Source organism: Corynebacterium sp. HMSC069E04 (assembly GCF_001813175.1).
GTDB classification, from domain to species: domain Bacteria; phylum Actinomycetota; class Actinomycetes; order Mycobacteriales; family Mycobacteriaceae; genus Corynebacterium; species Corynebacterium aurimucosum.
In genome coordinates, this window is sequence record NZ_KV811652.1 from 1 (window position 1) to 45216 (window position 45216).

The following is a 45216-nucleotide window of genomic DNA, read 5'->3' on the forward strand; positions in this document are numbered from 1 at the left end:
CCGACCGGAACGATGTCTCGAGACTTCACATGGTGCCCCCAGTGGGACTCGAACCCACACTGAATCGATTTTAAGTCGACTGCCTCTGCCGATTGGGCTATGGGGGCCAAACCGTGCCCACTTATCTTAGGGCACGGATAGTCATGAACTGAAAATAGGGTCGGCTTCTGCGTAGCCTTCCGGCCTTAGCCCGCTAATTTTGCTGCAAGGCCAGTAATGATGCCATCGAGGATGTCTTTCTCACTGATGAAGAAAGAACGTGCCTCGCTATTGCGTTCAATCATCGTCATGATGCCCTCGACTGCCACGCATCCACCGCCAATGACATCCGCGCGTCCAGGGTGGATGACGGGGTTGAGAGCGCGAACATCCGAAGGCAGACCAATCATCTGTCGGGTGAGCACCCGCAGGGCGTCGAAACGCAGCTCGGAGCCATGAATGGAATCGGCATCGTAGCGCTCCATTCCCTGGGCCAGCGCGGAAAGAGTCGTAAACGTACCGGCGCAGCCAACGAAGGTCAGGGCTTTATCGATAGGAACGATCTTCTCGACTTCGGCCATGCGCTCAGCCACATAATCCGTAGCGATCTCAATTTCCGCTTCGGTGGGCGGATCATTGCGCATGATGCGCTCGGTAAGACGCACACATCCCATTTGTGCCGAGTGGGAGCCGAGAATCTCACCGTCGATGGTGCCAACGACGAACTCCGTCGAACCACCACCCAAATCGATAACGCAATATGGGCCCTCTTCAGAATGCAGATCCCCCACCGCGCCGGTAAAGGACAGCAGTGCTTCCTCCTCGCCGGAGATAACCTCCGCACGAGCACCAGACTGGACTTGACCGAGCAGTTCCTCAGTCATGTCAAAGAATTCGCGGTGATTTTTGGCATCGCGGGTGGCTGAAGTGGCCACCATCCGCACGCGCTCAACCTTCTCAAACTTCATCTGTTTGACGTAGCCCTCGAGCGCCGCGCGGGTCCGCGCAAGGGCCTCTGGTTCAAACTCGCCGGTGGCGTCGACGCCCTGTCCGAGACGAACGATCTCCATCGTGCGGGAGATATCGCGGATCTTTCCATCTTCCTGAATCTCACTGATAAGCAGGCGGATGGAGTTGGTTCCGCAGTCGACAGCAGCGACGCGTGTCATAAGGCTAGCCTTTCTCTTAACCGGCGTTAGAAAAATCGAACTGGGCCATATCAATGCCCAGGTCCCCCACGGTGGGCCAATCCTCTGGGATGGCGCTTCCTCGAAGTTTACCGTGTTCTGCGGCCATCGCTACGGCTTCGGTGCCGAAACGTACGCGGCCTGGCCCCTCCGCCAGGGCGTACGCAATGAGGACGTGAAGGCACTTCACGCGCTCAGGCATGCCACCACCGGAAAAGTCAGTACCTAGGTCTTCCATGGCGTTGCGCGTTGCCAGGTAGTGTTCATGCGCGGCTTGGTAATCCTTCTGCAGGCCCTCATCCTCTGCAAGGCGCTGCTCCATCCATTTCATGACATGGGCAACCTCAAGGCGCGATGCCTCAGCAGTCAAGCGCGGATCGGTGAGGTAATAAAGGGTGGGAAACGGGGTGCCGTCGGGAAGCTTAGGCGCGGTCTTAATAACCGCCGGGGCTCCGTCCGGAGTGCGGTATGCAATGTCCACGACGCCGCGTGGGGTGCGGCCCAGTTGTTCGCGGACGACTTCAAGATCAGCATCGGTCACGGTCATAGGAACCATTGTGACACGGAGGAATGGTTGAGTCCTATTCAGCAGGGGCTTGCGGTTGATTCTCTGCTTCTTCCGCTACAGAATCCCACAACACCGCGTACCACTCGCGGTCATCGGTATCCTCGCGACGCTCCGAGGTTACCGTGTCACCCGAGTCCATGCGCGGATCCATAATGCGGAAGGCCGTTTCACCCTCATCCATCACACCGAACCGGCGACGCGCCTCCTGCTTGACGTACTCCTCCGAGTTGTACTTATCAATCTCGGTGAGGAGCTCATCCTTATGGGCCTGCTTGGCGGCAATAGAGCTTTCTAGGCGGGCAATTTCTGACTGGCCGTGGTAGTAATTGCGCAGCGGGACAGCAATGGATAACAAGACTACGAGAATAACGGCAATGATCACACCGACGCCCAGAATGTCCAGGCCTTTAGGCTGGACCGGGGTCTTCTTCCGCTTGGTGCGCTGCGCATCGCGGGCACGCGTGTGTACCGGAACGGTGTTCCGGCGCTTCGTACGAGGAGAAATAGTGCGTGCCATCGGGAAGCCATTGTATCCCGGACCGGCCCCAGTGCTGTGCGGCGCGCGTCGTGTCTCAGAAATAACACGTGTCACAGAAGTTCAAATTCCGTTCCGGTACGTGCTCCGCGTCAACTTGGGCTCTGCAGCTACCCTCCCAACGCAAAAGGTGCCACAGTTTCCTGTGACACCTTCTGAACTAGCGCTAGCTCAGCGGACAGTCCGAGAAGACTGCCACTAGAGGCTAGTGGCAAACTTAGCCCTGAAAGCGCGGAAATGCGGAGCGGCCGGCGTAAACAGCGGCATCGCCCAGCTCCTGCTCAATACGCAGCAGCTGGTTGTACTTGGCTACGCGCTCAGAGCGGGCCGGAGCACCCGTCTTGATCTGGCCACAGTTCAGGGCGACTGCGAGGTCAGCAATGGTGGTGTCCTCGGTCTCACCGGAGCGGTGGGACATCATGGTGCGGTAGCCGTTGCGGTGAGCCAGCTCGACGGCATCAAAGGTCTCGGTCAGGGTACCAATCTGGTTGACCTTGACCAGCAGAGCGTTAGCAGCCTTCTTGTCGATACCCTCCTGGAGGCGTGCCGGGTTGGTGACGAAGAAATCATCGCCGACGATCTGAACCTTGTCACCGATAGTCTCGGTGAGCTTGGTGTAGCCCTCCCAGTCATCTTCCTGCAGCGGGTCCTCAATGGACACGATCGGGTACTTAGCAACGAGCTCCTCGTAAACCTTGGCCATCTCCTCAGCAGTGTGCTCGCCGCCCTCGAAGTGGTACTTACCGTCCTTGAAGAACTCGGAGGAAGCAACGTCTAGTGCCAGAGCAACGTCCTTGCCCGGCTCGAAGCCAGCCTTCTTGATTGCGTCAACGATGAGGTCGAGCGCTGCCTTGGTGGACTCGACAGACGGAGCGAAGCCACCCTCGTCACCCAGACCGGTGGACAGGCCCTTGTCCTTGATGACGTTCTTGAGTGCGTGGTAAACCTCAGTGCCCTGACGCAGCGCCTCGGAGAAGGACTCTGCGCCAATCGGAGCGATCATAAACTCCTGGACGTCCACGCCGGAGTCAGCGTGGGAGCCACCGTTGAGAATGTTCATCATAGGAACGGGCAGGACGTGGGCGTTCGGGCCACCGACGTAACGGTAGAGCGGCAGGCCAGCGGACTCGGCAGCGGCCTTAGCTGCTGCGATGGAAACGCCCAGGATGGCGTTGGCGCCGAGGCGAGACTTGTTCTCAGTGCCGTCCAGCTTGATCAGGGCCTGGTCAATGAGACGCTGGTCATCGGCCTCGAAGCCGGCAAGTTCATCAGCGATCTCTTCGTTGACGTTCTCAACGGCCTTAAGAACGCCCTTGCCCAAGTAGCGGTCACCACCGTCGCGCAACTCGTGAGCCTCGTGAACACCGGTGGAAGCGCCAGACGGAACGCCGGCGACACCGCGTGCGCCATCGTCGAGGAAGACTTCAGCCTCAACGGTGGGGTTGCCGCGGGAATCAAGAATTTCGCGTGCCATTACGTGGATGATGTCAGCCATGCTGCTTTCACTCCTATAGAGCCAAATTGATCTTGGTTTGTGTTCTGGGAGGTGCTCCCAAACCACCTGCAGCCAATTGTTCCAGAAAACTTCGGAACGTGTCGGGCTTAAACGGACAACGTGACAAAGATCTAGGAAGAGACTAGGACGTCGCAGGCTGATCAATGGCGTAGGAATTCGCCGCTGCCGCCACTTTACGCAGGTAGTCCTCCGATTGGTTGTAGTTGAGGACGGCTGAGCGCCAGCCTTCCGGCGTGGAAAGGTCCCTATCCCCAAAACACAACAATGCGGCGGCACCTAGCGCAGCATCATCAATCTGGTTGGGATCAGCCACCCCATCGCCATTGGCATCACGACCTAAATGCTCCCACGAAGAAGCGATAAATTGCATCGGTCCGACGGCGCGATCAAAGTCGGTATCGCCGTCAATCACGCCGCCATCACTATCCGGAACCATGGTGGTGTTGTTCGTACCATCGAGAGGTATACCCACGATGGGTGGGTCGGGGTAGCCGTTCTCATCGAGTGTAGAACGGTGAAAGAGGTTGCCGTTATAGGTCCCGTGACGGCTTTCAACCCAACCGATCCCCGCAAGGGTATTCCAGCGCAGATTACAGTTCGGCCAGGACTCCAGCGCAATCAACTCCGCATTGCCATAGGCCCGCAAGGCTTGATCGGGGATGCTGGTGGCATCAGCAAGCTGGTCGGACCACCACGTCAATTTATCCGCCGTGCGCCCCGGACCGTCGACATCAATATTGGGCACTTCTGCCCCGCCGACCGGTGGAAGATCCTCTGGGACAGGGGAAAGCTGCCGGAACGGGGATGGCTTATCCAGGAAGGAAAGACTCCAGGCCACCAGGGAAATGATCAGAATGATGGCTAAGACAATTCCAAGGCCACAGCCCCCGATCCTCCTAAGCCCCTGCGTCATAAAGGTGAATACTACAGCCCGTTGCGCGAAGGGGGTCTAGCGACACAGAGGGCACCACGAGGCGACTATATAGGCACGCCCTACGAAATTTGCGAAACAAAAGTTATGTCAAAATGTTCCCATGCGTAACATTCTGCGCTACACTGCAGCGTTGAACAGAGAGCCGAGGCCCCGCTGGTGCTCCACGTTCTATCACTGTCCGTTCTAGAAACGTGCTTTTCTCTTAGTCAAGGAGTTCCATGTCCATCCGTCGTATCCTCGCTACTGCTTCCGCCATTGTTACTCTGGGTGCCATCGCACCCGGTACCGCCTCCGCCGCTTCCCTCACTGAGCTGGGCGGCTTCCTTTCCCAGGGCATCCAGTCCGCTGACTGCAACGCCCTGCGCAGCACCCTCACGCTCATCGATCGAAGCACCGAAGTCGAGCTTCTGACTCCGGATACCACCCGCAACCAGCTTTCGAAGAACCTCACTGCACTGGGCACCACCGAGGAACTCGGCCCGCTGGCCTTTGCCGCGGTGAAGTACGCCGGCCAGACCGCTGACCGCGCTCTCGAGTGCAAGATTGTCAAGGAAGACACCATCGCCACCGGCGGCACGGGCCTGTCCTCCAAGATTGCGGACTACGCTCCCCTACTGTCCTCCATGATCCAGAAGGGCTAGTCCTTCTTTTCTCGGGCCTTACCTTCGGCCCACAAGCGCTCCTGTTCCTCTACCCCCACGATGTCCTCTGAGCCATCAAAAAGGTAGGGCGCGCGGGAGCGCATTTTGTTGACGAAAGACATCGCAACATCATCAAGGTTGAAGGCCCCACGGCGCGCCGCGATTTCGGCGTGGAAGAGGATCTGCAGGAAGACATCGCCCAATTCCTTCAGCAGCTCAGCATCCGAAGCATGTTCCCGCACTGCCTCGGCAAACTCAGCGGACTCTTCCTCCATATATGGCAGCAGGGTCTCGTGGGTTTGGTCGCGCTCCCACTCCCCTATGCGCCGCGCGCGCATCATCACCTCGCGCGCCTGCCACATCGGATCCTCCAAGGAAGGGGCGAGGATGAGCTCCGCGTGGGCGTCGATAAGCGCGCGCACCTGCGGATGGGAGGGGTCCGTGCTCACCACAACACCGTGGCCTGCAGGATCCTCACCGCTCAGTAACTGGTCGAAGTCCCAGCGAACTTTCACAGGAACTTCATCGGTAAAAACAACAGGTCCCTGCAGTTTTCCAACGGCCTCCATGGGTATTAGGGTGGGCCAGCGCGGATCTAACAACAGGACAGTCATAAACAACGAGTATAGGTCCCGGGCCCTATGAACATTCGCTGCAGTTGCACAAAAGCCCGCCTAAAGGGGTACTTTTAACCAATGACCACTTCCAATCTCACCGAATCGCCGCGCACGCACTCCGTGACGCTGTGGACGCTCGTCGCGCTCATCATCGGTTCCACGGTGGGCGCCGGAATTTTCTCTCTTCCGCAAAACATCGCCTCCGTGGCCGGCCCTGGTGCCATGCTCATCGGCTGGCTCATTGCTGGCGTGGGCATGCTCTCTGTTGCCTTCGTTTTTCAGATCCTGGCTCACCGCAAGCCACATCTCGACTCCGGCGTGTACTCCTATGTCCGTGCCGGCTTGGGTGATTTCATCGGCTTTACCTCTGGTTGGGGCTACTGGCTCGGCTCCGTGATGGCGCAGGTGGGCTACGCCACCCTATTTTTCAACACTATCGGCCACTACGTCCCTTTCTTTGACGCCGACCACCGCTGGGTTTCTGCCATCGCAGTGTCTTTGTTGTCCTGGGGTATCTTTGCTGTTCTCGCACGCGGGATTAAGCAGGCGGCCATCATGAACATGGTGACGTCCGTAGCCAAGATTGTGCCCATCCTGGCCTTCATCATCATCCTCGCTTTCGTGGGTTTCAGCTGGGACAAGTTCACCTTGGATATCTGGGGCAAGACTTCCGATAAGTCCCTCTTCGAGCAGGTACAGGGCATCATGCTCTTTACCGTGTGGGTCTTCATCGGCGTAGAGGGCGCATCCGTGTACTCGAAGCAAGCCCGCACCCGTTCCGACGTCGGCCGTGCCACCGTCATCGGCTTCATCAGCGTCTTGGCGCTGCTGGTCTCCGTGTCCACGCTGAGCTTCGGTGTACTCACCCAGGAGGAGCTCGCCGCGCTGCCGGATAACTCGATGGCCTCCGTGCTCACCGCCGCCGTGGGTGAATGGGGTGGTGCGCTCATCTCGCTTGGTCTGTGCCTTTCTGTGCTCGGTGCCTACGTGTCCTGGCAGATGCTGTGCGCAGAGCCAATCGTCATGATGGCTGTCGATGGCCTTCTCCCCCGCAAGATCGGCACCGTAAACATTGCCGGCGCGCCATGGGTAGCGCAGCTGATTTCAACGCTGACGATTCAGCTCTTCGTCATTATCTTTTTCCTCAACGAGACCTCTTATAACGCCATGGTGCAGCTAGCTACAATCATGTACCTGCTGCCCTACATCTTCTCCTCGCTGTACCTAGTTCTCTTGGCCGTGCGCGGCAAGGGCCTAACGCACCCACATGCCGGGGTGCGTTTCGACATCTCGGGCCCGGAGGTGAGCCGCCGCGAAAATCGCCGACACTTTTTCATCGGCTTGGTCGCCTTCATCTACTCACTGTGGCTCATCTACGCTGCTGACCCGGTCTACGTGCTGCTTGGTGCACTGGCCGTGGTCCCCAGCATGATTCCTTACGTGGCTACCCGCCTGTACAAGAAGGAACGCGTATTCAACACTTTTGAGTGGTTCGTGGTGGCACTGGTGATTATCGGCGCGGTGGCCGCGGTGTGGGGCTTGGGCACCGGCCGTTTGGTGCTTTAGAAGGCCTCGGGTTCCGAGCGATGTGACAGTACTGCATACGCGATGCAGCTGGTCAGCCAGAGCACGTGGCCGATGGCGCTGATAACGAGGAAAATGCCGCCGGTAATTTCGGCCGCTTCCTCGTTGCCGGACCACCACGTCGGCACGGTGGCTGGCCCAATGTCCCCGAAATCGGGCAGGTTGGCATTGCCCACAATGAAGCCGATAAACAGCAATGCCATTGACACCCACGCCCACTCCAACCGGCTTGGGTAATCAGCGCGGATGAATAGCGGGAGTAACCCGAGCAACACCCAAATGCCAACTAGGAAGATCCCAAACATCACCAACATGAAGGTGAGCCAGCCGCCATTCTCACCGCTGAACTTGATAACCAGGGAGACGGGGATACTGAACAACGCCGCGAACATCCACACCACCATCATGATGATTCGGGGATTAGCTCTACTCGGCCCACTGTGGTTGTTCGCGGCGTTCATTATTTTTCTCCTACGCTAATGACGTTCTTTTTAGTCTTAGCACCGCTGACGTCAACGCGCTCGAGTTCGAACATCGATGCCAAGAAATCCGCCATCCACTGCAGGAGTTCAATGTCTCGCAGCTTGGGGTCGGTGACATTGCGGCCAGCCTTGGGGAAGTTGAGCTGGATGGCCTTGGCCGCCGCGCGGTAATTGGAGCCCGGGAAGAGGCGTTTGAGGCGTACCTGTTTGGAATCTGCCAGCTCCACCGGGTGAACCTTGATGCGGGTGCCCTGCACGGTAATATCGCTGACCCCGGCCCGGCGGGCCTGGTGGCGCAGGCGCGCTACCGCGAGAAGGCGTTCCACAGGCTCCGGGACAGGCCCGTAACGGTCCTGCATTTCTTCCACCACGTGTGCCAGGTCCGCGTTGTCCTTGGACGTTGCAAGCTTGCGGTAAACCTCCAGGCGCAGCCGCTCGGAGTTGATATAGGACTCCGGAATATGTGCGTCCACCGGCAGGTCGATGCGGATTTCCTTTGGCCCTTCGTCCGTGACCACGGGGGTCTCACCGCGGGCAAGCGCTTTGAAGGTCTCTACGGCCTCGCCGACGAGGCGCACGTAGAGATCGAAGCCCACGCCGGCGATGTGGCCGGACTGCTCGGCGCCCAGCACGTTGCCGGCACCGCGCATCTCAAGGTCCTTCATAGCCACGGCCATGCCCGCGCCCAGATCGTTGTTCTGGGCGATGGTGGCCAGACGGTCATAGGAAGTCTCCGTCAGCGTGGCGCCCTTCGGGTAGAGGAAGTAGGCGTAGCCGCGCTCGCGGGAGCGGCCCACGCGCCCGCGCAACTGGTGCAGCTGGGATAGACCCATGTGGTGAGCGTTTTCCACGATGAGGGTATTCGCATTAGCGATGTCCAGGCCGGTTTCCACGATGGTGGTACACACCAGGACGTCGAATTCGCGATCCCAGAAGCCTTGGACGGTGCGCTCAAGCACGTCCTCGTTCATCTGGCCATGCGCGACAACGATGCGCGCCTCCGGCACTAGGTCCCGCAGTTCGCGTGCTTTCTTTTCGATGTCAGCGACCTTGTTGTGGATGAAGAAGACTTGGCCGTCGCGAAGCAGCTCACGGCGGATGGCCGCGGCGACCTGCTTGTCTTCGTACGCACCCACATAGGTCAGGACCGGGTGACGGTCCTCCGGAGGGGTCAAAATCGTAGACATTTCACGGATGCCCGCCATGGACATCTCCAAGGTGCGCGGAATCGGGGTCGCGGACATGGTGAGCACGTCCACGCTGGCCTTGAGCGCCTTGATGTGTTCCTTGTGCTCCACGCCAAAGCGCTGTTCCTCATCCACCACAATGAGGCCTAGGTTCTTCCACTGCACGCCTGTTTGCAGCAGGCGGTGTGTGCCGATGACGATATCCACGGAACCATCCGCCAAACCGGCGAGAATCTCCTTGGACTCCTTGGCCGAAGTAAAGCGCGAGAGCACCTCGATATCCACTGGGAAGCCCTGCATGCGCTCGCGGAAGGTATCGGCGTGCTGTTGCGCCAGCAGGGTCGTGGGCACAAGGACCGCCACCTGCTTGCCATCTTGCACCGCCTTGAAGGCTGCGCGCACTGCCACCTCGGTCTTGCCATAGCCCACATCACCGACGACCACGCGGTCCATCGGCACCGTGGATTCCATGTCTTCCTTGACGGCATCGATGGCCAGCATTTGGTCTTCCGTCTCGATGAAGGGGAAGTTATCCTCCATCTCCGCCTGCCACGGGGTATCGGGCCCAAACTGGTGGCCCGGTGCTGCCTGGCGCTTGGCATAAAGCTCCACCAGCTCACCGGCGATCTCGCGCACCGCGGCGCGCGCCTTCTTCTTAGTGTTCTTCCAATCCGAGCCGCCCATCTTGGACAGCGTCGGTGCCTCACCGCCGGTGTATTTGCTTAGCAGGTCCAGCGAATCCATGGGTACCCACAGCTGGTCGGCAGGCTGCCCGCGCTTGGATGCCGCATACTCCAGCACGATGTACTCGCGGCGGGAGGTCTCATCACCGGATTGGACGGTGCGCTCGGCCATCTTGAGGAATTTACCGATTCCATGGGTCTCATGCACCACGTAGTCGCCCTGCTTCAAGGCGAGGGGATCCACGCGGTTGCGGCGCTTTGCTGGGCGACGCTTCGCCCCCGCAATATCGCCCACACGGTTACCCGTCAGATCGGTTTCCGTGATGACGACCAGTGGCAGCGCCTCAGCATCCTTCAGCTTGCGCACCTTCGGGAACACCAGACCCGCATGGGACAAGGCCTGGTAGAGGGTGACCTCACCAGGGCTCGGCTCCCACCCAGGAGTGGCCACCTTGGTGGGAATGCCCTTTTCCGCGAAGCGCTCCACCATGCGTTTGATCGCACCCTGCGCAGGGGCAATGAAGGCGGCACGTCCGCCGGCGGTGGTGTGCGCTAAAAGCTGCGCCATCATGGCATCAATCTCTGGGATATCACCACGCGGAGTAGGTCCGGGCTCAAAATCCAACGGCAGGGTCTCCGATTCGGCGGCGGCGAACATCCCCGGCGGGGCAAAAGTCCACAGCGGGGACTCGATATTCCGGCACGTCGCCTCAAGGGACTCATAGGAGCGGTAACTCGACGCCGAGGTATCCAAGCCCTCAGCAGCCAGCGGACCGTCTGCGCCCATCGCGGCGGCCTCCCAGCCGGCCGCCAAGAACTCCGCATCGGTGGATTCCAGGTCTGCAATGCGGGTGCGGATCTTTTCCGGTGCCACGAGCAACACATGGGTGCCTGCTGCAAGGAGCTCGGGGAGGGTGACGAAGGGCTCGGCGGCAAGCACCGCCAGCACAGCTTCCATACCTTCAGCCGGGATGTGCTCCCCTACTTTGGTCAACAGTTCTGCCAGCGCCGCATTGCCGCCGAACTTCTGCGCCAACTCGCGGGCACGTGCGGCGACCTCATTAGTGATCGGCAGCTCCCGGGCGGGATAGATGGCAACCTCGCCGACCTCAATCTCCGGGATGGCGCGCTGGTCCGCCACGGAGAACTGGCGAATATCCGTAATCTCATCGCCCCAAAACTCCACACGCACCGGGTAATCCGAGGTGGTGGGGAAAACATCGAGAATTCCGCCGCGCGTGGCGTATTCACCGCGCTTGGCCACCATATCCACATGCTTATAGGCGCGAAACTCCAGCTCCGACAGGATATGAGAAAGCTCGTGCTCATCTTCTTCCTTCAGGAAGATGGGTGCACGCCCCTCCACCTTGCTCAGGATGGGCTGGCAGTACCCGCGGGCAGAGGTCACCACCACCTGGGCTTTGCCCGCCCCCACTAGGTCGAGCACACGCGCGCGCTTGCCGACGATATCCGGGGCCGGCGACAGCCTCTCATGTGGAAGCGTCTCCCAGGCTGGGAAGTAGGCGACCTTATCCCCCAGCATGGCCGTCAGCTCCGCGGTGAGGTCCTCCGCCTCACGCCCGGAGGCAGTCACCACCAGCACCGGCGCATGGTGTGCCAGCGTACCGATCGCCCACGGGCGCGCCTGGTCAATGCCAGTAATGTGCAATGAGGCTTCCCCCACTTGGGAGGCGAGGCCTTTAAGTTTCGGATCTGAGGCGGCTACCTTGAGTAGCCCGCCCAGCATCGGCGTTGCCACCTACTTAGCTCCCTTCAACTTCGGTGCTGCTTCCATGCCGGAAAGACCATTCCAGCACAAGTTAACGATGTGTGCTGCGACGGTCTCCCGCGAAGGCTCGCGCACGTCCAACCACCACTGCGCTGTGGTGGCCACCATGCCGACGAGCGCCTGGCCGTAGAGCACTGCCAGCTCGGGGTCGAGACCACGGTGTTCGAAGGCCTCACCGAGGATATGCGCAATCTGATTTACCGCCGTGTTCAACAGCGTGGAGAAACTACGCTCCTCCCCTGGCTTGGAGTCACGCACGAGGATCAAGAAACCATCGGTCTCCTCCTCCACGTAGGTCAGCAAGGCGACGACCCCCTGCTCGATGCGCTCGCGCCACGACCCTGTCTGCAGTGAATCCGTCACAACCTTCTCTAACGCGACAAGCTCGCGGTCGATGACGACAGCATAGAGGCCTTCCTTGCCTCCAAAGTGCTCATAGACCACCGGCTTGGACACACCAGCGCGTGCTGCAATGTCCTCAACGCTGGCGCCTTCGAAACCACGTTCTGCGAAGGCCGCACGTCCTATGGAGATCAACTGCTCACGGCGCTCACGCCCGGTCATCCTTTGTCGAACCATGCCTTCTACTGTATCTCCCCCACTGGACATGGCCCGCACCAGCTAAAAGTAAGCCGCAAGCAACGGGAATGCGAGTCTTGGCCACCTGTTTAGGTCTGATACGCACCCGTCGGGTAACATGTCCCCCAGCGCTCATAATGTGAGCGCGTTTCCCCATGGTGTAATCGGCAACACTACGGTTTTTGGTACCGTCATTCTAGGTTCGAGTCCTGGTGGGGAAGCTGATTAGCATAGACCGTCCATCTGTTTCTATGCAGATTGCGGGCTACTGCGCCGGCGATATTTCGGAACCTGTGGAAACCGCTCCGGACACTTACAGAGCAACAGGTAAATGCAGATGTCGCGCGCCGCATCGATAATATACTCGCCCACTGGGCAGAAACCTTTGACGACGTGCTCGAACGTGAAGATATCCCGTATCTTGCCCCCATGTCCGGTGCCTCTGTTTCACTGCAGGGTGAGGATGACAGCGCTGTCCGCGAGCTTGATCACGAGCCGAACAAATTCGCTGCCGACTCGTCACTGAACAAGCAGGAAGTACGAGAAAACCGAGGAGAGGTTACCATTGACTGCCCCCGACCAAGTCGCTATGTACACCACCCAAGATGGTAAAGCCCACGTAAGACTCCAACTAAAAGACAACGACGCCTGGCTCACCCAGAAGCAGATGGCCGATCTCTTCGACGTCACCACAGCTTCCGTCTCGCACCATATTCAGTCAATCACACGCTCAGGCGAATTAGGACCAGAAGCTACTTTCAAACAACTTTTGAAAGTACCAGGTCAAACCCGGTCCGTTTATCACTACAACCTAAACATGATTCTCAGCGTTGGCTATCGCGTACGAAGTCCACGCGGCTCACAATTTAGAAAATGGGCCACAGAAGTTCTACGCGAATACCTCACCAAGGGCTTTGCTATCGACGCTCAAAAACTCAAGAACAATGGCGCTGACACCCACTTCGACGAATTACTTGAAACCATTCGAGAGATTCGAGTCTCCGAACGCCAATTCTTCCGCAAAATCTGTGACGTCATAGCCGCAACCAGCGCTGACTATCAAGAGAAGAAATCATTTAAAGAAGTCCAACAATTCTTCGCAGGGATTCAAAACCGACTCCACTTCGCCACCCACGGCCGAACCGCAGCAGAGCTAATCTGGGAACGCGCAGACCACACTAAGCCATACGCCGGGCTCACGACATGGGGCGGAGAATCGCCCCACAAAAGCGACATGGGCATTGCGAAAAACTTCCTTGACGAAGACGAAGCTAGGCGTATGCGCAGGCTCACCACAATGTATTTAGACTATGCAGAAGACCAAGCCGAGATGGGAAAAACCATGCTCTTGAAGGATTGGGTGGAAAAAACGGAAGCCTGGCTCGTCTTCAATGAACGCGAAGTCCTCAAAGGATACGGGAAGAGGAAACACAAGCAGGCAGTAAACAAAGCCGAGGAGGAATGGAATGCTTACCAACGCCAACTCGATTCTAAGGTCAACGAAATAGACATGAAAGCTCTAGAGGCCGAAATCAAGACCATGAAACAGGGTGAGGATTAAATTTATTAATCTGATGTCCTGGTTTACGCAGCGCAGGACCGAAACGGTACCCTCCTCACAAGCAACGCAGTAAACGGTGGGTAACGAGATATGGCTATGCACTCCTAAGATACATGAGCATCACGCGGTGGCAGTTGCCCATGTGATCGAGAAGCAGGTTAAGCGGAGTAAAGATCTTGGTCCGAAAGCACTATTGCGGACCAAGCAGCGTAGCGGGCAGCTGCGTGCCCCGGGCACCGTATATGCTTCGACGGTGCAATGACGCGTATGGAGACAAGTGAAGGAAGATATCGAGAAAGCGCTGGACGAGAGCCTCCGGGGCCGCGTGAAACTGACCGTATTGAGCAAGTAATAGATTCAAATCTCGCGAGAACCTATTTACGTTTTCTGCGCCCTCGCCTAAAACCCCTAATTTCAGCTTTCCGCGCAATCGACGCCACCTGCGCCGCGGTGTAGTTCAAGGGAGCAATGCCGGCTCGCGGAAGCACCCATCCGCGCCAATAAGCCATAACTGCTAGGCCAAAGCCCACGAAGGGCGAGATGACCATGCCGAGGGCAAACTGGTCGAAGTGCGCGAAGGATGCCATCACGATTCCTGTAAGCACCGCCGGCACGGCATAAAGCGGGCTGCCGCCAAAGACCGAGGGAATCTGGCCGGAAGCAACATCGCGCACCATTCCGCCACCCACTGCGGTCAAGACGCCCAAGAAAACACAGGCAATAAACGGCATTCCATGGGTCAGCGCCTTCACGCACCCAGTCGTGCACCACACGCCCAAGATGACAGCATCCGCGTGCTCAAGAAAGATTTCCCAGGCCTTGCCCTTTAAATCCGTTAAAAACGCAATGAGCGCACCCACACACGCCAGAGTGAGATACAGCGGATCAGAGATAGCTGCTGCCGGACCGCTAGAGATCAGCATGTCACGAATCATTCCACCCGCCAGCGCCGAAAAGAGCGCCAGAAAGACGAAACCAATAATGTCGAATTCCCTCCGGCGCGCAATCGTTCCACCGATAATGCCATTGAGCACCACACCGATGAGGTCAAAGACCTGGTACAGGGAATGGATGAGGGGGTCGACGTCCTGAATCACAGATACTGACCCTAGCGTACTGCTCACATCATGATGGTGAATTTGATTCAGTTCACTATCCCCGTGCCGCCTCAGTGTGATTCAAAGGAACCCTACTGACGGTCGTCTTTACCAAATGTGCAGACCTGGAAGTACAGACCCCCAGGTGGGCGTCGTGAAGCACCAACACATTGCTTGGCGACGCACGGGGCGAGTCTGCACTTTGGCAAGTTTCAAGCTCCTCCGCATCGGCACCCCGCTGGCACAGCTCAGCGCTAGCCGGCCGTGCCTACGAGCGAATCGTGAAAGGTTAGGCCCTCGCCTCCGGCGTCGCATAGGGGCTGCGGGAGGAGTCCACCACCTGACCGGCGTGGGCGGAGTGCGCGGTGGCGGTTTGGTCGAAGACTAAGGCGGCGGGCTTCACGCGCACGTCGGGCTTCTCGCCTTTGTTGACCATGACGTACTGCCCCATCATTCCCTCATCCTCATGCAACAGCATGTGGCAGTGGTACATGTACGGGATGGTCTTATCCGGGAAGTGGCCGAACTCCACCAGCAGGCGTGCGGTCACCTTCGGCGGAAGGTTGACAATGTCTTTCCACCCAGAATTGAAGACATCCATCTTCTCATCGCCGTCCCAATCCAGAACCTTGAAGCGGGCGTTGTGGATGTGGAAGTTGTGCGGCCAGTCAGAGTTCTCATTGGTCACGGTCCAGATCTCCGGGGCGTCGTGGTCAATGACGGTATCCACCCGGGCCATGTCCATCTGCTCACCGTTGATCATGAAGGTGTTGAGCACGAACTCACGCTCTTCAAGGCCCTGCGTGGACGGGGTCTTCGCCGCAGCGGGGTCAAGCGTTGCCGGCAGGGCGGGGGCTTCGGGCGCGGACTCTTCCGGCCCGGAAATGGTGAGCAGGTCGAAGGAATCTTGGAAGCCGAAGTCAGCCGCATCCTTGTCTTTGGGCACCCCGAAGTTATCCTTGCGCGGCACCGAACGCAGCTGCACTTCTTTGCTGGGCTCCAGGTCCACGATGATTTCGGCGCGCTCGCCGGGACCGAGGAAGAGGGAGTCGACTTCCACGGGGGCGTCGAGAAGCCCCGTGTCCGTGGCGATGACGTGGAAGGGGCCGTTTGTAAGCTCCAGTGTGTAGAAGCGCATCGAAGCGCCGTTGAGCAGGCGCAGGCGGACCCGGCGCGTGGTGGCGTCGAAGCGCGCATTGGTGATGCCGTTGACCAGAGGCGTGGTGCCCAGAAGGCCCAGGGTGTTATCGCTCTTTTCATCAATCTGGCCGTCATCGGTGAACTTGGCATCCATGATGACGACTGGGATGTCATCCACGCCATACTCCTGTGGAATGTCGAGGTTATCGGCCACATCGTCATCGATGAGGAACATGCCCGCCAACCCTCGGTAGGCGTGCGTGGCGGTGGCCATATGCGGGTGCGGGTGGTACCACAGGGTGGCCGCGGGCTGGATGATCTCCCACTCGGGTTTCCAGGTCTTGCCCACCTCAATCGGCGAGTGAGGGCCGCCATCCGAGTAGGCTGGCAGCTTCATGCCGTGCCAGTGCACCGTGGTCATCTCAATGAGGTCGTTGGTGATCTCCGCGCGGACCTTCTCACCGCGGCGGGCGCGCAGCGTGGGGCCTAAGAACGGACCGTTGAAGCCCCACGTCCGCGTGCGGTCGTTACCGGGGAGGATCTCCGAGTAGCCGTCTTGGGCGGTGAGCTTGAATACGCGTGTGCCGTCGACAACCTCTCCTTCCTCCACAGGCGGAATGGGCAGAGCGCGCGGCTCGCCGTCGTAGCCCAGCGGCTCCGGCTGATTCTTCGATCCCGAGGCGGAACAGGCGCTCAGCCCCATCACGGCGGCACCGGCGACAGTGAGCACGGAACCCTGGACGAACATACGGCGGGATACTGTAGGGCGAGCGGAGATAGACATGCCTCCCAGGATAGAGATCAAGTGAACCTTAGGACCCGGATTGGAGCGAGCCGGGCTTAAGATCACAGTCATGGCTTCGCGTTCTGCATCTCCCCACGGCTCCTCACCCTCCAACGAGTCCGCCAATGCCCGCCGCTTCGTCTGGTCGAACGGCCTGCAAGGTGTGGGCGATCAATTACTCTCCGGAAAGACGGTCCTACCCTGGCTGTTCAGTGTGGCCGGGGTCCCAGGCTTCTTCACCGGCCTGCTGGTGCCCTTGCGCGAGTCCGGTTCCATGCTCCCCCAAGCCGCCTGGACTCCGTGGGTGCTCACCCACCCAGCTCGCAAACGCCTGTGGGTGCTGGGCTCGGTGGGCCAGGGTCTGTGCGCGGCGATCATCGCGGCGGCTGCCGTGCTTGTCGAAGGCCCCCTCCTCGGCCTCATCGTCTGCCTCGCCCTTGCGGCGCTTGCCGTACTCCGCGCGCTGTGTTCGCTGACCGGCAAGGACGTGCAAGGCCGCACCATCTCCAAGGGGCACCGAGGAGTGGTGACCGGTCGCGCTACACAGCTCGGCGGCGCAGTCACCCTTATTACTGGCGTCATCCTCGCTGTACTAGGTGAGCTCCCGCGCTGGGGTTTGGCGGCGTTGCTGGCCATCGGCGCAGCCACGTGGTTCCTGGCGGCAGCGGTCTTTCGCGGCATCGAGGAGCCGGTGCCAGAAAACTCCGGCCGGGAAGGTATGAACCGCAGCTGGTGGAAGGATACCTGGCAGCTATACACCCAGGATGCGCGCTTCCGCAGCTTCGTCAACGTTCGCGCCCTGCTGCTGGTGTCTGCCCTATCCACCTCCTTCATCGTGGTGCTTTCACAGAGCATCGGCTCGCAGGCTTTGAGTGGGCTCGGTGGCTTCGTCTTGGCCTCGGGCTTGGCCAGCCTCGTGGGCGGCCGTGTATCCGGTGTGCTCTCTGATAAGTCGTCGCGCTTGGTCATGTCCTGGGCCGCAGGTGCCGCGGCGATCATCTTGCTGGCCATCGTGGCCTGTGCGGCGTGGGCACCGACAGCGGTAAGCATGTGGGCGCTTCCCCTCGGATTTTTCCTGGTCAACCTGGCGCACGCTGCCATTCGCGTGGCGCGCAAGACCTATGTGGTGGATATGGCGGGCGAGGATAAACGCACCCGCTACGTCGGAGCCGCGAACACCATGATGGGCGTCATCCTCCTCGTGATCGGCGGTATCTCCGCCGTGATCGCTTTGGCTGGCCCCTCGGCGGCCATTTTGTTCCTGGCCTGCATCGGGCTACTTGGAGCATGGCGTGCCCGCGCACTTCCGGAGGTATCACGCGGAAAATAGGACGTACGCGTTATGATGAAAAAAGTAAGTCCTGACATCCCCAATCACAGGAGAAGCACACACTCGTGGCTGAAGTAACTAACTGCGCCGCCATCGTCCTTGCAGCAGGCGCAGGTACCCGCATGAAATCCTCAACCCAGAAGACGTTGCATGAGATTGGCGGGAGGTCACTTCTCGGACACGCCCTCCACGCAGCCGCTGGCCTGCACCCAGAGCACCTCGTGGTCGTCGTGGGCCACCAGCGCGACCAGGTCTCCCCTGCCGTCGATGCCATCTCCGAGGAGCTGGACTGCGCGGTCTCCCAGGCCATCCAGGAAGAGCAGAACGGTACCGGCCACGCCGTGCAGTGCGGCCTGAGTGCATTGCCTGATTTCGATGGCACCGTCATCGTGACTAACGGTGACGTTCCCCTGCTACGCCCGGAGACCCTGCGTCAGCTGCATGAGGCCCACACCGGCGAAGCTAACGCCGTGACCGTGCTGTCCATGACTCTGGAGGATCCCACCGGTTACGGCCGCGTGCTGCGCGCCGAGGATGGTTCTGTCACCGCCATCGTGGAGCAGAAGGATGCCTCCGAAGAGCAGCGCGCGGTGCGCGAGGTCAACTCCGGCGTCTTCGCATTCGATGGGGCCGTGCTTCGCGACGCCCTGACGAAGCTCAACTCCGATAACGCCCAGGGTGAGCTCTACATCACCGATGTGCTGGAGATCGCCCGCGAGGCCGGCCACCGCGTCGGCGCGCACGTTGCTGCTGATCCGGAGGAGCTCTCCGGTGTCAACGACCGCGTGCAGTTGGCCGCGGCCGGCCGCCTTCTCAACCGCCGTGTGGTCGAGGAAGCCATGCGTGGCGGCGCCACCATCGTTGATCCCGATACCACTTGGATCGGCGTCAACGTGACCATTGGCCAGGACGTTGTCATTCACCCCAATACCCAGCTGTGGGGTGCGACGACCATCGCCGATGGCGCCGAGATTGGCCCCGACACCACCCTGACCAATATGCAGGTCGGAGCAGGCGCCAGCGTGGTGCGCACGCACGGCTTCGACTCCGTCATTGGCAGCAATGCGCAGATTGGCCCGTTCACCTACATCCGCCCCGGCGTCATCGTGGGTGAAGAAGGCAAGCTGGGCGGCTTCGTCGAGGCGAAGAAGGCCCAGATTGGCCGCGGTACCAAGGTTCCCCACCTGACCTATATCGGCGATGCCACCGTGGGTGATTACTCCAACATTGGCGCCTCCTCCGTCTTCGTCAACTACGACGGCGTCAACAAGCACCACACCACCATCGGCAGCCACGTGCGCACTGGCTCGGACACCATGTTCATTGCTCCCGTTACCGTCGGTGATGGCGCCTACTCCGGTGCGGGTACAGTAATTAAGGACGACGTTCCCCCGGGAGCGCTCGCGGTCTCCGGCGGCAAGCAGCGCAACATCGAAGGTTGGGTGCAAAAGAAGCGCCCGGGCACGCCGGCAGCGGAAGCAGCCGACAAGGCACAGGACGCCAAGGCTGACGACCAGACCACCAACTAACGACAAGTAAAGGGATATCTACTGATGACTGGCAAGGTTACCGGCAGCAGCAAGAACATGATGCTCTTCACCGGGCGCGCTCACCCGGCGTTGGCTGAGGCTGTGGCCAAGGAGCTCAAAACCGATCTGGTTCCGACCACCGCCCGCGATTTCGCCAACGGTGAGATCTTCATTCGCTTCGAGGAGTCCGTCCGTGGTGCAGACTGCTTCGTGATGCAGTCCCACACCCAGCCGCTCAACAAGTGGCTGGTAGAGCAGCTCATCATGATTGACGCGCTCAAGCGCGGCTCCGCCAAGCGCATCACCGCCATCCTGCCCTTCTACCCGTACGCACGCCAGGACAAGAAGCACCTGGGCCGCGAGCCTATCTCCGCCCGCCTAGTGGCAGACTTGCTGGCCGCTGCCGGTGCCGACCGCATCGTGTCCGTGGACCTGCACACCGACCAGATCCAGGGCTTCTTCGATGGCCCGGTTGATCACATGCACGCGATGCCGATCCTGACCGACTACATCAAGTCCAAGTACCCCATGGACAACCTGGCCGTGGTCTCCCCCGACGCCGGCCGCGTGAAGGTGGCGGAGAAGTGGGCACACGAGCTTGGGGACGCTCCACTCTCCTTCGTTCACAAGACCCGCTCTACCACCGAAGCCAACAAGACTGTGTCTAACCGCGTCGTCGGTGACGTGGAGGGCAAGGACTGCATCCTGCTCGATGACATGATTGATACCGGCGGCACCATCGCGGGCGCAGTCCGCGTGCTCAAGGAAGCCGGCGCCAAGTCCGTGGTTATTGCCTGTACCCACGGTGTCTTCTCCGACCCGGCTCGCGAGCGCCTGTCCGAGTGCGGCGCTGTCGAGGTCATCACCACCGATACCCTGCCGCAGTCCACCGAGGGCTGGGACAACCTTACGGTGCTGTCCATCGCCCCGCTGCTGGCTCGCACCATCCACGAGATTTTCGAGAACGGTTCTGTGACCACGCTGTTTGAGACTCACTAGATTTGGTTCTGCGACAACGCTGCTGCTAAAATCTTCTGCGTCTCGGCGAGGGAGAAATCCGTTATCGACGCGATAGCACAAGTTAAGCAGTGAATCTTGTATTTAAGCCTGCGATGACTCGTCCAAGACGTCCATCGGCAGGCTTTTGTCGTATCTACACGGTCCTTCAACAGCCCTTGCCGCACAACGATACTTTAAGGAGATTTACTTATGGCTTCTGAGCGCCCCGTAGTGAAGGCTGAAGTCCGTTCTGAGTTTGGCAAGGGCTTCGCTCGCCGTCTACGCGCTGCCGGCAAGGTCCCGGGCGTTGTCTACGGTCACGCCGTCGACGTTCTGCACTTCGCCGTTGACCGTCTGGAAATGACCGCAGTCGTTCGTAACCAAGGTGTTAACGCCGTGTTCGAGCTGGAGCTCGAGGGCGAGCAGCACCTCGTCATGGTCAAGCACATCGACCAAAACGTCCTGACCTTCGACATCGACCACATCGACCTGCTCTCCATTAAGCGTGGCGAGAAGGTTGAGGTTGAGGTTCCGCTCGCCATCGAGGGCGAGCCGGCTCCGGGCCTCATGTTCATCCAGGATGCCGACGTGCTGCTGGTCGAGTCCGACGTACTCAACATTCCGGAAGAGATCGCCGTGTCCATCGAGGGTCTCGAGGATGGCACCGTGGTCACCGCTGGCGACATCACCCTGCCGGAGGGCACCACCCTCGTGGCCGAGGAAGGCACCGTCATCGTCTCCATCTCCGAGCCGGAGGTTGATGAGGACGTCGAGGCTGCCGCTGAGGCTGCCGAGGAAGGCGGCGCTGAGGCTGGCGCCGAGTCCACCGATGAGGGAGCTTCCGAGGAGAAGAAGGACGAGGAGTAAATCCTCCCCCCTCACCTATTTAGCGCACCGCGCCTGGCCCCTGCTTTCCTGGGGGCGGGCGCGGTTCGCCGTTTTAGCCCTCGCGCTGTTTAGAATGGGCAGCGTGACTTCTTCTCCCTTTCTCGTCGTTGGTCTAGGAAACCCCGGACCGAAGTACGCCGGTACCCGCCACAACATTGGCTTTGACGTGGCCGATGAACTAGCCCACGAGCTGCTGACTTCCTTTTCCGTTCATAAGAAGACAAACACGGATGTCGCCGAAGCGCGGCGTGGGGACGCCAAGGTGATCGTCGCCAAGCCGCGCAGCTTTATGAACCTGTCCGGCGGCCCCATCAAGGCCCTTGCCCAGTACTTCAACGTTCCGCATGATCACATCATCGTTGTCCACGATGAGCTGGAGCTTGACTTCGCCGCCATCAAGCGACGCCTCGGCGGCGGGGACCACGGCCACAATGGCCTGCGCTCCACCACGAAGTCTTTGGGCACTAAGGACTATCAGCGACTTTCAGTGGGCATCGGCCGACCACCTGGCCGAATGGACCCAGCCGCGTTTGTTCTCAAGCCGTGGAGCAAACAGGAAGCCCAAGAGATTCCCATCGTCTGTGCTGATGCGGTAGATGAGATTCTTCGCGCGTTAGACTAGCCGGCATGAAGCTCGCTACTCTCCGCACCAGTTTTGGCACCTGCGCTATCCGTATTGACGGCCCCAACGTGGGCACCGAACTGGATTATGAGGATGTCGGCGAATTGCTGGCCAGTCCAGACTGGCGTAAAGCCGCGCAGCTCTCCGGCGAGCCGGTGGTTTTTGACAACGCCGACCTCGCCCCCGTCCTCCCGAACCCGGGCAAGATTATCTGCGTTGGCGTCAACTACGCCAAGCATGCGCGGGAGATGGGGAGAGAACTTCCCACACAGCCCACGCTCTTCATCAAGTTCCCGGAGGCTCTGACCGGCCCCTTCGACGATGTCTATATTCCGGACTATGCCACGAAGAAACTGGACTACGAAGGAGAGCTCGCCGTAGTCATGGGCCGCCGCGCGCACCGGGTGAGCGTGAAAGATGCGCTGGATTACGTGGCTGGCTATGCCATTATGAACGACTACACTCTGCGGGATTATCAGCGCGCAACTACGCAGTTCCACGCCGGCAAATCCTTCTACCGCACCGCTGGATTTGGACCATGGTTGACCACGGCTGATGAATGGGCCCCGGGCAAAGCCGCACGGCTTAGGACGAGCGTCGACGGCGACGTGCGCCAAGATGACAACACTGATGATCTCATCTTCTCCGTGGCCGAGCTCATCGCCTTCTGTTCCTCCCTCTACCCTCTTAATCCGGGCGATGTCATTGCCACCGGAACCCCGGAAGGCGTGGGCTTCGCGCGCGGTGAACAGGCGCTGCTGGGCGACGGCTCCCGCACCCGCATCAGCATCGAAGGTCTTGGGGAAATCGAAAACATCACGCGCTTCGGTGAGCCACCCGCTGCTGGTGGCTGCGGCGACGACTGCTCTTGTCACGGCCGTTAACATTCAGGCCACATACAGGATCTTCAGCGAACACGGCCTGATTTCGATACGGTGGAGCCCACATTTCCCCCGATTAACTGAGAAGGATGAGCCTTAGTGACTCTTCGTTCCCGCTTTACCGCCGCCGGCATCGCGCTCTTCGTGAGCACCGCGCTGGTTGCGTGCTCTTCAGATAAAGAGGCCGATCCCGCCCCGACGCCGACTCCCGCGCCTGTGGAAACCGTGACGGAAACAGCCGCAGCGACAGACACGGATGCGGACGACGATGACCGTGATGACGATCGCGACGATGCCGATGCTCAGCAGCCTGCGGACACGGCTGGCGCTGGGGCCACTGGAAACATAGAAAACTCCGGGATGCTCAGCGGCGACGAAGCATTCGAGAAAGCCTTAGCCCACGCCGGCGTTGATGCCCAAGCCGTCACCGAAAAGGAAGTCGACTACGACGATGGCGGCGACGGCAAGGGCCCGCACTGGGAGATTGAATTCAAGGCCAACGGCCAGGAACACGAGCTGGATGTCGACGCCGCCAGCGGAGCGGTAACGCAACACGAGGTTGACTGATCACAAGCTCCATCAGACCCACATTTCTAACCCCCGCGGTTAGTCATTTTCCCAGCTAAGGGGTAAATTTAAAGGTATGAGTTCACAGTCTAAGAAGTCTGCCACCAAGCCGCCGAAGCTTGACAAGCAAGCCTATGAGGACGAGCTTAAGCGCCTCCAAGCCGAGCTCGTCGAGATGCAGCAGTGGGTCGTTGAGACCGGTGCCCGCGTGGTCATCATCATGGAAGGCCGCGACGCCGCCGGCAAGGGTTCGGCCATCAAGCGTATTACGCAATACTTGAACCCGCGTACGTGCCGCATCGAAGCGCTGCCCAAGCCCACCGACCGCGAGGCGGGCCAGTGGTACTTCCAGCGCTACGTTGAGAAGCTGCCCACCGCTGGTGAGATCGTCATCTTCGACCGTTCCTGGTACAACCGCGCCGGCGTGGAACGCGTCATGGGCTTTTGCTCCCAGCAGGAGTACGTGCGCTTCCTCCACCAGGCCCCGCAGCTAGAGCACATGCTCATCGAAGATGGCATCATTCTGCTTAAGTACTGGTTCTCCGTCTCTGACGAGGAGCAGCTCGCGCGCTTTAAATCCCGCCGCAACGATCCGCTGCGCCGCTGGAAGCTCTCCCCCATGGACCTGCAGTCCATCACTCGCTGGGAAGACTACTCGCGTGCCAAGGACGAAATGTTCGTCCACACGGACACCCCCTCCGCCCCCTGGTACACGGTCGAATCCGAGGATAAGAAGCGCTCACGCATCAACGTGATCAACCACATCCTCAAGATGGTTCCCTACCAGCACGTGGAGCAAGACGTACCGGAAATTCCGAGCCGCCCCGATCTCGAGGCCGAATACGTCCGCCCGCCGCGCAACGACTTTGCCTACGTCCCGGATGTCGCAGCCGACTTGGAGCGTGCCAAGGTCAATGGCAACGGCAAGAAGCAGGGCAAGAAAAAGAAGGCCAAGAAGGACAAAAAGAAGAAGTAGTCCTCCCCTCAAGCTTCAGGCTTGAATCCCCCACTGGGTGCGCCACTGGCCCACTCACATACTGCCCGAGCTGACGAAAGATGGCCGGATTTTTCAATCTGCGCCGCTACTTTTGGCAGAACGGGCAGGTCCGTATCTAAGAAGGGGATGAGCCGGAAGCCGAGCAGAACCCAAAAACAGCGAAACACCGCCCACGCCATGCAGCGCGGGCGGTGTTTGCGTTTTAGTGCTTAGAGCTCAGAGACGTCAACGCGCTTCGGGTAGACCACCGGGCGGGCACCGGCCATGTCCTCGACGATGCGGATGACCTGGTTGGAGTAGCCGAACTCATTGTCGTACCACACGTAGAGCACAAGGTGCTTGCCGGAGGAGATGGTGGCGAGACCATCGACCACACCGGCGTGGGTAGAGCCCACGAAGTCAGAGGACACAACTTCCGGAGAAGCGATGTAGGAGATCTGCTGGCGCAAGTCAGAGTGCAGGGACACGTTGCGCAGGAAGTCATTGACCTCGTCGCGGTCAGCTTCCTTCTCCAGCTCGAGGTTGAGCACAGCCATGGACACATCCGGGGTGGGAACGCGGATAGCGTTACCGGTGAGCTTGCCCTCGAACTCCGGCAGAGCCTTGGACACGGCCTTGGCTGCACCGGTTTCTGTGAGCACCATGTTCAGGCCAGCTGCGCGACCGCGGCGGTCACCCTTGTGGAAGTTATCGATGAGGTTCTGGTCGTTGGTGAAGGAGTGTGCGGTCTCCACATGGCCATGAACCACGCCGTAGCGGTCGTTGATGACCTTGAGCACTGGGGTGATGCCGTTGGTGGTGCAGGATGCGGCGGAGAGGATCTGGTCGGAGTCCTCGATGTCGCCGTGGTTGATGCCGTAGACAATGTTCTTCAGATCGCCCTTGCCCGGAGCGGTGAGCAGCACGCGAGCCACACCCTTGGACTGCAGGTGCTGGGACAGTCCCTCACGGTCGCGCCACACACCGGTGTTGTCGACGACGATGGCGTTGTCGATGCCGTACTTGGTGTAGTCAATGTCCGCCGGGTCATTGGCATAAATCATCTGAATCTTGGTGCCGTTGGCCCAGATGACCTCGTTCTCCTCGTCAACAGCGATGGTGCCGTTGAAGGCACCGTGGACGGAGTCACGGCGCAGGAGGGAGGCGCGCTTGAAGATGTCAATGTCGCCCTTCTTGCGCACGACGATAGCGCGCAGGCGCACGCCGCCGTAGGCAGCCTCGCGGGCGATGAGGATGCGAGCCAGCAGGCGGCCGATGCGACCGAAGCCGTAGAGAACGACGTCGGTGGATTCCTTATCCACACCGGCACCGACGAGATCGACGAGGGTCTCCTCGAGGTAGTTGCGCAGGTTATCGGAGCCGGATTCCTCGAAGCCAGTGGCCAGGCGGCCCAGGTCAATGGAAGCGGTGCCCAGGTTCATCGAGCACAGTTCCTTGAGAATAGGCAGGGTCTCTGCGGTGGAAAGCTCGCGCTCAGCGATGCGGCGGGCGTAGCGGTGCGCCTTGATGATGTCGATGTCGGTCACGCCGATGAGCAGACGGCCGTAGATAGAGGTGACAACGTTATTGTTGCGGTGCAGCTGGTGGATGAGCGGGATCATCTCTTGGGCCAGCTCCAGGCGCTCGTTCCAATCCTCGTGCCCAATGTGCGCGTTCGAAGTCACGTGCTTTGTATCCTTTACTCGTCAAAAAGGGTGTAAAACTCTGTCCATCCGTAAATATTAACCCTTATTCATGCCCGTTTGGGTGTAGTTGAGCGAGGATCTCCGCCACACTACCCCCGCGAAGTTTCATTACATCGACGCCGACGAGGCAATAGTCCACGTCTGCGTCGAGCTGGGCACGGCGAGGTTTCAGTAGCGCGTTGAGATAGGGGTAGACCAAAGGCAGGTTCGGGTGTGCCCGTGTGTAGGCGGTCTCCAGCCCGCGGGCATAGCGTCCGGAGAACGCGCGGGTGGAAACCGTTTGGCCACCGCGGCGCAGAAGTCCCCGGTTGTGCTCACTCGTCCCGGCCTCCTCGGAGAGCAGGAAGGCGGAACCGCAGCTGACTGCTTTTATCCCCGGCCAAGCCAGGGCCGTGGCGACATCTTCCGCCGTGCGCAGCCCACCCGCAACAATGAGTGGAAGGTCCGTGACCTGGTGGACCGCCGCGACAAGTTCCTCAAGCGGGCGCTGATCGGGCTCTGCACCGGGGTCCCACACGCCGCGGTGCCCGCCTGCTTCAGGGCCCTGCACGCACACAACATCGACGCCGCGGGCGGCCGCGGCTTGCGCTTCCTCGGGGGTGGTGACCGTAGTCCACGCCTCTGCCCCAGCGGCGTGGATCCGCGCGACCTCGTCCTCGCTAAAGACGCCGAACATCGACCAGACCACCGCTGCCCCACCCTCCAGCGCAGCGTTGAGCTTGTCCTGCCAGCCGAAGTCTAGGGGGACGTCGCCAAGCACAGCGCCTTCCTCGGCGGCGAGAGACCGGGCAGCCGCGAGTTCCGTTTCGGTCAGCTCACGCTGCGGGTGAAAGATATTGACCCCGAAGCGCGTGCCAGCACACGCAGCGATGGCCTCCCGCGCGGCGTCGACGGAGCAGGTGCCCAGTCCCAGCGCGCTGAAGGAACCGGCGGCGTCGGCGGCGGCCACCAGTTCAGGCGTGGTGGGCCCGCCCGCCATCGGGGCAGGTAGGACGGGGCAAGTGATAGTCTCGAGAAGTTGACTCATGGTCCCCAGCCTAAAGAAAAACCATCAAGGGAGTTGTAGTGTCTGCCATCCGTGACTTTTTCACCCGCCTCTTTGGCCGCGCCGACGAAGCAGCGAATAAGAAGGCAAAAAGGGCCGCCACCCCCGGAATAAACCCAGCGGATTTAAGCGCCGAGTGGCTCATCGTGGGCTTGGGCAACCCCGGCGCGAAATACGCCGCGACCCGCCACAATGTGGGGTACATGGCGGTGGATGATCTCCTCGCCGAATCTGGCGACATGCTTGAGCCTGTCACGGGGCACCAACTCAGCGCAGCTCAGCTTGAGCTCGGTGACACGAAGGTCGTGGTGCTGCGCTCGCACACCTACATGAACCTCTCTGGCGATCCCATCGCCCCGCTGGCCACGCAGCTGGGGGTTGCGGCCGAGAACATCATTGTTGTCCATGATGAGCTCGACCTGCCCGCCGGCAAGGTACGCATTAAGAAAGGCGGCAACGAAAACGGCCACAACGGCCTGAAGTCGCTGAGCGAGCGCTTGGGCACGCGCGATTACCTGCGCGTGCGCATTGGTATCGGCCGTCCACCCAAGGGCGGTTCCATCCCGGACTGGGTGCTTGCGCCTGTCGACGCCAGCGCCGACCTCGATTCCACCATCGCCACCGCCGCCAAGGCCGCACGCCTCATCGTGACTGAGGGTCTCAACAAGGCCCAGCAGGACATCCATTCCCGGACGAAATAAACCCCGGCGCAACCACGCTCAACGTCCTACACTGTCCAAGTATGAGCCGCACGAGCCCCAGCTTGCCATCGAACACCGACCCCCGAACCATCGTCATCACCGGCGCCTCTGATGGCGTGGGCGCGGCCGCCGCCCGCATCCTCCACCAGCGTCGCCCGCAGGATTCCCTGGTCTTGGTGGGCCGCAACCCCGAGAAGACGCAGGCTGTGGCCGAGGACATTGACGCCGACTTTCACGTGGCCGATTATGAGTCGCTGGGCCAGGTGCGCCGCCTCGCGGAGGAGCTGGGTCAGTACCCGCGTATCGATGCCTTGGGCAACAACGCCGGCAGGATGTTCGACGGTCCCTTCGCCACTGCGGATGGCTTCGAACGCACCTGGCAGACCAACGTCGTGGCCCCTTTCCTACTGACCTCGCTGCTGCGCGATACTCTGCGGGCCAGCGATGCCACCGTGGTACAGACCGCCTCCTTGGCCAACATGCTGTATTCCTCTTTCGACCCCGGTGACCCGAATACCTTTGAAAAGTTCAGCGCTGAGCGCGCCTACGGCAACGCGAAGCTGGGCGATATTCTGCTGACCCGTTACCTCGACTCCCACGGGCTTACCTCCGTGGCCTTTCACCCGGGCATTTTGAATACTGGCTTCGGACATAACTCAACAAGTAGGACGAGCAAGCTCTATTCGACCGCTGCGGCTCAGTACGTCTTGGGCAAAGCGGACAAGGGTGGGGAGAACTTGGCCTACTTCCTCAGCGGCACCCCGGGCATCCATTTCAAATCCGGTGAGTATTACAACCAGAAGCGCAAGCCGGGGTTGCAGCGACCAATTGCGAAGAAGCTCTCCGTGGCTCGGCGCATCTTCGATGATCTGGGCCGCCAGCTCAATGTGGAGTGGTAGCAGGCAGCGGCTAAACTAGCCCGCATGAGTATTGCCTCCGAAGCTTCCCGCCGCCGCACATTCGCCGTTATCGCCCACCCGGATGCTGGTAAGTCCACGCTGACGGAGGCGCTGGCGCTGCACGCGCACGTCATCAACGAAGCCGGCGCGGTGCACGGCAAGGGCAACCGCAAGTCCACGGTCTCTGACTGGATGGAGATGGAAAAGGAGCGCGGCATTTCCGTCGCGTCCTCAGCCCTACAGTTTGAATACGCGCCCGAGGGCCACGAGGGCGAGCCCTACATGATCAACCTGGTGGACACCCCGGGCCACGCGGACTTCTCGGAGGATACCTACCGCGTGCTCACGGCGGTGGATGCTGCCGTCATGCTTATCGACGCCGCCAAAGGCCTCGAGCCCCAGACCCTCAAGCTCTTCCGCGTGTGCAAGGCCCGCGGTTTGCCCATCATTACGGTGATCAACAAGTGGGACCGCGTGGGACGGGAACCGCTGGAGCTTGTCGACGAAATCGTCAACGAAATCCAGCTGCAGCCCACCCCGCTGTACTGGCCAGTGGGTATCGCCGGCGATTTCCGCGGCCTGGCCCACGTCACACCTGATGGCGAGGTGGATGAGTACATCCACTTCCTGCGCACCGCCGGTGGTTCCACCATTGCTCCGGAGGAGCACTTTTCTCCTGCGGCGGCAGGAGAAAAGGAAGAGGATGTCTGGGAGACAGCCGTGGAGGAGGCCGAGCTGCTGGCTGCCGACGGCGCCCTGCATGACCAGGAGCTCTTCGAACAGTGCGTGACCTCCCCGCTCATCTTCGCTTCCGCGATGCTGAACTTCGGTGTGCACCAGATTTTGGATACGCTGTGCGCCATTGCGCCGGCTCCGCGCTCCCGCGATTCAGATCCGCAGGCCATCGAGGCCGCCACCTCCGCCATCGACGAGGTCCGTGAGGTCAGCGATGAGTTCTCGGGCGTCATCTTCAAGGTGCAGGCAGGCATGGACCGCAAGCACCGCGATAACTTGGCTTTCATGCGCGTGGTCTCTGGTGAGTTTGAGCGCGGCATGCAGGTCAACCACGCCCAGTCCGGGCGCAGCTTCTCCACCAAGTACGCGCTCACAGTCTTTGGCCGCACGCGTGACACCGTGGACACGGCCTACCCGGGTGACATCGTCGGTTTGGTCAACGCCGGTTCCTTGGCACCAGGTGACACGATTTATACCGGCAAGAAGGTGCAGTTCAAGCCCATGCCGCAGTTCGCTCCGGAATCCTTCCGCATCCTGCGCGCGAAGTCCTTGGGCGACTACAAGGCCTTCCGCAAGGGTTTGGACCAGCTGGCCGCAGAAGGCGTGGTCCAGATTCTGCGCAACGATACGCGCGGCGACGCCGCCCCAGTCATGGCCGCGGTGGGCCCCATGCAGTTCGAGGTCATGCAGGCCCGGATGGAGGTCGAATACAACGTGGAGACGATCACCGAGCCCATCCCCTACTCGGTGGCGCGCCGCACCGATGCCGAGTCCGCACCCGAGCTGGGTCGCCAGCGCGGCGTCGAGATCTTCACCCGCAGCGACGGCGAGCTCATTGCTCTCTTTGGCGATAAGTGGAAGCTAGCCTTCATTGAGAAGGAGCACCCGGAACTGACCATCGAAACACTCGTGGCGGATTAACTTTCAACCACCCTTGTTGCCTGACCTACCCAACGGTACGATGAACACAAATTTCGTACACCGTTAGGTAGGTCACAATGAGTTCTCCCCTCGCCGGCACGTCAGTCCTTTTCCTCGGTGGCATCGGCCCCGGTCCCTTCGCCGCGATGATGCTTGCTGACATGGGCGCTAGTGTTACCCGCGTGGTCCGCCCGGGAAATCCTCCCGCCGTGGTCCCACATAACATCCTCCACCGCGGGCAAGAAGTTCTAGAGGCAGACCTCAAGGATCCAGCAGACGTCGACAAGCTGCGTGAGCGCCTGGCCACGACGGATATCCTCATCGAAGGTTTCCGTCCCGGGGTGGCCGAACGCCTCGGCCTCGGCCCAGAGGAAGTGCACGCGATCAACCCAGCGCTGGTTTATGGGTGCATCACTGGCTGGGGTCAATCTGGCCCGCTTGCCCACACCGCCGGCCACGACATCAACTACATCGCAGTCTCCGGTGCGCTACACCCCATCGCGGGCAACGATGGTGCTCCCGTTCCGCCAGTTAACTTCCTTGGGGATTTCGGCGGCGGCGCGATGTACCTAGTAACTGGTCTTCTGGCGGGCGTGCTGCAGGCAAAGAATACCGGCCGGGGCTGCGTTGTGGATGCCGCAATTGTTGACGGCGCGGCCAACCTCACCGCTATGCTGCATGCCTTCCGCGCCGACGGCCAGTGGCAGGAACGCGGCACCAACCTCCTCGACGGCGGTGCCCCGTTTTATAGCGTGTACCGCACGGCCGATAATCAGTGGATGGCCGCCGGCGCCATCGAGCCGCAGTTTTATGCGCTCATGGTGAAAGGCCTAGGCCTTGAAGAGGAACTAGGCCGCTACGAGCAGAGCGACCGCGACGCGTGGCCAGCCATGAAGGAGATCATCGCGCGGCGCTTTGCGGAAAAGACCCAAGCGGAATGGATCGACATCTTCCGCGGCAGCGATGCCTGCGTCACCGAGGTCGTCTCCCCCGAGCATGTTCTGCAACACCCACACCTTGCCGCGCGCGACACCTATGTGGACGCCGAGGGCTACACGGAGCCGGCCGCGGCACCACGTTTTCTCTAGCTAAGGCCCGGGATGAACGCGTTGATGCCGAGCATCAACGCCAGCGTTGTCAGAGGGATCACGATGGTCACTACGGCAACGTCCTTGTAGGACAGGCGGTGCGTCATACCGCAGACAATCAGCATGGTGAGTACCGCGCCGTTATGCGGCATGGAGTCAAAGGACACCGATGCCATCGCGGTCACGCGGTGCATCAGCTCGAGGCTAATGCCCTGCTCCGTGGCCAGCTGGGCAAGCTGATCGCCCAAGGTTTGCATCATGATGGAAAGACCACCCGAGGAAGAACCAGTGATGCCGGAGATAACGGCGGTGGACACCGTGGAGACCACCAAGGCGTTATCCGAGATTCCCATCATGTTGCTTTTGACCACGCTAAAGACTGCTAGGGCGGCAATCACCGCGCCATAGCCCACCTCCGAGGCCGTGGTCAGGCACGGCAGGATAGCGTTCTTAGCGCCATCGGAGAATTCCTTGACGGACTCGGCAGCCCGCTTGGGGAACATCGCCACGATAACGAAGACCGCGCAGGCTAAAGCGACCGTCGGTGACCAAATACCTAACAGCGCATCGAGGTTGGTCTCGCCGTATTTCTCTTCCCCCAGGTAGGACGTATCCAGAACCTTGGACACCCCGTAGACCATGGCGAAGTTGACCGCGATGACGACGGCGATGGGAGCCAGACCCAATAGTCCCTGCACTTGGACGGAAGGCTCGGTTTCAGTACGCGCGTGAGTAGACACGCGGCCGCCGGAATTGGTGTCGAAGGATTCACCGCCGATCTCTACGCTGGCTTCTTCCCCGTTATCACCGATTCCCTCAGGAGTTTCAATGATTCTCCCGTCAGCATCGAGCGGCTCGAAGGTTTCCCCACCCGCGCGTAGGGTGCGCACACGGTACTCCAGCCACGCGGTTCCCGCTGCCAGCATGATGGCGGAAGAGATGAGACCGAAGAGCGGTGCCGCGTAGACGTTGGTGCCAAAGTAACTGGTGGGGATTGCGTTATGGATCTGTGGTGAGCCAGGAAGACCGGCCAGCGCAAAGGTGATGGTTCCCAGCGCAATCGCTCCGGGCATGAGGCGCTTGGGAATCCCAGACTCCTTGAACAGTGCGGTCGCGATGGGCACGATGGTAAAGGCCACGACCCACGCGGATACACCGCCATAGGTCAGCAAAGCGGTGGCGACGACCGTCGAAAACATCGCGCGCTTTGGCCCGAATAACGCGGTAATGCCGCGCGCCAAGTACCGGGCGAGCCCCGTGGAGGTCATGAGGAAGCCGAAAATCGCGCCGAAGAGGAAAAGCGGGAAATACTTGGTGACGAAGTTTCCGGCCGCCGGCATAAAGATTTGGGTATAGGTGGCCAGGATTGGCTCCCCTGAGAAAATCACCGCGATCAGCGCCGCGAAGGGAGCGACGACCACCACGGAGTGCCCGCGATAGGCCATTACGACGAGGAAAATCAGGGAGAGAATCACCCCGATGAATGAGATAACCATCGTTTCTACCTCACAGTCTTGGTCATCTAAGGCAAGAGGGCGAATCGCCCTTCCTGCGCGTGCGGCGCCGGTACCATGTCCTCTATGGAGGAAAAAGCAGCTTCGACGCGGGAGAGAATTCTCGAATGTTCACGCGAGCTTTTCAGTGAGCGGTCCTTCTCGCAGGTGTCGATGAAGGACATCGCAGAAAAGGCCGATGTATCTGTCGCGCTGATTGTGAAGCACTTCCACAACAAGGAGGGGCTCTTTGAGGCCACGGTGGATTTCACCGCCTCCTCGGCAGCACTCTTTGCCGGTTCTTTCAGCGAACTGGGGCATACCGCGGTGGTGGAAACCCTTACAGCACCGCATAACGCCCCTTATTCCATGGCCCGGACGATTTCAATCGCTAGCGGCGATTATCAGACTCTTGGAGCCATTGGCAAGCGGATTAAGTCAGATTTGTTGGATGTCCTGGCCTCCCGGATCCGCGCGGAATCCGGGAACCACTCCCCTTCGCCGGAGCTGAGAGCCCAATCTGCGCTTGCGCTGCTCATGGGCTTGTCTTTCATGCGGCGCTTTGGCGATACCGAGTTCGCAGCTTTTTCTAGCGAGGAACTCATCGAGTACTATGCTCCGCTGCTCCAGGACATCTTGGACGGAGAGCAAGCGCCCTAGCGCTCTAAGCAAGCTAGAGCGCTAGGAGGCCTTAGGAGCGCTTAGGAGCGCTTAGTCTGTTCCTTTGGAACGAACTTCGGAAATGATGGCGGAGAAGTCGAGGCCGCCGTGGCCTTCGTCCACAAAGGAGGAGTACTGCTCCTCCGCAATCCGGCCCAGGACAGTGTCGGTCTTGGTGTCTTCCGCCGCGGCCATGGCCAGTTTGAGGTCCTTGAGCATGAGTGCGGCGGCGAAACCGGGCTTGAAATCGTTGTTCGCCGGTGAGCTCGGCACGATATCCGGAACCGGGGCGTTGACGGACAGCGACCACGAGTTGCCGGTGGCGTTGGAGACGACGTCGTAGAAGGCTTGGTGATCCAACCCCAAGCGCTCGCCGAGGACCAAGGCTTCAGCTAGGACAATTTGTTGGACCGCGAGGATCATGTTGTTGCATGCCTTGACCGCTTGGCCGTTGCCGATGTCACCGCAGTGGGTAACAGACTTGCCCATGATGTCGAGCAGCGGTTTGACCTTCGCAAAGTCTTCGGCTGTGCCGCCGACCATGAAGGCGAGCGTTCCCGCTGCCGCCCCGGCGATACCGCCGGAGACTGGTGCATCAAGAAAGGCGGAGCCAGCCTTGCCCACCGTCTCCGAAAGCTCACGTGCCTCCGCGACCGCGATGGTGGAGACATCAACGTAGGTCTTTGCATCCTCGTTGGCTGCGAGGACCGACTCGATGACCTGCTTGACCAGCCCACCATTAGGCAAACTGGTAAAGACTACCTCGGCGCCCTGCGCGGCTTCCTCCGCGGTCTCGATGATGGTGACGCCCTGCTCGGCGGCGCGCTCCCGAGCCTCTTCCACGACGTCGAATCCGCGGACCTCATGCCCGGCCTCCGCCAAGTTGACGGCCATAGGGCCGCCCATGTTGCCCAATCCGATAAACGCGATAGTCGTCATTGTGTTCTCTCCTTACATGACCGGCATGGTGAACTGAGGACCTGCGGACTCATCATTAGGCCAGCGCGAGGTGATGGTCTTAGTCTTGGTGTAGAAGCGGAAGGAATCCGGTCCGTGCTGGTTGAGGTCGCCGAAACCGGAGGCCTTCCAGCCACCAAAGGTGTGGTAGGCAATCGGCACCGGAATCGGAACGTTGACGCCCACCATGCCGACCTGGACGTTCTTGCAGAAGTCGCGGGCCGCGCCGCCGTTCTGGGTAAAGATGGCGACACCGTTGCCGTAGACGTGGTCGTTGGGGTAAGACACGGCCTCTTCCAGGGTTTCGGCGCGGACCATGACCAGCACCGGGCCGAAGATTTCCTCGCTGTAGACGGACATGTCGGCGGTAACGTTGTCGAAGAAGCTCGGGCCGGAGTAGAAGCCGTCCGCGAGGGAATCCTCGTTATAGGTCTTGTCAGACATGTCCAACTCGCGGCCGTCGGCAAGCAACGTGGCTCCTGCCTCCACGCCCTCGGCGATGAGCCGGTGTACGCGATCGCGTGCCTCTGCCGTGACCAAGGGGCCATAGTCGGCCTCAGGATCGAGGCAGTGGCCTACCTTAAGTTCTGGAATCTTGGCCAGGATGGCATCGCGCAAACGGTCTGCCGTGTCCTGTCCCACGGGGACTACCACGGACAGGGCCATGCAGCGCTCACCCGCGGAGCCGAAGGCAGCGCCCACGATGGCGTCGGCGGTGGTGTCAATGTCGGCGTCGGGAAGCACGATGGCGTGGTTCTTCGCACCGCCGAAGCACTGAGCGCGCTTGCCTGTGGCCGCGCAGCGCTCGTAGATGTACTGCGCAATCGGCGTGGAGCCGACAAAGCCCACGGCCTTGATGGTGTCGGAGTCGAGGATGGCATCGACTGCCTCCTTGCCTCCGTGCACCACGTTGAGAACACCGGCCGGGCCGCCTGCCTCAATGAAAAGCTCCGCTAGGCGTACCGGTACGGAGGGGTCGCGCTCAGAAGGCTTGAGTACGAAGGCGTTGCCCGCTGCCAGTGCCGGGCCGGCCTTCCACAGCGGAATCATGGCCGGGAAATTGAACGGGGTAATACCGGCGACCACACCGAGTGGCTGGCGCATCGAGTAGGTATCGATACCGGTGCCAACCTCCGAAGAATACTCACCCTTGAGCTGGTGCGGGGCGCCAAGCGCGAACTCCAGCACGTCGACGCCGCGCAGCACGTCTCCCTTAGCATCCGGGAAAGTCTTACCGTGCTCCAAGGAGAGCTGCGTGGCCAGTTCATCCATGTTCTCGTGGATGAGACGGATCCATTCCATGATGATGCGGATACGCTTCTGTGGGTTTAGTGCTGCCCAGCCTGGCTGAGCCTTCGCGGATTCCGCGATGACGCTGTCCACATCGGCCTTGTTCGCCAGAGCGACGGCGGCCTGCTCCTTGCCGGTCGAAGGGTTCAGGACGGGCTGGGTGTTGCCCGACGTCCCCTCGAACGTTTCTCCATTGACATAGTGATACACAGTGCGCATGTCGCGTCTCCTTCCTGGAACCTCCGGCTCCTTCTATGGCTTGGGTCACACACTAACCGCAGTCCACAGCCACACGCCATGGATAATGAGACATAAAACACTATTCACCCCCTAGAGTGAGTTGACATACACGCTTTGTCCTGCACTTTCCCCATACGCCTCCCCTCGAAGTAGTGGGGTGAATGCCATTCACCTGGCCTGTGCCCGAGAAAGCGCGGGCTAAGGTGATGACATGGACCACACGGAGCAGCCTGCGACCACCACCCCCGACGGGCCCGGACTAACGAGCTGGGAAGCCGATGTCATCCTCAACGATGGCGATATCGCTACCCTGCGTCCCATCACGCCGGGCGACCGCGATGCCATTCGCGCTTTCTATGATCGCGTCTCGGATCAGTCGAAGTATCTGCGCTTCTTCGGCACGCACCCCACGCTGACCGACGATGACCTAGACCGCTGGCTCCACACAGACGGCTATGACAAGGTCACGCTCGTCATGGTGGAGCGCGGCAGTATCGTGGCGGTGGCCGGATACTCCATTGTCGAACAGTTCTTGCCGGCGCGCGTGGGCGATGTCTCCTTCCTAGTCCAGGATTCCCACCATGGCAAAGGCGTAGCCAACATCCTTCTTGAACACCTGGCGGAGATCGGACGCGAAGGAAAAGTGGAGCGCTTTTTCGCAGAGATGCTCACCCAAAACCGCAGGATGGTGCAGGTCTTCGTGCGTGCAGGCTACTCCGCGAAGCCGGAGCTTGAGGATGGATTCATTCGAGTGGATTTCCACATCGCTCCGAATGAGAATTCCCGCGATGTTATGGAACGCCGCGAGCTGCGCGCCGAAGCCAACTCAATTCACCGTTTGCTCACCCCAAGCTCCGTGGCGGTGGTTGGCACGCTCTCCAGCCAGCAACTGGGCAGCGCCGGCTTCACTGGTTCACTGCATCACCTGCACAGCGTCGATGAACTCCATGACCTTGCTGAACCGGTAGACCTCGTTGTCATCGAATTTCAAGGGCGTGGCGGCGCCAACGTCATGGAGGCGGCTGCCGCCGCAGGCGCTAAAGGGGTCATCGTCATCTCTCGCAGCCAGAACCCTAACCTTTCGCGCGAGGAGGCCCGCGACATCGTACTCGCGGCTAGGGACTACGGTCTGCGCGCCCTCGGCCCCGCTGCATTGGGCCTCATCAACACCGATGACTCGGTTCGCCTCAACGCAAGCCCCGCGCCCATGCCACGGGCCGGCCAAGTAGGACTCTTTACCCAATCGGCTGGCGTGGCGACACTGGCTCTATCCCATGCGCTGCAACTTGGCTGCGGTTTAAGTAACTTCATCGCCGCTGGTTCCTTCGCCGATGTCACCGGCAATGACGTTATGCAGTTCTGGAGCCAAGATGAAAACACACGCATCTGTCTGTTGTCCCTCGACTCGATAGGTAACCCACGTAAGTTCTTCCGCGTTCTGCGCCGCCTAGCGCTGGACAAGCACGTCGTGGTGTTTCTGCCTTCGCGCGCGCTGAAATCCGCCCGGCACTACGCAGTCGATGGATTGTCTGCGGCCAGTCCGGCCGCACTGGATGAGATCATCCGCTACACCGGAGCCATGGTGGTCACCCGCCGCGATGCCATGCTTGACATCGCCCAGCTCCTCGCGCGCCAACTCGTGCCGCAGGGCCGTCGAATTGCCGTGATGTCGAATTCCTCTGGACTCACCGCGCAGATGGAGCAAGCAGCCTGGCGCTTCGGGCTACGCCCGCGCGCTACCACCGTCGTCGACGATCCCGCTCCCGCCATCACTGAGGAGGCACGGCGGGCTTTGGCGGACCCGAATATTGACGCAGTGCTGTGTGCCGTCGTAGAAGTCGGCGAGTTTATCCTCAAGGATGCTTATTCAAGTTTGTCGCAGCTGGCATCCACGACGACGGATACCCCGCTTATCGCCAGCTTTGTTGGCTTCGACGTCCCCGATTTCCGCACCGCTCCGGGCCCAGAGAAACCCGGCCAGCTGCCGGTGTTTGACACCTATGCCGACGCCATCGAAGCATTAGCGACCATCATCGATAACGAACGCCGACGCGCCCTCGCCCGCCCCAACCCTGCCGATGAATTCGCCACCAGCGAGGGTCTGGCTGAAGCACGCGGGGTCGTTGCGGAGGTGCTTCTGGATTCTCCCACCGGGAGGTGGACAACCGATGAGGAGTGTGCGCGAATTCTGAGCGCCTATGGCATCGACATTGTTCCTTGGAATCCGGTCAGCACCCTTGAGGAGGCCATTGCGGCTGGGCACGAGTATGGATGGAATGTGGTCCTCAAGTGCACCTCGCAGATAGTGCGGGGCCGCTCGGAACTTCCCACTGTCGTGCGCAACATCCATGACGAGGAGTCCATGAAGCGCGCGTGGAGCACCATCACTCAACTCACGCGTGATCTCCACTTAGGCGAGGATCCTGCCATCTTGATACCGGTGGTACAGCGCATGGTCACGGCGGGCGCCTCCCTTACTCTGCGGGCCATCGAAGATCCCGTTGTGGGCCCGATGGTTTCTGCAGGTTTCTCCGGGCTGCCCTCGGATCTGTTGGGGGACGTCGAGTGGCGCGTGCCTCCGCTACGCCGAACGGATGCCCTGGACATGCTCAGCTGCTTGAAGGCCTCTCCCCTGTTGACCGGCTATCGCGGTACCAAGGCCGCCAAGCTACATCGCGTCGAAGAGGTCATGATGCAGCTGGCACAGCTCAAAGACGACATTGCCGCACTCGTTGACATCGAGCTCTCCCCTGTCATCGCCGGGGTGACACAGACTGATGTGGTGGGGGCCCGCATGCGCATCGCCCCGCTGGGTGATGTCCGCGATCCCCTCGCGAGGTCCTTGTCATGAGTCAGTCAAAACCGCTGCTTTTCGCTTCGGAGGAAATGTACCGCTACTCGCTTGGTCCAGAGCATCCGATGGGGCCGGACCGGGTCGCCGCGGCGATGTCACTGGCTCAGCACTTCGGCGTGCTCGAGGAATTCGATATCGAGTGCCCCGACCCGCTGAATACCTCACACTTGCAGCTCGTGCATAGCCCCGACTACATCGCCGCCACCCGCGCCGAAGTGCCCTCCAAACGTTTTGGGCTGGGCACCGAGGACAACCCGATTAGCCATGGCTTGTCGACGGTCGCCGCGCGCATCGCCGGCGGTACCCTAGCGGCCGCACGGGCTGTGTGGGAAGGTCGCGCACCACGCGCAGTCAACCTATCCGGCGGGCTGCACCATGCTTTTGCCGATTCCATGTCGGGGTTCTGTATGTACAACGATGCCGCGATTGCCATCCGGTGGCTGCTGGTTCACGGTGCCCAGCGCGTGGTCTACCTGGATTTAGACGCTCACCACGGCGACGGCGTGGAGAAGATCTTTTGGGAGGATCCCAACGTGCTCACGATTTCAGTGCATGAATCGGGACTATATCTCTTCCCCGGCACGGGCTATGCGCACGAGATTGGCGGGCAGGGCGCGGAAGGTACCGCCGTCAACGTGGCCCTGCCCCGTGGGGTTACGGATGAGGAATGGCTGCAGGTGGTCCACGCCATCGTCCCTCCACTGCTCAAGAAGTTCCGCCCCGATTTCATCATTTCCCAACACGGCGCGGATCCGCACCGTTCGGATCCCCTTGCTGACCTAGAGCTCACCATCGATGCGATGGCGCGGGCGTACCGTTCGGTGGCGGTGTGGGCGCAGCAGTTTGTGGCTGGGCGGTGGGTCGCCCTTGGTGGCGGAGGATACCAAGTCGATGCCGTCGCACGCGCGTGGACGCATGTACTCGCCGCGGCCGTCAATGTGGAGCTCACTGCCTCCTCCCGGATGCCAGGCGGCTGGGAAGGCTCCCCTACTCTGGGCGATGAGGGCTCGGGCGCCACCATCGAGGACTTCGACCCCACCAAGGTCATGGCAGAGAGGCCGCACGCGGCGCTGGTGCAGACCACGCGCGCCATCTTCCCCTACTGGGGTTTGCCCGCTTATGGTTAGGCCCCGCGTGGGGCCTAAGCACTGAATACGCGGCATTCGCCTTAACGCGGCGGCATACGCAGCGCACCATCCAAGCGAATCGTCTCGCCATTGATATAGGGGTTGTCAGCAATCGACAGGGCCAGGGCAGCGAATTCCTCCGGCTTAGCAAGCCTGGCGGGGAAAGGCACAGTGGCTTCCAACTGCTCACGGAACTCCGGGGTGATCTGCTCCATCATCGGGGTGGATACCACGCCCGGGGCGACGGCATTGACGCGAATGCCCAGCGAGGCCAAATCTCGAGCCCCGGTAATCGACAGGGCGGCCACCGCACCTTTCGACGCCGCGTAGGCAGCCTGCCCGACTTGTCCTTCAAAGGCTGCGACGGAGGCAGTGTTGATGATAACGCCGCGCTGGCCGTCCCCATCGAATGGTTCTGTCTGAGCCATTGCCTCAGCGGCAGCAGTCATGACGTGGAAGGTACCTATGAGGTTGACGTTGATGGTCTTGGAAAACAGCTCCGGATCGTGTGGTCCTTTGCGTCCAAAGATGCGTGCCGAGGGGCAGATTCCCGCGCAGTTCACGGCCACGCGCATGGGCGCTTTCGTTGCTGCACCGAGGACCGCCTCCCGGACTGCGGCGGCATCGGTGACGTCGACGGCTATGTAGTTGATGTCGCTGTGCTGTTCCTCTGGGACGGACAAGTCGAGCACAGTGACCGCGGCTCCGTTTTCCGCGAGTGCTGCGGCCGTCGCCGCTCCAAGGCCGGATGCACCGCCGGTCACGACGGCTGATACTTCGTGTAGGTTCATGGTTTTCTCCTTTTGAGAAGAGCGAGGGGGTGGGTTCCCTGGTGCTGTGAATCTGTGGCGGTGAGTACGAGGACAGAGCTACTTAAACGAAGGCAGATACGCCAGTCACAGCACGGCCGACGATGAGCGAGTTGATGTCGTAGGTGCCCTCATAAGTGAAGAGAATCTCGGCATCATCCATCATCTTCGACAGGTCATACTCTGTGAGGATGCCGTTTCCACCGCCAATGTTGCGGCCCGCTGCGGCGGATTCGCGCGCTAGGCGAGTGGTGGTTGCCTTCGCCAGGGCGGCAAACGGCATTTCCAGCTTGCCCTGTTCCTGGACCTCCGCCAGCTGGGCCATCATGGCAAGCGACGCAGTAGCGTTGCCCAGGATACGGGAGAGCTGCTCCTGGACGAGCTGGAATTTAGCAATGGGCCGGCCGAACTGCTCGCGCTTAACCGCGTACTCGCGGGCCTTGTCGAAAATGCCCAGCTGCAGCCCAGCGCCCTGCCAGCCCACCCACGCACGGGAATAGCACAAGAAGTCGTTGACGTTGGCGAAGGATTCGGCACCAGGGATCAGGTTCTCATGGGGGATAAGAACGTCGTCGAAGTGCAGATCTGCATTCTGCATGATGCGCAAACCCATTTTGCGCGAGATCTTGTTACGCGTCACGCCGTCGCGGTCGAGCTCAACGATGAAGGCTTTAATCTCATTATCCGCCGTATCGCGGGCGAAGGTGATGGCGAAATCAGCAAAAGTACCGGCGCCGATCCAACGCTTCGATCCATTGATAACCCAGCCCTCGGCGGTGCGCTCCGCCGTTGTGGCTAGTCCGCCAGCGATGTCGGATCCGTGGTCCGGCTCGGTCAGCGCGAAGCACCCCACTTTGGTGAACTGGCGCAAGCCTGCCAACCAGGTGTCTTTTTGTTCCGGGGAACCAAGCTTGTCGATGAGTCCGAGAACAAGCTCATTGTGAATACCCACCAACGCCGATAGTGACACATCTGCGCGGGTAACCTCCGCGTACACCAACCCGCGGTAGAGGCGTGAGGTATCCGTGAGCTCGACTTCCCCTAAACCCATCTCCGCCATGCGAGGAAGAAGGTCGAAAGGCAGCTCTTCACGGTCCCAGTATTCCCCCACGACCGGGCGAATCTCCGTCTGCAGAAACTCGTGGATCTCTGCCAGGCGCGCTTGCTCCTCGGGAACTAGGCGGTCAGCGACTGCGAAGATATCAGCGTGAGGGTACTTAATCTTCTCCAAGTGTTTCCCACTGGGATGTTGTGGTCCAAGGATTGGGGGCATAGTTTTCTACCTTTCTAGCTGAGAGTTTGTGGTGGCCACATGGATTTTCTTAAAGCAATGCGGCGATCTGTGGGACGGGAAATCAATGGGAACTACGCATTGAGTGAGTACGATAATACACCGTTTCGTACCGCACACGGCGTGTTCTATGATCGATTGGCACACCGCCATACGTCAAGCCCCACGAGAAATGGGTGCCCGAAGGCCGGAATCAACACAGACGGAGCGACACATGACCAAACCACTCACACCGCGGCAGCGAGAGCTCTTTAACGCCCTTTTGCAGGACTTTCTAGTCGAGGGTTTCGAGTCCTTCACCATCGACGGTGCAACCAAGCGCTACCAATGCTCCAAATCCACCATTTACGCACTAGGGCCATCGAGAGATGCCATCATTCGGCGCGTCCTGGTCAGCTTCTTTAAAGAAATTGCACGCCGTACCGCCGTGAGCAAGACACCCACCTACACGCAGGCGCTTGAGAACTACTTTTCCTCCATGACCACCGCCCTAGAACCTGCCAGCCCGGAGTTTATGCGCGATCTCGCCTCCGAACCCGCTGCCCAGGAGGTTTTTAGCCTCAACACGCGCAGGGCTACCGAAACTATCCACGAGCTACTCAAGCAGGGCGTCGCAGCGGGAGAATTCACTGCGGAATACACAGATTTTGTCTCTCACCTGATCCAGCGCTCCATGACCGACATCCAGCAGGGCTTTTACTCGGATACTTTAGCTCCAGCCGAGGCCTATCACACCCTTGGACAGCTCATCCTTCACGGAATTTCATTGCGCTAGCCTGCGACTTCGGTACGCGTTACCCAAAATCTCTAGAAATTACTTCGAACTCGAAGTAAAGTAGTGTGCGACCCACGTCACATAGACGCACGGTTTGGGATACGGACCATAGACATTGCCGCGTCCTTCCCCATGAGCACAAGCTAGAGGAGAACCAATGACCACGGTGACCGAACAATTTCAAGCAGCCCGCGACCTGCTGGTTTCTTTTCAGACTGACTATGAAGAGGCCCGAAGCAACTTCAAGTGGCCGCGCTTCGAACACTTCAATTTCGCACTCGATTGGTTCGATCACCTTGCCACTGCAGAAGACTCTAAAGACCGCGAGGCACTCGTCATTTGTGAGACCGATGGCAGCAGCACCCGCCGTACCTTCGCTGAAATGTCGGCTCGCTCTGCGCAGTTGGCTAATTGGCTCGAGGGTCAAGGCGTCCAGCGCGGTGATCGCGTCATGCTCATGCTCAACAACCAAGTAGAGCTGTGGGAGTGCATGCTGGCCTGCATCAAAGCAGGCTTCGTCCTTAATCCAGCAACCGCCATGCTCGGTGCAGCGGATTTGCAGGACCGCACCGACCGCGCCAACATTTCCTGGGTTGTGGCTAACGCTGAGGATGCCGAGAAGTTCCAAGACGTCACCGGTGATTTCACCATTATTCAGGTGGGTGATGAACCAAATGCACAGTCGGCACACCCCACCCTGCGCTACTCGGATTCTTTCACCGGCCCAGAGGTCTACACGCCAAAGCAAGACACCAAGGCTGACGAAACTCTCCTGCTCTACTTCACTTCCGGAACCACATCGAAGGCGAAGCTCGTCGAACACACCCATACCTCTTATCCGGTCGGCCACCTGACCACGATGTACTGGATTGGCTTGGCGCCTGGCGATGTCCACCTCAACGTCGCTGCCCCTGGCTGGGCTAAGCATGCATGGTCGAACTTCTTCGCCCCCTGGATCGCCGGGGCCACCATCTTCCTGTACAACTATGCCCGCTTCGATGCCGCAGCCCTCATGGACAAGATGGAAGAAGAAGGAGTAACCAGCTTCTGTGCTCCACCGACCGTCTGGCGCATGCTTGTCCAAGCAGACTTGGGACGTATGAAGACCCCACCGAAGAAGCTAGTCGCTGCGGGTGAGCCACTAAACCCCGAGCTCATCAGCACCATCAGCAAGGCCTGGAACACCGATGTTCGCGATGGTTTCGGACAGACGGAAACTACCCTGCAGATTGCCAACACCCCAGAACAAAAGGTCAAGCCAGGCTCAATGGGTCGCCCACTGCCGGGGTGGGAAGTCGTGCTCAAGGATCCCGCTACGGATGAGATTGGAGATACCGGCGAAATCTGTTTGAAGATTGATCCCCGCCCGGTCGGTCTAACGGTGGGTTACTTCAACGACCCCGACAAGAACGCGGAAGTCTTTCGCGATGGTTACTACCACACGGGCGATACAGCGGAGCGCGATGAAGATGGCTACATCTTCTACATTGGTCGTGCCGATGATGTCTTCAAAGCCTCCGATTACCGCCTGTCCCCCTTCGAGCTCGAGTCCGTCGTCATCGAGCACCCAGCTGTCGCCGAAGTAGCGGTAGTTCCCTCTCCCGACCCCATCCGCCTCGCTGTGCCGAAGGCTTATGTGGCGCTGGCCAACGGTTACGAGCCGAATGCCGAAACGGCCGAAGCCATCCTCAAACACTGCCGTGATGGCTTGGCACCCTATAAGCGTATCCGCCGCCTCGAGTTCTACGAGCTACCAAAGACGGTCTCCGGCAAGATTCGCCGCGTCGATCTGCGCAAGCGCGAAACCGAGATTCACTCAGCTGATGGCGGTGAGACCACTGCGTCGACAGAGTTCGCTGATTCCGACTTTCCGTCACTGAAGGGCTAGCCCCACTAATCTTTCGACGATACAGGCCCCAGTTTTCAACTGGGGCCTTTGCTGGCCCTTCCGGTTTTAGAGTGCGTTGATT

The 45216-nt window shown here is 60.2% G+C and carries 38 protein-coding genes and 1 tRNA gene; 20 read left to right on the top strand and 19 right to left on the bottom strand.

The features are described from left to right. Positions 1-30: 30 nt before the first annotated feature. From HMPREF2896_RS03850 to HMPREF2896_RS03875, 6 genes are all read right to left on the bottom strand, one after another. A tRNA-Leu gene (locus HMPREF2896_RS03850) sits at positions 31-107 on the bottom strand. A gap of 78 nt (positions 108-185) precedes the next feature. Further along, a complete protein-coding gene (locus tag HMPREF2896_RS03855) occupies positions 186-1148 on the bottom strand; it encodes a Ppx/GppA phosphatase family protein (protein ID WP_070447068.1) in 963 nt (320 codons plus the stop codon). A 16-nt stretch (positions 1149-1164) separates the two neighbouring features. Beyond that, entirely contained in the window at positions 1165-1713 is a 549-nt protein-coding gene (locus HMPREF2896_RS03860; RefSeq protein ID WP_070717880.1) for a DUF501 domain-containing protein, read from the bottom strand. Positions 1714-1747: 34 nt separating this feature from the next. Next, positions 1748-2251: an FtsB family cell division protein gene (locus HMPREF2896_RS03865; RefSeq protein ID WP_070646291.1), complete on the bottom strand. Its 504-nt coding sequence runs from the start codon at positions 2249-2251 to the stop codon at positions 1748-1750. Between the two features lie 235 nt (positions 2252-2486). Next, positions 2487-3764: a phosphopyruvate hydratase gene (gene eno / locus HMPREF2896_RS03870; protein ID WP_070447074.1), complete on the bottom strand. Its 1278-nt coding sequence runs from the start codon at positions 3762-3764 to the stop codon at positions 2487-2489. Positions 3765-3906: 142 nt separating this feature from the next. Beyond that, positions 3907-4698 carry a lysozyme family protein gene (locus HMPREF2896_RS03875; protein WP_070717883.1) on the bottom strand — a complete coding sequence of 264 codons (792 nt, stop codon included), beginning with the start codon at positions 4696-4698 and terminating at the stop codon, positions 3907-3909. A gap of 239 nt (positions 4699-4937) precedes the next feature. On the opposite strand from HMPREF2896_RS03875, the gene HMPREF2896_RS03880 reads away from it, so the two are divergent. Next, positions 4938-5360, top strand: a complete 423-nt coding sequence (locus HMPREF2896_RS03880; RefSeq protein ID WP_070717885.1) for a hypothetical protein — start codon at positions 4938-4940, stop codon at positions 5358-5360. Here HMPREF2896_RS03880 and HMPREF2896_RS03885 read toward each other — a convergent pair. Beyond that, positions 5357-5974, bottom strand: a complete 618-nt coding sequence (locus HMPREF2896_RS03885; RefSeq protein ID WP_070447080.1) for a MazG nucleotide pyrophosphohydrolase domain-containing protein — start codon at positions 5972-5974, stop codon at positions 5357-5359. The genes HMPREF2896_RS03880 and HMPREF2896_RS03885 overlap by 4 nt on opposite strands. An 81-nt stretch (positions 5975-6055) precedes the next feature. Here HMPREF2896_RS03885 and HMPREF2896_RS03890 point away from each other — a divergent pair, with 81 nt between their 5' ends. Further along, positions 6056-7543: an amino acid permease gene (locus HMPREF2896_RS03890; RefSeq protein ID WP_070646282.1), complete on the top strand. Its 1488-nt coding sequence runs from the start codon at positions 6056-6058 to the stop codon at positions 7541-7543. Here the strand turns inward: HMPREF2896_RS03890 and HMPREF2896_RS03895 are convergent. Genes HMPREF2896_RS03895 through HMPREF2896_RS03905 form a run of 3 tightly spaced genes read right to left on the bottom strand, consistent with a single transcriptional unit; the run spans position 7540 to position 12281 of the window. Next, entirely contained in the window at positions 7540-8022 is a 483-nt protein-coding gene (locus HMPREF2896_RS03895) for a hypothetical protein (RefSeq protein ID WP_070447088.1), read from the bottom strand. The two genes, HMPREF2896_RS03890 and HMPREF2896_RS03895, sit on opposite strands and share 4 nt — an antisense overlap. Then, positions 8022-11660: a transcription-repair coupling factor gene (gene mfd, locus HMPREF2896_RS03900; RefSeq protein ID WP_070717889.1), complete on the bottom strand. Its 3639-nt coding sequence runs from the start codon at positions 11658-11660 to the stop codon at positions 8022-8024. Before mfd ends, HMPREF2896_RS03895 begins: the two co-directional genes overlap by 1 nt. Before the next feature lie 12 nt (positions 11661-11672). Beyond that, the gene (locus HMPREF2896_RS03905; protein ID WP_070646275.1) at positions 11673-12281 is read right to left on the bottom strand and encodes a TetR/AcrR family transcriptional regulator; all 609 of its coding nucleotides are present in this window, start codon (positions 12279-12281) and stop codon (positions 11673-11675) included. A 565-nt stretch (positions 12282-12846) separates the two neighbouring features. Between HMPREF2896_RS03905 and rhuM the strand changes: the two genes are divergently transcribed. Further along, on the top strand, positions 12847-13842 hold the full coding sequence (rhuM, locus tag HMPREF2896_RS03910; protein ID WP_141754759.1) for a RhuM family protein: 996 nt from the start codon (positions 12847-12849) through the stop codon (positions 13840-13842). 374 nt (positions 13843-14216) lie between these two features. Here the strand turns inward: rhuM and HMPREF2896_RS03915 are convergent, their stop codons facing one another. Next, on the bottom strand, positions 14217-14936 hold the full coding sequence (locus tag HMPREF2896_RS03915; protein WP_210388741.1) for a trimeric intracellular cation channel family protein: 720 nt from the start codon (positions 14934-14936) through the stop codon (positions 14217-14219). A 292-nt stretch (positions 14937-15228) separates the two neighbouring features. Next, a complete protein-coding gene (locus tag HMPREF2896_RS03920; protein ID WP_070717937.1) occupies positions 15229-16863 on the bottom strand; it encodes a multicopper oxidase family protein in 1635 nt (544 codons plus the stop codon). Positions 16864-16933: 70 nt separating this feature from the next. Here HMPREF2896_RS03920 and HMPREF2896_RS03925 point away from each other — a divergent pair, with 70 nt between their 5' ends. The 8 genes from HMPREF2896_RS03925 to ppk2 all read left to right on the top strand — a co-directional run bounded on the left by HMPREF2896_RS03925 (position 16934) and on the right by ppk2 (position 24655). Further along, on the top strand, positions 16934-18193 hold the full coding sequence (locus HMPREF2896_RS03925) for an MFS transporter (RefSeq protein ID WP_070710712.1): 1260 nt from the start codon (positions 16934-16936) through the stop codon (positions 18191-18193). A gap of 65 nt (positions 18194-18258) precedes the next feature. After that, positions 18259-19722 (top strand): bifunctional UDP-N-acetylglucosamine diphosphorylase/glucosamine-1-phosphate N-acetyltransferase GlmU, encoded by a 1464-nt coding sequence (gene glmU, locus HMPREF2896_RS03930; RefSeq protein ID WP_070646267.1) that lies wholly within the window; start codon positions 18259-18261, stop codon positions 19720-19722. A gap of 24 nt (positions 19723-19746) precedes the next feature. Continuing rightward, positions 19747-20721 (top strand): ribose-phosphate diphosphokinase, encoded by a 975-nt coding sequence (locus tag HMPREF2896_RS03935; protein ID WP_070529220.1) that lies wholly within the window; start codon positions 19747-19749, stop codon positions 20719-20721. A 210-nt stretch (positions 20722-20931) separates the two neighbouring features. Beyond that, positions 20932-21588: a 50S ribosomal protein L25/general stress protein Ctc gene (locus HMPREF2896_RS03940; RefSeq protein ID WP_070717898.1), complete on the top strand. Its 657-nt coding sequence runs from the start codon at positions 20932-20934 to the stop codon at positions 21586-21588. 94 nt (positions 21589-21682) lie between these two features. Further along, on the top strand, positions 21683-22231 hold the full coding sequence (gene pth, locus HMPREF2896_RS03945) for an aminoacyl-tRNA hydrolase (protein ID WP_070447102.1): 549 nt from the start codon (positions 21683-21685) through the stop codon (positions 22229-22231). A 5-nt stretch (positions 22232-22236) separates the two neighbouring features. Continuing rightward, positions 22237-23115, top strand: a complete 879-nt coding sequence (locus HMPREF2896_RS03950) for a fumarylacetoacetate hydrolase family protein (protein ID WP_070717901.1) — start codon at positions 22237-22239, stop codon at positions 23113-23115. A gap of 96 nt (positions 23116-23211) precedes the next feature. Further along, positions 23212-23679, top strand: coding sequence for a PepSY domain-containing protein (locus HMPREF2896_RS03955; RefSeq protein WP_246823990.1), 468 nt, complete (start codon positions 23212-23214; stop codon positions 23677-23679). A 76-nt stretch (positions 23680-23755) separates the two neighbouring features. After that, the gene (ppk2, locus tag HMPREF2896_RS03960; RefSeq protein ID WP_070646257.1) at positions 23756-24655 is read left to right on the top strand and encodes a polyphosphate kinase 2; all 900 of its coding nucleotides are present in this window, start codon (positions 23756-23758) and stop codon (positions 24653-24655) included. Positions 24656-24885: 230 nt separating this feature from the next. Here the strand turns inward: ppk2 and HMPREF2896_RS03965 are convergent, their stop codons facing one another. Next, positions 24886-26340 carry a glyceraldehyde-3-phosphate dehydrogenase gene (locus HMPREF2896_RS03965; protein ID WP_070646245.1) on the bottom strand — a complete coding sequence of 485 codons (1455 nt, stop codon included), beginning with the start codon at positions 26338-26340 and terminating at the stop codon, positions 24886-24888. 64 nt (positions 26341-26404) lie between these two features. Then, a complete protein-coding gene (locus tag HMPREF2896_RS03970; protein WP_070717903.1) occupies positions 26405-27388 on the bottom strand; it encodes a nitronate monooxygenase in 984 nt (327 codons plus the stop codon). 38 nt (positions 27389-27426) lie between these two features. Between HMPREF2896_RS03970 and pth (HMPREF2896_RS03975) the strand changes: the two genes are divergently transcribed. From pth (HMPREF2896_RS03975) to HMPREF2896_RS03990, 4 genes are all read left to right on the top strand, one after another. Beyond that, positions 27427-28107, top strand: a complete 681-nt coding sequence (gene pth, locus HMPREF2896_RS03975) for an aminoacyl-tRNA hydrolase (RefSeq protein ID WP_070717907.1) — start codon at positions 27427-27429, stop codon at positions 28105-28107. 41 nt (positions 28108-28148) lie between these two features. Then, positions 28149-29006, top strand: a complete 858-nt coding sequence (locus HMPREF2896_RS03980) for an SDR family NAD(P)-dependent oxidoreductase (RefSeq protein WP_070717909.1) — start codon at positions 28149-28151, stop codon at positions 29004-29006. Positions 29007-29030: 24 nt separating this feature from the next. Then, positions 29031-30662 carry a peptide chain release factor 3 gene (locus tag HMPREF2896_RS03985; protein WP_070717911.1) on the top strand — a complete coding sequence of 544 codons (1632 nt, stop codon included), beginning with the start codon at positions 29031-29033 and terminating at the stop codon, positions 30660-30662. Between the two features lie 77 nt (positions 30663-30739). Then, positions 30740-31750 carry a CaiB/BaiF CoA transferase family protein gene (locus HMPREF2896_RS03990; protein WP_070717914.1) on the top strand — a complete coding sequence of 337 codons (1011 nt, stop codon included), beginning with the start codon at positions 30740-30742 and terminating at the stop codon, positions 31748-31750. Here HMPREF2896_RS03990 and HMPREF2896_RS03995 read toward each other — a convergent pair. Beyond that, complete coding sequence (locus HMPREF2896_RS03995) at positions 31747-33246, bottom strand: GntP family permease (RefSeq protein ID WP_070717916.1); 1500 nt, start codon at positions 33244-33246, stop codon at positions 31747-31749. The two genes, HMPREF2896_RS03990 and HMPREF2896_RS03995, sit on opposite strands and share 4 nt — an antisense overlap. Positions 33247-33321: 75 nt before the next feature. Between HMPREF2896_RS03995 and HMPREF2896_RS04000 the strand changes: the two genes are divergently transcribed. Further along, positions 33322-33903 (top strand): TetR/AcrR family transcriptional regulator, encoded by a 582-nt coding sequence (locus HMPREF2896_RS04000; RefSeq protein ID WP_070717918.1) that lies wholly within the window; start codon positions 33322-33324, stop codon positions 33901-33903. Positions 33904-33954: 51 nt separating this feature from the next. Here the strand turns inward: HMPREF2896_RS04000 and mmsB are convergent, their stop codons facing one another. Continuing rightward, the gene (gene mmsB / locus HMPREF2896_RS04005; protein ID WP_070717921.1) at positions 33955-34842 is read right to left on the bottom strand and encodes a 3-hydroxyisobutyrate dehydrogenase; all 888 of its coding nucleotides are present in this window, start codon (positions 34840-34842) and stop codon (positions 33955-33957) included. A 12-nt stretch (positions 34843-34854) separates the two neighbouring features. Then, positions 34855-36369 carry a CoA-acylating methylmalonate-semialdehyde dehydrogenase gene (locus tag HMPREF2896_RS04010; RefSeq protein WP_070447133.1) on the bottom strand — a complete coding sequence of 505 codons (1515 nt, stop codon included), beginning with the start codon at positions 36367-36369 and terminating at the stop codon, positions 34855-34857. 232 nt (positions 36370-36601) lie between these two features. On the opposite strand from HMPREF2896_RS04010, the gene HMPREF2896_RS04015 reads away from it, so the two are divergent. Continuing rightward, positions 36602-39241, top strand: a complete 2640-nt coding sequence (locus tag HMPREF2896_RS04015) for a GNAT family N-acetyltransferase (RefSeq protein WP_070717924.1) — start codon at positions 36602-36604, stop codon at positions 39239-39241. Next, positions 39238-40371 (top strand): acetoin utilization protein AcuC, encoded by a 1134-nt coding sequence (locus HMPREF2896_RS04020; protein WP_070717927.1) that lies wholly within the window; start codon positions 39238-39240, stop codon positions 40369-40371. The genes HMPREF2896_RS04015 and HMPREF2896_RS04020 overlap by 4 nt, the downstream gene beginning before the upstream one ends. Positions 40372-40412: 41 nt before the next feature. Here HMPREF2896_RS04020 and HMPREF2896_RS04025 read toward each other — a convergent pair whose 3' ends face one another. Both HMPREF2896_RS04025 and HMPREF2896_RS04030 read right to left on the bottom strand, forming a co-directional pair. Continuing rightward, positions 40413-41162, bottom strand: coding sequence for an SDR family NAD(P)-dependent oxidoreductase (locus HMPREF2896_RS04025; RefSeq protein ID WP_070717930.1), 750 nt, complete (start codon positions 41160-41162; stop codon positions 40413-40415). Positions 41163-41244: 82 nt separating this feature from the next. Next, positions 41245-42453: an acyl-CoA dehydrogenase family protein gene (locus HMPREF2896_RS04030; RefSeq protein ID WP_070717932.1), complete on the bottom strand. Its 1209-nt coding sequence runs from the start codon at positions 42451-42453 to the stop codon at positions 41245-41247. A gap of 232 nt (positions 42454-42685) precedes the next feature. Between HMPREF2896_RS04030 and HMPREF2896_RS04035 the strand changes: the two genes are divergently transcribed. After that, positions 42686-43246, top strand: a complete 561-nt coding sequence (locus tag HMPREF2896_RS04035; RefSeq protein WP_070646208.1) for a TetR/AcrR family transcriptional regulator — start codon at positions 42686-42688, stop codon at positions 43244-43246. Between the two features lie 157 nt (positions 43247-43403). After that, positions 43404-45134: an AMP-binding protein gene (locus tag HMPREF2896_RS04040; protein ID WP_070717935.1), complete on the top strand. Its 1731-nt coding sequence runs from the start codon at positions 43404-43406 to the stop codon at positions 45132-45134. The last annotated feature ends 82 nt before the right edge of the window (positions 45135-45216 follow it).

Bases quoted from the DNA above. Each gene is read 5' to 3' on its own strand.
- HMPREF2896_RS03855 (WP_070447068.1), bottom strand. From the start codon at position 1,148: ATGACACGCGTCGCTGCTGTCGACTGCGGAACCAACTCCATCCGCCTG.
- HMPREF2896_RS03935 (WP_070529220.1), top strand. From the start codon at position 19,747: ATGACTGGCAAGGTTACCGGCAGCAGCAAGAACATGATGCTCTTCACC.
- HMPREF2896_RS03880 (WP_070717885.1), top strand. From the start codon at position 4,938: ATGTCCATCCGTCGTATCCTCGCTACTGCTTCCGCCATTGTTACTCTG.
- mfd (WP_070717889.1), bottom strand. From the start codon at position 11,660: ATGCTGGGCGGGCTACTCAAGGTAGCCGCCTCAGATCCGAAACTTAAA.
- HMPREF2896_RS04025 (WP_070717930.1), bottom strand. From the start codon at position 41,162: ATGAACCTACACGAAGTATCAGCCGTCGTGACCGGCGGTGCATCCGGC.
- HMPREF2896_RS03940 (WP_070717898.1), top strand. From the start codon at position 20,932: ATGGCTTCTGAGCGCCCCGTAGTGAAGGCTGAAGTCCGTTCTGAGTTT.
- HMPREF2896_RS03905 (WP_070646275.1), bottom strand. From the start codon at position 12,281: ATGGTTCGACAAAGGATGACCGGGCGTGAGCGCCGTGAGCAGTTGATC.
- HMPREF2896_RS03895 (WP_070447088.1), bottom strand. From the start codon at position 8,022: ATGAACGCCGCGAACAACCACAGTGGGCCGAGTAGAGCTAATCCCCGA.
- HMPREF2896_RS04000 (WP_070717918.1), top strand. From the start codon at position 33,322: ATGTCCTCTATGGAGGAAAAAGCAGCTTCGACGCGGGAGAGAATTCTC.
- HMPREF2896_RS04015 (WP_070717924.1), top strand. From the start codon at position 36,602: ATGGACCACACGGAGCAGCCTGCGACCACCACCCCCGACGGGCCCGGA.
- HMPREF2896_RS03860 (WP_070717880.1), bottom strand. From the start codon at position 1,713: ATGACCGTGACCGATGCTGATCTTGAAGTCGTCCGCGAACAACTGGGC.
- ppk2 (WP_070646257.1), top strand. From the start codon at position 23,756: ATGAGTTCACAGTCTAAGAAGTCTGCCACCAAGCCGCCGAAGCTTGAC.
- pth (WP_070447102.1), top strand. From the start codon at position 21,683: ATGGGCAGCGTGACTTCTTCTCCCTTTCTCGTCGTTGGTCTAGGAAAC.
- HMPREF2896_RS04010 (WP_070447133.1), bottom strand. From the start codon at position 36,369: ATGCGCACTGTGTATCACTATGTCAATGGAGAAACGTTCGAGGGGACG.
- HMPREF2896_RS03920 (WP_070717937.1), bottom strand. From the start codon at position 16,863: ATGTCTATCTCCGCTCGCCCTACAGTATCCCGCCGTATGTTCGTCCAG.
- HMPREF2896_RS03865 (WP_070646291.1), bottom strand. From the start codon at position 2,251: ATGGCACGCACTATTTCTCCTCGTACGAAGCGCCGGAACACCGTTCCG.
- HMPREF2896_RS03995 (WP_070717916.1), bottom strand. From the start codon at position 33,246: ATGGTTATCTCATTCATCGGGGTGATTCTCTCCCTGATTTTCCTCGTC.
- HMPREF2896_RS04035 (WP_070646208.1), top strand. From the start codon at position 42,686: ATGACCAAACCACTCACACCGCGGCAGCGAGAGCTCTTTAACGCCCTT.
- HMPREF2896_RS03875 (WP_070717883.1), bottom strand. From the start codon at position 4,698: ATGACGCAGGGGCTTAGGAGGATCGGGGGCTGTGGCCTTGGAATTGTC.
- HMPREF2896_RS03885 (WP_070447080.1), bottom strand. From the start codon at position 5,974: ATGACTGTCCTGTTGTTAGATCCGCGCTGGCCCACCCTAATACCCATG.
- HMPREF2896_RS04040 (WP_070717935.1), top strand. From the start codon at position 43,404: ATGACCACGGTGACCGAACAATTTCAAGCAGCCCGCGACCTGCTGGTT.
- eno (WP_070447074.1), bottom strand. From the start codon at position 3,764: ATGGCTGACATCATCCACGTAATGGCACGCGAAATTCTTGATTCCCGC.
- HMPREF2896_RS04030 (WP_070717932.1), bottom strand. From the start codon at position 42,453: ATGCCCCCAATCCTTGGACCACAACATCCCAGTGGGAAACACTTGGAG.
- HMPREF2896_RS03890 (WP_070646282.1), top strand. From the start codon at position 6,056: ATGACCACTTCCAATCTCACCGAATCGCCGCGCACGCACTCCGTGACG.
- HMPREF2896_RS03925 (WP_070710712.1), top strand. From the start codon at position 16,934: ATGGCTTCGCGTTCTGCATCTCCCCACGGCTCCTCACCCTCCAACGAG.
- HMPREF2896_RS03985 (WP_070717911.1), top strand. From the start codon at position 29,031: ATGAGTATTGCCTCCGAAGCTTCCCGCCGCCGCACATTCGCCGTTATC.
- HMPREF2896_RS03990 (WP_070717914.1), top strand. From the start codon at position 30,740: ATGAGTTCTCCCCTCGCCGGCACGTCAGTCCTTTTCCTCGGTGGCATC.
- HMPREF2896_RS03950 (WP_070717901.1), top strand. From the start codon at position 22,237: ATGAAGCTCGCTACTCTCCGCACCAGTTTTGGCACCTGCGCTATCCGT.
- HMPREF2896_RS04020 (WP_070717927.1), top strand. From the start codon at position 39,238: ATGAGTCAGTCAAAACCGCTGCTTTTCGCTTCGGAGGAAATGTACCGC.
- HMPREF2896_RS03980 (WP_070717909.1), top strand. From the start codon at position 28,149: ATGAGCCGCACGAGCCCCAGCTTGCCATCGAACACCGACCCCCGAACC.
- HMPREF2896_RS03970 (WP_070717903.1), bottom strand. From the start codon at position 27,388: ATGAGTCAACTTCTCGAGACTATCACTTGCCCCGTCCTACCTGCCCCG.
- mmsB (WP_070717921.1), bottom strand. From the start codon at position 34,842: ATGACGACTATCGCGTTTATCGGATTGGGCAACATGGGCGGCCCTATG.